The organism is Egicoccus sp. AB-alg6-2 (assembly GCF_041821025.1).
Classification (GTDB): domain Bacteria; phylum Actinomycetota; class Nitriliruptoria; order Nitriliruptorales; family Nitriliruptoraceae; genus Egicoccus.
In genome coordinates this window covers 344,537-397,488 of the sequence record NZ_JBGUAY010000006.1, presented here as the reverse complement: position 1 = coordinate 397,488, position 52,952 = coordinate 344,537, and the positions used below count along the sequence as shown (strand labels likewise).

The 52,952-nt window shown below is 70.1% G+C and carries 73 protein-coding genes and 1 tRNA gene (2 of these 74 running past the window's edge); 61 read left to right on the top strand and 13 right to left on the bottom strand.

Features of this window, described 5'->3' with window-relative positions:
- A protein-coding gene (locus ACERMF_RS13505; protein ID WP_373669623.1) for a glutaminase crosses the window boundary here: on the top strand, nt 1–271 show its 3' end. It extends 680 nt beyond the left edge of the window; 271 of the gene's 951 nt are visible here — the last part of the coding sequence; its start codon lies off the left edge, out of view; it ends in the stop codon at nt 269–271.
- A gap of 261 nt (nt 272–532) precedes the next feature.
- Here the strand turns inward: ACERMF_RS13505 and ACERMF_RS13500 are convergent, their stop codons facing one another.
- On the bottom strand, nt 533–730 hold the full coding sequence (locus ACERMF_RS13500; RefSeq protein WP_373669622.1) for a hypothetical protein: 198 nt from the start codon (nt 728–730) through the stop codon (nt 533–535).
- Between the two features lie 13 nt (nt 731–743).
- On the opposite strand from ACERMF_RS13500, the gene purL reads away from it, so the two are divergent.
- On the top strand, nt 744–3,113 hold the full coding sequence (gene purL / locus ACERMF_RS13495) for a phosphoribosylformylglycinamidine synthase subunit PurL (RefSeq protein ID WP_373669652.1): 2,370 nt from the start codon (nt 744–746) through the stop codon (nt 3,111–3,113).
- Between the two features lie 47 nt (nt 3,114–3,160).
- Here the strand turns inward: purL and ACERMF_RS13490 are convergent, their stop codons facing one another.
- On the bottom strand, nt 3,161–5,014 hold the full coding sequence (locus tag ACERMF_RS13490; protein ID WP_373669621.1) for an alpha/beta hydrolase family protein: 1,854 nt from the start codon (nt 5,012–5,014) through the stop codon (nt 3,161–3,163).
- A gap of 136 nt (nt 5,015–5,150) precedes the next feature.
- Here ACERMF_RS13490 and ACERMF_RS13485 point away from each other — a divergent pair, with 136 nt between their 5' ends.
- Nucleotides 5,151–6,302: an endonuclease/exonuclease/phosphatase family protein gene (locus tag ACERMF_RS13485; protein WP_373669620.1), complete on the top strand. Its 1,152-nt coding sequence runs from the start codon at nt 5,151–5,153 to the stop codon at nt 6,300–6,302.
- On the opposite strand, the gene ACERMF_RS13480 is transcribed toward ACERMF_RS13485, so the two are convergent.
- The gene (locus ACERMF_RS13480; RefSeq protein ID WP_373669619.1) at nt 6,289–7,314 is read right to left on the bottom strand and encodes an amidohydrolase family protein; all 1,026 of its coding nucleotides are present in this window, start codon (nt 7,312–7,314) and stop codon (nt 6,289–6,291) included. The genes ACERMF_RS13485 and ACERMF_RS13480 overlap by 14 nt on opposite strands.
- A 200-nt stretch (nt 7,315–7,514) precedes the next feature.
- Between ACERMF_RS13480 and purF the strand changes: the two genes are divergently transcribed.
- The 5 genes from purF to ACERMF_RS13455 all read left to right on the top strand — a co-directional run bounded on the left by purF (nt 7,515) and on the right by ACERMF_RS13455 (nt 11,388).
- Complete coding sequence (gene purF / locus ACERMF_RS13475) at nt 7,515–9,116, top strand: amidophosphoribosyltransferase (protein ID WP_373669651.1); 1,602 nt, start codon at nt 7,515–7,517, stop codon at nt 9,114–9,116.
- 20 nt (nt 9,117–9,136) lie between these two features.
- Complete coding sequence (locus ACERMF_RS13470; protein ID WP_373669618.1) at nt 9,137–9,556, top strand: YidH family protein; 420 nt, start codon at nt 9,137–9,139, stop codon at nt 9,554–9,556.
- Nucleotides 9,553–9,879 carry a DUF202 domain-containing protein gene (locus ACERMF_RS13465; protein ID WP_373669617.1) on the top strand — a complete coding sequence of 109 codons (327 nt, stop codon included), beginning with the start codon at nt 9,553–9,555 and terminating at the stop codon, nt 9,877–9,879. Before ACERMF_RS13470 ends, ACERMF_RS13465 begins: the two co-directional genes overlap by 4 nt.
- Before the next feature lie 82 nt (nt 9,880–9,961).
- Nucleotides 9,962–10,786, top strand: a complete 825-nt coding sequence (locus ACERMF_RS13460) for a LysM peptidoglycan-binding domain-containing protein (protein ID WP_373669616.1) — start codon at nt 9,962–9,964, stop codon at nt 10,784–10,786.
- A gap of 35 nt (nt 10,787–10,821) precedes the next feature.
- Nucleotides 10,822–11,388: a hypothetical protein gene (locus ACERMF_RS13455; protein WP_373669615.1), complete on the top strand. Its 567-nt coding sequence runs from the start codon at nt 10,822–10,824 to the stop codon at nt 11,386–11,388.
- Nucleotides 11,389–11,403: 15 nt separating this feature from the next.
- Here the strand turns inward: ACERMF_RS13455 and ACERMF_RS13450 are convergent, their stop codons facing one another.
- Nucleotides 11,404–11,640 carry a helix-turn-helix domain-containing protein gene (locus tag ACERMF_RS13450; protein WP_373669614.1) on the bottom strand — a complete coding sequence of 79 codons (237 nt, stop codon included), beginning with the start codon at nt 11,638–11,640 and terminating at the stop codon, nt 11,404–11,406.
- 173 nt (nt 11,641–11,813) lie between these two features.
- Here ACERMF_RS13450 and ACERMF_RS13445 point away from each other — a divergent pair, with 173 nt between their 5' ends.
- Genes ACERMF_RS13445 through ACERMF_RS13435 form a run of 3 tightly spaced genes read left to right on the top strand, consistent with a single transcriptional unit; the run spans nt 11,814 to nt 14,490 of the window.
- The gene (locus ACERMF_RS13445) at nt 11,814–12,623 is read left to right on the top strand and encodes an SAF domain-containing protein (protein WP_373669613.1); all 810 of its coding nucleotides are present in this window, start codon (nt 11,814–11,816) and stop codon (nt 12,621–12,623) included.
- A complete protein-coding gene (locus ACERMF_RS13440) occupies nt 12,620–13,930 on the top strand; it encodes a hypothetical protein (protein ID WP_373669612.1) in 1,311 nt (436 codons plus the stop codon). The genes ACERMF_RS13445 and ACERMF_RS13440 overlap by 4 nt, the downstream gene beginning before the upstream one ends.
- Nucleotides 13,927–14,490 (top strand): hypothetical protein, encoded by a 564-nt coding sequence (locus ACERMF_RS13435; protein ID WP_373669611.1) that lies wholly within the window; start codon nt 13,927–13,929, stop codon nt 14,488–14,490. Before ACERMF_RS13440 ends, ACERMF_RS13435 begins: the two co-directional genes overlap by 4 nt.
- 41 nt (nt 14,491–14,531) lie before the next feature.
- Here the strand turns inward: ACERMF_RS13435 and ACERMF_RS13430 are convergent, their stop codons facing one another.
- From ACERMF_RS13430 to ACERMF_RS13420, 3 genes are read right to left on the bottom strand one after another with little or no spacing between them, the layout of a single operon-like run.
- On the bottom strand, nt 14,532–15,428 hold the full coding sequence (locus ACERMF_RS13430; protein ID WP_373669610.1) for a hypothetical protein: 897 nt from the start codon (nt 15,426–15,428) through the stop codon (nt 14,532–14,534).
- Nucleotides 15,425–15,871 (bottom strand): hypothetical protein, encoded by a 447-nt coding sequence (locus ACERMF_RS13425; protein WP_373669609.1) that lies wholly within the window; start codon nt 15,869–15,871, stop codon nt 15,425–15,427. Before ACERMF_RS13425 ends, ACERMF_RS13430 begins: the two co-directional genes overlap by 4 nt.
- A gap of 49 nt (nt 15,872–15,920) precedes the next feature.
- Nucleotides 15,921–16,304 (bottom strand): multiprotein-bridging factor 1 family protein, encoded by a 384-nt coding sequence (locus ACERMF_RS13420; protein WP_373669608.1) that lies wholly within the window; start codon nt 16,302–16,304, stop codon nt 15,921–15,923.
- Between the two features lie 281 nt (nt 16,305–16,585).
- Here ACERMF_RS13420 and ACERMF_RS13415 point away from each other — a divergent pair, with 281 nt between their 5' ends.
- From ACERMF_RS13415 to ACERMF_RS13385, 7 genes are read left to right on the top strand one after another with little or no spacing between them, the layout of a single operon-like run.
- Nucleotides 16,586–16,810 carry a helix-turn-helix domain-containing protein gene (locus ACERMF_RS13415; RefSeq protein WP_373669607.1) on the top strand — a complete coding sequence of 75 codons (225 nt, stop codon included), beginning with the start codon at nt 16,586–16,588 and terminating at the stop codon, nt 16,808–16,810.
- Nucleotides 16,810–16,995, top strand: a complete 186-nt coding sequence (locus tag ACERMF_RS13410) for a hypothetical protein (RefSeq protein WP_373669606.1) — start codon at nt 16,810–16,812, stop codon at nt 16,993–16,995. The genes ACERMF_RS13415 and ACERMF_RS13410 overlap by 1 nt, the downstream gene beginning before the upstream one ends.
- Nucleotides 16,996–17,037: 42 nt before the next feature.
- Nucleotides 17,038–17,424, top strand: a complete 387-nt coding sequence (locus ACERMF_RS13405; RefSeq protein WP_373669605.1) for a hypothetical protein — start codon at nt 17,038–17,040, stop codon at nt 17,422–17,424.
- Nucleotides 17,421–17,645, top strand: a complete 225-nt coding sequence (locus ACERMF_RS13400; RefSeq protein ID WP_373669604.1) for a hypothetical protein — start codon at nt 17,421–17,423, stop codon at nt 17,643–17,645. Before ACERMF_RS13405 ends, ACERMF_RS13400 begins: the two co-directional genes overlap by 4 nt.
- The gene (locus ACERMF_RS13395; RefSeq protein WP_373669603.1) at nt 17,642–18,019 is read left to right on the top strand and encodes a hypothetical protein; all 378 of its coding nucleotides are present in this window, start codon (nt 17,642–17,644) and stop codon (nt 18,017–18,019) included. The genes ACERMF_RS13400 and ACERMF_RS13395 overlap by 4 nt, the downstream gene beginning before the upstream one ends.
- Nucleotides 18,012–18,722, top strand: coding sequence for a hypothetical protein (locus tag ACERMF_RS13390; protein ID WP_373669602.1), 711 nt, complete (start codon nt 18,012–18,014; stop codon nt 18,720–18,722). Before ACERMF_RS13395 ends, ACERMF_RS13390 begins: the two co-directional genes overlap by 8 nt.
- The gene (locus tag ACERMF_RS13385) at nt 18,719–20,062 is read left to right on the top strand and encodes an ATP-binding protein (protein ID WP_373669601.1); all 1,344 of its coding nucleotides are present in this window, start codon (nt 18,719–18,721) and stop codon (nt 20,060–20,062) included. Before ACERMF_RS13390 ends, ACERMF_RS13385 begins: the two co-directional genes overlap by 4 nt.
- Nucleotides 20,063–20,097: 35 nt before the next feature.
- Here the strand turns inward: ACERMF_RS13385 and ACERMF_RS13380 are convergent, their stop codons facing one another.
- Complete coding sequence (locus ACERMF_RS13380; RefSeq protein WP_373669600.1) at nt 20,098–20,235, bottom strand: hypothetical protein; 138 nt, start codon at nt 20,233–20,235, stop codon at nt 20,098–20,100.
- Nucleotides 20,236–20,316: 81 nt separating this feature from the next.
- Between ACERMF_RS13380 and ACERMF_RS13375 the strand changes: the two genes are divergently transcribed.
- The 11 genes from ACERMF_RS13375 to ACERMF_RS13325 all read left to right on the top strand — a co-directional run bounded on the left by ACERMF_RS13375 (nt 20,317) and on the right by ACERMF_RS13325 (nt 25,411).
- A complete protein-coding gene (locus ACERMF_RS13375) occupies nt 20,317–20,532 on the top strand; it encodes a hypothetical protein (RefSeq protein WP_373669599.1) in 216 nt (71 codons plus the stop codon).
- Nucleotides 20,529–20,942 carry a hypothetical protein gene (locus ACERMF_RS13370; RefSeq protein WP_373669598.1) on the top strand — a complete coding sequence of 138 codons (414 nt, stop codon included), beginning with the start codon at nt 20,529–20,531 and terminating at the stop codon, nt 20,940–20,942. The genes ACERMF_RS13375 and ACERMF_RS13370 overlap by 4 nt, the downstream gene beginning before the upstream one ends.
- Entirely contained in the window at nt 20,929–21,279 is a 351-nt protein-coding gene (locus ACERMF_RS13365; protein WP_373669597.1) for a WhiB family transcriptional regulator, read from the top strand. The genes ACERMF_RS13370 and ACERMF_RS13365 overlap by 14 nt, the downstream gene beginning before the upstream one ends.
- A gap of 171 nt (nt 21,280–21,450) precedes the next feature.
- Nucleotides 21,451–22,005, top strand: coding sequence for a hypothetical protein (locus tag ACERMF_RS13360; protein ID WP_373669596.1), 555 nt, complete (start codon nt 21,451–21,453; stop codon nt 22,003–22,005).
- Nucleotides 22,006–22,207: 202 nt separating this feature from the next.
- Nucleotides 22,208–22,336, top strand: coding sequence for a hypothetical protein (locus ACERMF_RS13355; RefSeq protein ID WP_373669595.1), 129 nt, complete (start codon nt 22,208–22,210; stop codon nt 22,334–22,336).
- Nucleotides 22,333–22,617 (top strand): hypothetical protein, encoded by a 285-nt coding sequence (locus ACERMF_RS13350; RefSeq protein WP_373669594.1) that lies wholly within the window; start codon nt 22,333–22,335, stop codon nt 22,615–22,617. Before ACERMF_RS13355 ends, ACERMF_RS13350 begins: the two co-directional genes overlap by 4 nt.
- Entirely contained in the window at nt 22,617–23,009 is a 393-nt protein-coding gene (locus ACERMF_RS13345; RefSeq protein WP_373669593.1) for a hypothetical protein, read from the top strand. The genes ACERMF_RS13350 and ACERMF_RS13345 overlap by 1 nt, the downstream gene beginning before the upstream one ends.
- Before the next feature lie 146 nt (nt 23,010–23,155).
- On the top strand, nt 23,156–23,932 hold the full coding sequence (locus ACERMF_RS13340; protein ID WP_373669592.1) for a hypothetical protein: 777 nt from the start codon (nt 23,156–23,158) through the stop codon (nt 23,930–23,932).
- On the top strand, nt 23,929–24,591 hold the full coding sequence (locus ACERMF_RS13335; protein WP_373669591.1) for an ATP-binding protein: 663 nt from the start codon (nt 23,929–23,931) through the stop codon (nt 24,589–24,591). Before ACERMF_RS13340 ends, ACERMF_RS13335 begins: the two co-directional genes overlap by 4 nt.
- Nucleotides 24,592–24,594: 3 nt before the next feature.
- Nucleotides 24,595–24,780, top strand: coding sequence for a hypothetical protein (locus tag ACERMF_RS13330; protein ID WP_373669590.1), 186 nt, complete (start codon nt 24,595–24,597; stop codon nt 24,778–24,780).
- 298 nt (nt 24,781–25,078) lie between these two features.
- Nucleotides 25,079–25,411, top strand: a complete 333-nt coding sequence (locus tag ACERMF_RS13325; RefSeq protein ID WP_373669589.1) for a hypothetical protein — start codon at nt 25,079–25,081, stop codon at nt 25,409–25,411.
- A 181-nt stretch (nt 25,412–25,592) separates the two neighbouring features.
- On the opposite strand, the gene ACERMF_RS13320 is transcribed toward ACERMF_RS13325, so the two are convergent.
- The gene (locus ACERMF_RS13320; protein WP_373669588.1) at nt 25,593–26,381 is read right to left on the bottom strand and encodes a DUF3800 domain-containing protein; all 789 of its coding nucleotides are present in this window, start codon (nt 26,379–26,381) and stop codon (nt 25,593–25,595) included.
- A gap of 603 nt (nt 26,382–26,984) precedes the next feature.
- On the bottom strand, nt 26,985–27,125 hold the full coding sequence (locus ACERMF_RS13315) for a hypothetical protein (protein WP_373669587.1): 141 nt from the start codon (nt 27,123–27,125) through the stop codon (nt 26,985–26,987).
- Nucleotides 27,126–27,179: 54 nt separating this feature from the next.
- Here ACERMF_RS13315 and ACERMF_RS13310 point away from each other — a divergent pair, with 54 nt between their 5' ends.
- On the top strand, nt 27,180–27,674 hold the full coding sequence (locus tag ACERMF_RS13310; RefSeq protein WP_373669586.1) for a helix-turn-helix domain-containing protein: 495 nt from the start codon (nt 27,180–27,182) through the stop codon (nt 27,672–27,674).
- Nucleotides 27,675–27,861: 187 nt separating this feature from the next.
- Nucleotides 27,862–29,142, top strand: coding sequence for a PBSX family phage terminase large subunit (locus tag ACERMF_RS13305; RefSeq protein ID WP_373669585.1), 1,281 nt, complete (start codon nt 27,862–27,864; stop codon nt 29,140–29,142).
- Between the two features lie 3 nt (nt 29,143–29,145).
- On the opposite strand, the gene ACERMF_RS13300 is transcribed toward ACERMF_RS13305, so the two are convergent.
- Nucleotides 29,146–29,901, bottom strand: coding sequence for a hypothetical protein (locus tag ACERMF_RS13300; protein WP_373669584.1), 756 nt, complete (start codon nt 29,899–29,901; stop codon nt 29,146–29,148).
- A 76-nt stretch (nt 29,902–29,977) separates the two neighbouring features.
- Between ACERMF_RS13300 and ACERMF_RS13295 the strand changes: the two genes are divergently transcribed.
- From ACERMF_RS13295 to ACERMF_RS13285, 3 genes are all read left to right on the top strand, one after another.
- A complete protein-coding gene (locus ACERMF_RS13295) occupies nt 29,978–30,163 on the top strand; it encodes a hypothetical protein (RefSeq protein ID WP_373669583.1) in 186 nt (61 codons plus the stop codon).
- The gene (locus ACERMF_RS13290; protein WP_373669582.1) at nt 30,163–31,725 is read left to right on the top strand and encodes a capsid protein; all 1,563 of its coding nucleotides are present in this window, start codon (nt 30,163–30,165) and stop codon (nt 31,723–31,725) included. Before ACERMF_RS13295 ends, ACERMF_RS13290 begins: the two co-directional genes overlap by 1 nt.
- A gap of 201 nt (nt 31,726–31,926) precedes the next feature.
- Entirely contained in the window at nt 31,927–33,039 is a 1,113-nt protein-coding gene (locus tag ACERMF_RS13285) for a phage minor capsid protein (RefSeq protein ID WP_373669581.1), read from the top strand.
- Here ACERMF_RS13285 and ACERMF_RS13280 read toward each other — a convergent pair whose 3' ends face one another.
- Nucleotides 33,040–33,438, bottom strand: a complete 399-nt coding sequence (locus ACERMF_RS13280) for a hypothetical protein (protein WP_373669580.1) — start codon at nt 33,436–33,438, stop codon at nt 33,040–33,042. It lies immediately after the preceding gene.
- Between the two features lie 119 nt (nt 33,439–33,557).
- Here ACERMF_RS13280 and ACERMF_RS13275 point away from each other — a divergent pair, with 119 nt between their 5' ends.
- The 24 genes from ACERMF_RS13275 to ACERMF_RS13160 all read left to right on the top strand — a co-directional run bounded on the left by ACERMF_RS13275 (nt 33,558) and on the right by ACERMF_RS13160 (nt 49,309).
- Nucleotides 33,558–34,283, top strand: coding sequence for a hypothetical protein (locus ACERMF_RS13275; protein WP_373669579.1), 726 nt, complete (start codon nt 33,558–33,560; stop codon nt 34,281–34,283).
- 30 nt (nt 34,284–34,313) lie between these two features.
- A tRNA-OTHER gene (locus tag ACERMF_RS13270) sits at nt 34,314–34,385 on the top strand.
- Nucleotides 34,386–34,490: 105 nt separating this feature from the next.
- Complete coding sequence (locus ACERMF_RS13265) at nt 34,491–35,534, top strand: P22 coat protein - protein 5 domain protein (protein WP_373669578.1); 1,044 nt, start codon at nt 34,491–34,493, stop codon at nt 35,532–35,534.
- Nucleotides 35,535–35,616: 82 nt separating this feature from the next.
- Nucleotides 35,617–35,889 (top strand): hypothetical protein, encoded by a 273-nt coding sequence (locus ACERMF_RS13260; RefSeq protein WP_373669577.1) that lies wholly within the window; start codon nt 35,617–35,619, stop codon nt 35,887–35,889.
- 54 nt (nt 35,890–35,943) lie between these two features.
- Entirely contained in the window at nt 35,944–36,117 is a 174-nt protein-coding gene (locus tag ACERMF_RS13255) for a hypothetical protein (RefSeq protein ID WP_373669576.1), read from the top strand.
- Nucleotides 36,118–36,120: 3 nt separating this feature from the next.
- Nucleotides 36,121–36,498: a hypothetical protein gene (locus ACERMF_RS13250; RefSeq protein WP_373669575.1), complete on the top strand. Its 378-nt coding sequence runs from the start codon at nt 36,121–36,123 to the stop codon at nt 36,496–36,498.
- Nucleotides 36,495–36,803 carry a hypothetical protein gene (locus ACERMF_RS13245; RefSeq protein ID WP_373669574.1) on the top strand — a complete coding sequence of 103 codons (309 nt, stop codon included), beginning with the start codon at nt 36,495–36,497 and terminating at the stop codon, nt 36,801–36,803. Before ACERMF_RS13250 ends, ACERMF_RS13245 begins: the two co-directional genes overlap by 4 nt.
- Complete coding sequence (locus tag ACERMF_RS13240) at nt 36,800–36,985, top strand: hypothetical protein (protein ID WP_373669573.1); 186 nt, start codon at nt 36,800–36,802, stop codon at nt 36,983–36,985. The genes ACERMF_RS13245 and ACERMF_RS13240 overlap by 4 nt, the downstream gene beginning before the upstream one ends.
- Complete coding sequence (locus ACERMF_RS13235) at nt 36,982–37,341, top strand: minor capsid protein (RefSeq protein ID WP_373669572.1); 360 nt, start codon at nt 36,982–36,984, stop codon at nt 37,339–37,341. The genes ACERMF_RS13240 and ACERMF_RS13235 overlap by 4 nt, the downstream gene beginning before the upstream one ends.
- The gene (locus tag ACERMF_RS13230) at nt 37,338–37,745 is read left to right on the top strand and encodes a minor capsid protein (protein ID WP_373669571.1); all 408 of its coding nucleotides are present in this window, start codon (nt 37,338–37,340) and stop codon (nt 37,743–37,745) included. Before ACERMF_RS13235 ends, ACERMF_RS13230 begins: the two co-directional genes overlap by 4 nt.
- A gap of 11 nt (nt 37,746–37,756) precedes the next feature.
- Nucleotides 37,757–38,194: a phage tail tube protein gene (locus ACERMF_RS13225; protein ID WP_373669570.1), complete on the top strand. Its 438-nt coding sequence runs from the start codon at nt 37,757–37,759 to the stop codon at nt 38,192–38,194.
- Nucleotides 38,194–38,613 (top strand): hypothetical protein, encoded by a 420-nt coding sequence (locus ACERMF_RS13220; RefSeq protein WP_373669569.1) that lies wholly within the window; start codon nt 38,194–38,196, stop codon nt 38,611–38,613. The genes ACERMF_RS13225 and ACERMF_RS13220 overlap by 1 nt, the downstream gene beginning before the upstream one ends.
- A 14-nt stretch (nt 38,614–38,627) precedes the next feature.
- Nucleotides 38,628–38,768 (top strand): hypothetical protein, encoded by a 141-nt coding sequence (locus ACERMF_RS13215; RefSeq protein ID WP_373669568.1) that lies wholly within the window; start codon nt 38,628–38,630, stop codon nt 38,766–38,768.
- Nucleotides 38,769–38,789: 21 nt separating this feature from the next.
- Entirely contained in the window at nt 38,790–41,024 is a 2,235-nt protein-coding gene (locus ACERMF_RS13210) for a phage tail tape measure protein (RefSeq protein WP_373669567.1), read from the top strand.
- Entirely contained in the window at nt 41,021–42,238 is a 1,218-nt protein-coding gene (locus tag ACERMF_RS13205; RefSeq protein ID WP_373669566.1) for a hypothetical protein, read from the top strand. Before ACERMF_RS13210 ends, ACERMF_RS13205 begins: the two co-directional genes overlap by 4 nt.
- Entirely contained in the window at nt 42,231–42,824 is a 594-nt protein-coding gene (locus ACERMF_RS13200) for a hypothetical protein (protein WP_373669565.1), read from the top strand. The genes ACERMF_RS13205 and ACERMF_RS13200 overlap by 8 nt, the downstream gene beginning before the upstream one ends.
- Nucleotides 42,825–42,827: 3 nt before the next feature.
- Nucleotides 42,828–43,229, top strand: a complete 402-nt coding sequence (locus ACERMF_RS13195) for a hypothetical protein (RefSeq protein ID WP_373669564.1) — start codon at nt 42,828–42,830, stop codon at nt 43,227–43,229.
- The gene (locus tag ACERMF_RS13190) at nt 43,229–44,050 is read left to right on the top strand and encodes an S-layer homology domain-containing protein (RefSeq protein WP_373669563.1); all 822 of its coding nucleotides are present in this window, start codon (nt 43,229–43,231) and stop codon (nt 44,048–44,050) included. The genes ACERMF_RS13195 and ACERMF_RS13190 overlap by 1 nt, the downstream gene beginning before the upstream one ends.
- 291 nt (nt 44,051–44,341) lie before the next feature.
- The gene (locus tag ACERMF_RS13185) at nt 44,342–44,791 is read left to right on the top strand and encodes a hypothetical protein (RefSeq protein ID WP_373669562.1); all 450 of its coding nucleotides are present in this window, start codon (nt 44,342–44,344) and stop codon (nt 44,789–44,791) included.
- Nucleotides 44,784–45,038, top strand: a complete 255-nt coding sequence (locus tag ACERMF_RS13180) for a hypothetical protein (RefSeq protein WP_373669561.1) — start codon at nt 44,784–44,786, stop codon at nt 45,036–45,038. The genes ACERMF_RS13185 and ACERMF_RS13180 overlap by 8 nt, the downstream gene beginning before the upstream one ends.
- Before the next feature lie 11 nt (nt 45,039–45,049).
- Nucleotides 45,050–45,235 carry a hypothetical protein gene (locus ACERMF_RS13175; protein ID WP_373669560.1) on the top strand — a complete coding sequence of 62 codons (186 nt, stop codon included), beginning with the start codon at nt 45,050–45,052 and terminating at the stop codon, nt 45,233–45,235.
- A gap of 112 nt (nt 45,236–45,347) precedes the next feature.
- Nucleotides 45,348–46,136: an N-acetylmuramoyl-L-alanine amidase gene (locus ACERMF_RS13170; RefSeq protein WP_373669559.1), complete on the top strand. Its 789-nt coding sequence runs from the start codon at nt 45,348–45,350 to the stop codon at nt 46,134–46,136.
- A gap of 170 nt (nt 46,137–46,306) precedes the next feature.
- Entirely contained in the window at nt 46,307–47,041 is a 735-nt protein-coding gene (locus ACERMF_RS13165; protein WP_373669558.1) for a hypothetical protein, read from the top strand.
- 498 nt (nt 47,042–47,539) lie between these two features.
- Nucleotides 47,540–49,309 carry an S-layer homology domain-containing protein gene (locus ACERMF_RS13160; RefSeq protein ID WP_373669557.1) on the top strand — a complete coding sequence of 590 codons (1,770 nt, stop codon included), beginning with the start codon at nt 47,540–47,542 and terminating at the stop codon, nt 49,307–49,309.
- Nucleotides 49,310–49,615: 306 nt separating this feature from the next.
- Here ACERMF_RS13160 and ACERMF_RS13155 read toward each other — a convergent pair whose 3' ends face one another.
- Complete coding sequence (locus ACERMF_RS13155; protein ID WP_373669556.1) at nt 49,616–50,995, bottom strand: recombinase family protein; 1,380 nt, start codon at nt 50,993–50,995, stop codon at nt 49,616–49,618.
- 60 nt (nt 50,996–51,055) lie between these two features.
- Between ACERMF_RS13155 and ACERMF_RS13150 the strand changes: the two genes are divergently transcribed.
- The 3 genes in view from ACERMF_RS13150 to ACERMF_RS13140 are tightly spaced (each overlapping or abutting the next) and all read left to right on the top strand, a layout consistent with a single transcriptional unit that may run on beyond the window.
- On the top strand, nt 51,056–51,883 hold the full coding sequence (locus ACERMF_RS13150) for an ATPase, T2SS/T4P/T4SS family (protein ID WP_373669555.1): 828 nt from the start codon (nt 51,056–51,058) through the stop codon (nt 51,881–51,883).
- Nucleotides 51,880–52,797, top strand: a complete 918-nt coding sequence (locus ACERMF_RS13145; protein WP_373669554.1) for a type II secretion system F family protein — start codon at nt 51,880–51,882, stop codon at nt 52,795–52,797. The genes ACERMF_RS13150 and ACERMF_RS13145 overlap by 4 nt, the downstream gene beginning before the upstream one ends.
- Nucleotides 52,794–52,952: the start of a type II secretion system F family protein gene (locus tag ACERMF_RS13140; RefSeq protein ID WP_373669553.1), read on the top strand. The gene runs 750 nt beyond the window's last position; 159 of the gene's 909 nt are visible here — the first part of the coding sequence; its start codon is at nt 52,794–52,796; the stop codon falls past the right edge of the window. Before ACERMF_RS13145 ends, ACERMF_RS13140 begins: the two co-directional genes overlap by 4 nt.

Sequence of the window (52,952 nt, the reverse complement as noted above, 5' to 3'; positions counted from 1 at the left end):
CGCCACCGGTAAGCAGATCCTGCGCCCGCCACTGGCGCGCCGCGTCGCCGCGATCATGCTCACCACCGGGACCTACGACGCGGCCGGGGAGTTCGCCTTCGACGTCGGCCTGCCGTGCAAGTCGGGGGTCGCCGGCGCGATCATGGCGCTCGCGCCGGACCGCTACGGCATCACGGTGTGGTCACCGCCGCTGGACTCCTCGGGCAACTCCCGCGCCGGCCACGTCGCCCTGCACGAACTCGCCGAGCGCCTCGAGCTCTCCATCTTCTGACAGCTCCGCCGGCGGTTCCTGGTACCCCTGGCCCGGTACCCGGCGCGGGCGCGTCCGAACCGTCACCGCCGGCAACCCCGCCCGTACCTCGCCGCCGGCGGTTCCTGGTACCCCTGGCCCGGTACCCGGCGCGGGCGCCTTGCGAACCGTCACCGCCGGCGCGCGGCGCGTCCGTTGGCATGTCGCGTGGGGGCGTCGTTGTCGCGGCAGTGCCGCACCGCTGCGGGCGAGCCGCGACACGGCGCGGCTGACGCGACATGGTCAGGTGGTGAGGTCGCGGATGCCCTGCTCGGTCTCGCGGCGCTTCTGCGCCCGCAGCCACGCCCACAGTCCGAAGTGTGCGGCGATGCCGGCGAACAGCACGGCCGCCGGGATCCACTGACCGCTGAAGGCGAGCAGCAGCGCGGCGACGAAGGCGCAGCCGACGAGGATGGCACGCAGCGTGTTGAGCGCGTCCATGTGTGCGATCTCGATGTCCGCAGGGGTGGTGGATCGAGGGTATCGGGACCACCGATTAGGCTCGGCGACGGCTTCACCTTCGTCGACAAGGCGCACCGTGCCCGAGCCAACGACGTTCCCCGCGGACGAGACGCTCACGCCCGAGCGCGCCCGCGAACTGGGCCACGAACTCGGTCTGCGCGGCGACGAGTACGACCGGATCGTGGAGACGCTCGGGCGCACGCCCACCGTGTCCGAGCTCGGCATGTATTCGGTGATGTGGTCGGAGCACTGCTCCTACAAGTCGTCGAAGATCCACCTGAAGCACCTGCCGACCGACGGGCCACAGGTCCTGGTCGGCCCGGGCGAGAACGCCGGTGTCGTCGACGTCGGCGACGGCCTCGCCGTCACCTTCAAGATCGAGTCGCACAACCATCCGAGCTACGTCGAGCCCTACCAGGGGGCCGCGACCGGCGTCGGCGGCATCCTGCGCGACATCTTCACCATGGGCGCCCGTCCGATCGCGGTGATGGACCCGCTGCGCTTCGGCGACCCCGGTGGCTGGACCGACGGAACCGGCCGCACCCGCCCGGTCGAGCTGTTCCAGCGCCACCTCGTCGACGGCGTCGTGCGGGGGGTCGGCGGCTACGGCAACTGCGTCGGCGTGCCCAACATCGGCGGTGAGACGGTGTTCGACGACACCTACGCCGGCAACCCGCTCGTGAACGTGCTCGCGATCGGGGTGCTGCACCGCGACCGGCTGCAGCTCGCACGGGCGGAACAGGCCGGCGACGTGGCCGTGCTCCTCGGGTCGGCGACCGGCCGCGACGGCATCGGCGGCGCTTCGGTGCTCGCCAGCCAGGAGTTCGACGACGCCCTCGACGACAAGCGCCCCAACGTGCAGGTCGGAGATCCGTTCGCCGAGAAGCTGCTGATCGAGTGCTGCCTCGACCTGTACGAGCGCGACCTCATCTCCGGCATCCAGGACATGGGCGCGGCCGGCATCGCGTGCTCGACCGCCGAACTGGCGTCCAAGGCGTCGATGGGCATGGACGTCGACCTCGACGCGGTCCACCTGCGCGAACCGTCCATGGCGTCGTGGGAGATCCTGTGCTCGGAGTCCCAGGAGCGGATGCTGGCCCTGGTGTCGCCGGATCGGGTCGACGAGGTACTGGCGTTGGCGGCCAAGTGGGGCGTCCCGGCGTCGGTCATCGGCGAGGTCGTCGAGGGTGACGCCCTCGTACTCCGGCGCGGTGGCGAGGTGGTCGCCGACCTCCCGGCCCGCTCGCTCGCCGACGAGGGTCCGACCTACGACCGCCCCCGCTCCCGCCCGGACTGGCTCGACGACTACGCCGCGATCGACGCCGAGCAGGTTCTGCTGCCCGACGACCTGTCCACGTTCGCCCTGCAGTTCCTGCGCTCGCCGAACGTCGCGTCGAAGCGGTGGCTGTACGAGCAGTACGACCAGCACGTGCTTGCGGGCACGGTCTTCGGTCCCGGCATGGCCGACGCCGGTGTCGTCCGGCTGCCCGACAGCCGCAAGGCCGTCGCCTGCGCCACCGACGGCAACGGACGCTGGTGCGAGCTCGACCCGCGCGAGGGCACGCGTCGCATCGTCGCCGAGGCGTTCCGCAACGTCGCGTGCACAGGGGCGCGACCGCTGGGGACCACCAACTGCCTCAACTTCGGCAACCCCGAGCGTCCCGAGATCATGTGGCAACTCGCCGAGTCGATCGCCGGGATGGGTGAGGCGTGCGAGGCGCTCGACATCCCGGTCACCGGCGGCAACGTGTCGCTGTACAACGAGACCCGTGGCCGTGCCATCCACCCCACGCCGGTGGTCGGGGTGCTCGGCGTGCTCGAGGACGCCGAGGACGCCGTCGGGCTCGCGTTCGAGGACGAGGGCGACATCGTGTTCCTGCTCGGCGGCCCGACCGTGCCCGGGCTGGCCGGGAGCGAACTGCAACGGTTCCTGGACCTCCCGCTGGGCGGTCGTCTCGCACCGGTCGACCTCGACCTCGAGGGCGCCATGGGCGAGGTGCTCGCCCTCGCAGCCCGGCAGGGGCTGCTGCAGACCGCCCACGACGTGTCGGCCGGTGGGCTGCTCGTCACGCTGGCGGAGTCCTGCGTCGCCGGGGCGATCGGCGTCGACGTCGCGATCGAGGGGACCGGCCTCGACCCGGCGCAGGTGCTGTTCAGCGAGTCACCGGGCCGGGTCGTGGTCACCGTCGCCAGCACCAACGTCCGTGCCTTCGCGCAGCTGTGCGGCGATGCCGAGGTGCCGCTGACCGACATCGGCACCGTGGGCGGCGAGCGCCTGGGCGTACGGGGGCTGGTCGACCTCGCCCTCGACGACCTCGAGGACGCCTTCCTCGACGGTCTCGGCCGGACCCTGGACGCCTGAGCCAGGACGCGGTCGCGTCACCCGACGCCGCCCCGTCGTCCGGTGCTTCAGCGTCGGATCGGCGGACGTGGCAGGGCGGGGCGTCCCGGTCGACGGTCGTCCGCGGCCTCGTCCACGGCGGGTGGCGTCGTCGGGACGACGCCCGTGAGCCGCACGTCGATCAACGCCGGCGTGCGGCCGGTGGTGTGCAGAAGGCTGGCCGTGGACACCTCGACGTCGAGGTGGTCGCCCGCGGGGATGGTGTAGGCCATGCCCGGCATCGGGACGTCCACGGTGACGCCGGTAGCCGACAGGGGAACCCGGACCGCCCCCTCCTGCAGGTTGACGACCTCGCCGCGTTCCCGGTGGATCAGCTTCACGAAGACGTGGACCGCGCCGTCGACGCCACCGAGCGCCCCGTCGTCGCCGCCGGCGCCGCCGACGAGTCCCCCGGTCGCCGAGCCGAGGGGTCCGGCGGTGCCGACCAGCAGGTCGCCGGTCCTACGCACCGGGAGCTCGCGGGCGAGATCGCCCAACGGGGCCAGCGCCGTCTCGAGCGGCACGTGCGTTCCCGACACCTCGAGCCGGACCCGGGGAATCCCGACCAGTTCGAAGTCGCCGGCCCGTGCCACCTCGAACCTGGCGGCGCGGGGGTCGCCGTCGCTGGCCGGCCTGGCCGCGGTGAACGGCAGCGCTGGGATGCCGCCGGGCGGGAGGTCCGCCACCAGCCCCACCACGTCGTCGACCTCTGGGACGTCGACGACCGGGACGACCGGCAGCTGCGCCGCCTCGCCGTCCAGCGGCAGCGCCGCGGTGCCGGCGAAGTCGGCGACGTCGCGCCAGACGCCCTCGTTGGTGCGATAGCTGACCGGCGCGCCGGTGTCGACGTGCTGGCCGCGCAGGTGCCTGGCGAACCACGCGACCAGGGCGTCGTCGAGGTAGGCGCGGTCGTCGGCGTCGACGTAGGACGACGGGCACGCGACGTGGCCGCCGCAGAACGCGACGAAACGCGCGTCGACGCCGCGGTCGGCGACGTGGCGGAAGATGCGGTAGCCGTCCGTGAGGTCGAACAGCGTGTCGACCGAGCCCTGCACGACCAGGGTCGGAACGGTGACCGGGTGCCGCTCGCCGAAGCTCCCGAGGCTGGACTTGGCGAAGAAGTCCAGCGTCTCGGCCGAGACCCCGCCGGTCGTCGTGAACTCGGACACGCCGCGGTGGATCGCCGGATCCATGGCGGCCGCCGTCTGCGCGCGGCAGTTCGGGTCGAGGCCCAGCGCGGTCCCGGTCGCCGTGCCGGCGCCGTACAGCAACGCCACCCAGCCCTGGTTGACGACCTCGCCCGAGTACAGCGAGTAGCGAAGGTCGTGCCAGGCGATCTCCGGGGCGAGCGCGTCGATGCGGTCGTCGACCGACGCGGCCGACAGCTGGATGCCGCCGGCGTAGGAGCCGCCGGTCATCCCGACGACCGGGTCGCCGGTGCGGTCGGTGGCGATCGGCGCGTTGGCCAGCGCCCAGTCGATGAGCCGCGAGACGTCACGACCCTCCACCTCGGGGTCGTCGATGCGTGTCTCGCCGCCGGAGCAGCCGAATCCGCGGCTGTCCCAGGTCAGCACGGCGTAGCCCTCGTCGACCAGGCGGCCGAGCGTCCCGTCCGGCTGTGTCTCGCGGCTGCCCGCCCAGCCGTGGGTGCGCAGGACCAGCGGGACCGGCGCGGCGGGCGAAGCGGTCGCGGGCAGGAAGAGGGTGGCCTCGATCGGCGTGCCGTCGAAGGAGGCGATGACGTGGTGGGTGACCTGGGGGACGGCCGCGGTCACGCCACGAGCGGTCGCGTCACTCGCGGCGACGGCGCCCGCCGGTAGCGCGATCGCGGCGAGCGTCACCGCGGCGGTCGTGGCGGACAGGACGCGGCGGACGAAACGCACGGGTCACCTCGGCGTCGGCGGGTCGAGCACTCCAACGACCGTTCGACCGGCCGGTGACGTGGGCCCGACCGCACGGTTTGAATCGTCGCTACCCGGCGGCATCTCGACCGGCCGGGCGGGATCGGAGGGGATCGACATGGGAGTTCCGACGTTGGTGGAGCGGGCGCAGCCTCTGCGCCTGCTGCGGGCCGCGGCCGTGACCCTGGTGGCGCTGCTGCTGTTGGCGACCGGTGGGGTGGCCGAGGCCGCCGGGGGTGGCAAGGGGCAGGCGCGTGCCGACGCTGCGGCGGCCGCTCGCGGCGGTCCACCGGTGACGGTGATGACACGCAACCTCTACCTCGGCTCGGAGCTCGGACCGATCTTCGCCGCGGCCGACCAGCAGCAACTGATCGGCGCCGCCAGCCAGGTGTGGGCCAACGTCCTGGCGTCGGACTTCCCCGCACGTGCGCGGGTCCTGGCCGAGGAGGTCGCCCGGGAGCGGCCGCTGCTGATCGGCCTGCAGGAGGTCAGCCGGTTCACCGCACAGGGCGCCGGGGGTTCGATCACCGTCGACTTCCTCGACATCCTCCTCGACGCGCTGGCGGCCCGTGGGCTGTCCTACGCGCCCGTGTCGGTCGCGCCGGCCTTCGAGGGCACGCTGCCCGCGATGGATCCGACGCTCGGCTTCGTCAACGCCACCCTGCTCGACCGCGACGTGATCCTGGCGCGCACCGACGTGCCGCCTGCGCAGCTCCGGATCCTCGACGAGGCGAGCGGGGTGTTCGACGCCGCGCTGACCCTGCCGCTGCCCGGCGCCGGCCCGGATGCCGCGCTGCGCATCGACCGCGGCTGGCAGTACGTGGACGTGGGCGTGCGCAACCGGGAGTTCCGGTTCGTCAACAGCCACTTCGAGGCCTTCGACCCCGGCGAGGTCGTCCGTGTCGCGCAGGCGCGGGAGTTGCTCGCCGGGGCGCTCGACACCGACCTGCCCGTGATCCTCGTCGGCGACTTCAACTCCGACGCCAACGCGGGCGGACGCGCCTACGGGGTGTTGACCGGGGTCGGCGGGTTCGTCGACGTGTGGAGCGCGCTGCGCCCGGGTGAGCCCGGTCTCACCTGCTGCCACCCCGCCGACCTCCGGGGCGAGGAGCCGTTGCGGAGCCGGATCGACCTGATCCTCGTCCGCGACGGGATCCGGCCGCGGAACGTCGAGGTGATCGGGGTCGACCCGGCGCTGCGGACCCCCTCCGGGCTGTGGCCCTCCGACCACGCCGGCGTCGTCGCGACCGTGATGATCACGGCGCGCTGAGGGGCGGCTCGTGTCCGGCGTCCCCACGGGAGGCGCCGGACACGGGCACCCCGGCGACCGGGTCGCCGATGCGGTCCGCCGCCGTGGGGAGCCCGAGCAGGCGGGCGGCGTTGTCGTGCAACAGCCCCCGCAGCCCCTGCACGGTCAACTCGAGCGCGGCCAGCCCACGTACCTGCGCGGCATAGGGATGCGGGATCGTGGGGAAGTCCGAGCCGAACAGCAGCCGCTCACCGAGGGCCGCATAGCGCGGCAACAGGTCGCGGGGGGCGGCGGCGAGGTAGGGAGGGTCGGTCAACATCATCGCGGTGTCGAGGTGGATCTGAGGCGCCTCCTCGGCCAGCGCCAGGAACGCGCGCAGGTCGGGTGCGCCGAGGTGGGCGACGACCAGCCGGAGCCCCGGGAACCGTCGCAGCAGGCGGCGGATGCCGTCCGGTCCACAGACCTCGTGGCCGCCCTCGACGCCGTACCCGGCGCCGGCGTGGACGAGCGCCGGCACGTCCGCCTCGACGAGTTGCGCCCAGGCGGGGTCGAGCCGCGGGTCGTCGGGGTGGAACCGGCCCACCTGCAGGTGCACCTTGGCGATGCGTCCGCCCCGCTGCAGTGCCTGCCCGACGTCGTCGCCGACGCCGTCCTCGGGGAAGAAGGTGAAGGTCGGGATCACCTGGGCGTGGGCGTCGGCCGCGGCGAGCGTGTGCTGGTTGCACCACGCCGCCACACCGGGCCGGTGCCCGTAGGCGAGCGCGGTGTGCGCGACGACGCCGAGCTCGCGGAGGGTGGCGAGGCGGCGGGCCTCGTCGTCGCGGTAGGTGACCGGCCACGGCGGGTCCTCGAGCCGGTCGAAGAAGTCCCAGACCGCCCGCTGCAGGGCGTGCGGCAGCAGGTGCACGTGGATGTCGAGGTAGCCCGGCAATCCGAGGGAGCGCGCGAAGCCGGCCACCGCCCCGTCGGTGGACGGGAACGCTTCGCGCGGCACCACCGTGTCCGCGTCCGCCGCAGGCCAGGAGTTCCCCACGCCCCGCGTCCGGTCCGCTGCCCCTGCCTCGTCCGCCCCCGCCACGCCCCGTCTCCGTCCCGTCGCCAACGGATCGACGCCACACGCTACTGCGGCGGCCCCGGTCGGTACGCTCCCGACCTGCCGTACGCGTGGAGTCCCGGCCCGTGTCCTTCGATGAGCGACCGTCTGCCGCCCCGCGCCCGCAGGCTCCCGAGCCGCTGCCGGCCCACGTCGACCTGAGTGCCTACGGCGAGGGCCCGCGCGAGGAGTGCGGGGTCTTCGGCATCTACGCGCCGGGCGAGGACGTCGCCACCCTGACCTACTTCGGGCTCTATGCGCTGCAGCACCGTGGCCAGGAGTCGGCCGGCATCGCCGTGTCCGACGGCCGCCGCATCGTGGTCCACAAGGACATGGGGCTGGTGAACCAGGTCTTCAACGAGACCTCGCTGGCGGCACTGCAGGGCCACCTCGCCATCGGGCACTGCCGGTACTCGACGACCGGGGCGTCGTCGTGGGTCAACGCCCAGCCCCAGTACCAGGAGACGGTCCGCCGCGGCGGCCTGGCGCTCGGACACAACGGCAACCTGGTCAACACGGCCGAACTGGCGCGCGAACTCGACATCCCGCCCACCAACGACTCCGAGGTGATGGCCGGACTGCTGGCGGCGGGCGTGGTGGCGGCCGCCGCCAGCCGCGGCGACGGCCAGACCCCCGGACTCGAGGAGGCGATCGCCGACCTCGCTCCCCGGTTGCGCGGCGCCTACTCGGTCGTCGTGATGGACCAACAGCGGCTGCACGCCTTCCGCGATCCGCACGGTGTCCGGCCGCTGCAGATCGGCCGGTTGCAGAACGGTGGTTGGGTCGTCGCGTCGGAGACGGCCGGCCTGGACATCGTCGGTGCGGTCTACGTCCGCGACGTCGCGCCCGGCGAGATCGTCACCATCGACGCCGACGGCCTGCGCAGCCGTCGCTTCGCCGCCCCGCAGTCCAACTACTGCCTGTTCGAGTGGGTCTACCTCGCGCGTCCGGACCACCGCCAGGACGGCGGCAGCGTGCTGTTCGCGCGCCGCAGCATGGGGCGCCAGCTCGCCCGCGAGGCCCCGGTCGAGGCCGACATCGTCATCCCCGTCCCCGAGGCCGGTCGCGACGCTGCCGCCGGCTATGCCACCGAGGCCGGGCTCCCGTTCGCCGACGGGCTGGTGAAGAACCGCTACGTCGGGCGGACCTTCATCCAGCCGACCCAGACCCTGCGTCAGCTCGGCATCCGGCTCAAGCTCTCACCGGTCCGCGAGGTGGTCGAGGGACGTCGCCTGGTCGTGGTGGACGACTCGATCGTGCGGGGCAACACCTCGCGACAGCTGGTGGCGATGCTGCGGGCCGCGGGCGCCCGCGAGGTCCACCTGCGCATCACCTCCCCGCCGATCGCGCACCCCTGTTACTACGGCATCGACATGGCCACGCGCGCCGAGCTGATCGGCGCCGACCTCGACGTCGACGCCATCCGCGACTTCGTGGGCGCCGACTCGCTGCACTACATCAGCCTCGAGGGGCTGATCGGTGCCACGCCGAACCAGCGCGAGCGGTTGTGCACGGCCTGCTTCACCGGCGAGTACCCGATCCCGGTCCCCGGCGAGCACGAGCAGCTGGCACAGATCAAGTTCGACTTCGACGCCTCCGCCACGTCCGTGCCCGACGACGCGGCCAGTCTCACGGGCGACCACGGGGTGGGCGTCGTCTCGCCGGCGGCGTCCGGCGGGCCGGCCGACGCGGTCGAGCGGCAGCGGCTGGCCGACGCACGCGAGGGCCGCAGCGTCGAATAGCCGGCGGCGGGGGGCCGCCGGTGGACGCGGGTAGCGTGGCGGGCGGCGACGAACACGACGAGGTGGGCGTGGAGGACCGGCGGTGGCCGCGGCGGGTGTACGGGGCCGGGAGCGAACCGGACCCGAGGTTCAGTCTCGCCAACGAGCGCACGCTGCTGGCGTGGCTGCGTACCTCGCTCGGCCTGGTCGTCGCGGGCATCGCGGTCATCGCACTCGCCGAACTCGTCGAGCCGCTGTGGCTGGTCGACCTGGTCGCCGCCGTGGCGTTCGGGGCGGGTGCCGCGACGGCGCTCACCGGCTGGCGGCAGTGGGCCCGGGCCGAGCAGGCGATGCGCCGGGGTGAACCGCTGCCGTCGGCGATCGGTGCGGTGGTGGTCCTCGCCGGGGTGCTGCTGTTGGCGCTGCTCGGGGTCCTGGGACTGCTGATCGCGGGTCGATGAGCGACGACTTCGACCGGCCAGGGCTGCAGGCCGAGCGCACCGCGCTGGCCTGGTCCCGCACCGGCCTGTCCGCGTGCGTCGCCGCGCTGGCGATGGCGAGACTGGCCACGGTGCGTGGGGCCGCGGTGATCGCCGTTGCCGGCGTCGTCGCCGGTGGGATGGCGCTTGCCGCCTTCGTCGAGGGATCGCTGCGGGGGGCTCGTCGTCGGGCATGGCTGGACGCGCCGAGCCCTGCGCGCGGGTTGCCGCGGACGGCCGCCTCCCTCATCGCCGTCGTGGTCGGACTGGCCGTGGCCGGGTTGGCGCTGCTCGCCGCGTTCTGACGGTCCACAGCCCGGACGGGACGCGCGGGGAGTCGGTGGCTGGGCGCGCCTACCGTTTCGGGCGGTCGGCCTGGAGGAAACGATGCAGCGAGCACGTGTGGCGTCGGGCGCGTCGGGCGCGTCGGGTGCGTCGGGTGCGTCGGCCTGGAGCGCCTGGGTCGCGGTCCTGGCCGGTGTCGTGTTCGGCTTCCACCACCTGCCCGGTGCCGTGCTCGCCGCCCCGCCGTGGCGCGCGGATGCGTTCGTCGCCTGGTTGGCGGCGACCGATCCGACGGTCGCGACGATGTCGCTCCTGCGGCTGCTCGTGCTCGCACTCGGCTGGTACCTGCTGGCCGTGACGCTCGTCGGCGGGCTGGCCCGGCTGTCGGGTGCCGTACGCCTCGTCCGGGTCGTGGACGTCCTGACGGTGCCGGTCCTGCGAAAGGCCCTGCAGTCGGCCGTCGGGCTCTCGCTCGCCACCGCGATGGTCGGAGCAGCGGCCCCGGCACCCGCCCGTGCCGAGCCCGTGCCGCTGCAATTGCTGCAGCGAACCGAGGTCGACGAGTCCGTCCCGTTGACCCTGCCGCCTGAGCACGAGCTGACGACCGATGCAGTCGTGCCGACCGATGCCGTGGCGACCGATGCAGTCGTGCCGACCGATGCCGTGGCGACCGATCCAGGCGTGCCGACCGGGCCGGTCGTGGTGGCCGACTCCGAACACCGGGTCGTCGCGGGCGAGTCGTTCTGGAGCATCGCCACGGACCGCCTTCGCGCCGTGACGGGTGGGGCGCCCTCGGATGCCGACGTCGTGGTGTACTGGCACCGGCTGATCGCCGACAACCGTGATCGACTCGTCGACCCGGACAACCCCGACCTGATCTTTCCGGGCCAACGGCTCGCGCTGCCAACCGTGGCGACGGACCGATGAGCTGCCGCCCGGGACGGGCGCCCGAAAGGACCCACGTGGCCGAGCCGGTCGAGCACGACGGCACCAGCGGTGACCCCTACGTGGGGCTCGTCGACGACGCGGCCCACGCCGCCGCGGTGCGGGCCCGAGCCGAGCGCCGCGAGCGACACGACCGCGCCGTGGAGCTCGCGACCTGGCTCGGCACCCTACGTGATCTCGCCGAGCGTGCGGAACCCGTCGCACTCGCCATCCGAGGTGGCCGCTCGCTGCGTGGCCGGCTCGTCGGACTCGGCGGTGACCATGTGGCGCTCGCACTGGCGGGCGGGGGGCGCGTGCTCGTGCGCCTCGGAGCCGTGCGCGCGGCGCGGGTCGAACCGGGCCGACACACGCCGACCGCCGCCGGCGATCGTCCCGCCCCCGGGACGTCCACCGTCGACGACGCCATCGACGAACTGGCGGCGTCCGGGGGAACCGTCGTGCTGTACGTCCGTGACCTCGTCGATCCGCTGAGGGGCGAGGTGCAGGGGATCGGCGAGGACGTGGTGACCGTCCGGCTCGACGGACCCGAACGCCTGGTCGCCTATCTCCCGGCCGCTTCCATCGACGCCGTGCAGATCAGCTGACGACCGGTGCGGGCGTCACAGTTCCTCGTCGTCGGGCGCGCCGTCGGCATACAGGTGCTCGAGCGCCCCGGGCTGGATACGCGCCTGGTCGACGAAGGCGTCGACCTCGGACTCCTTGAGTCGGATCACGCGCCCGAACTTGTAGGCCGGGACCTGGCCGCTGTCGATGAGGCGGTACAGGGTCCGGGTGGTGATCCCGAGCTGACGCGCGGCCTCGCGCGTGCTCAACCAGTTGACCTCGTCACGCGCCACCTCGTACCCCTTCGCCGTTTCCCGAGAGTAGAGCCACCGGGGCCGCTCCGCCTGCCCCGTGGCGCGGCCCTGTGGACGGGCTCCAGGCCCGTCAGAGCACGAACCGGGCGGGCTGCGCAACCTCTTGTGCGCACAGACGCAGGATCCCGTCGGGGGTATCGAGAGTGCATAGCGTGCATCTGCAGAACACGGGGGGCGCGATGGCCGACACGCTCGAGGCGGAACACCCGTCGACCACGTCCGGGAACCGGGTCCGCCGGCGCGTTCGTCGCCAGCGCGGACTGCCCGGTGGGCGTGCCGTCGTCGGCGCCCTGCTGGTGGCCGCCGCCGCGGTCGGGGTGTTCGCGGCGCACCTGCACGCCACGGCCGGCCCCGACACGCGCTATCTCGTCGCCGGCCGCGACCTCGATGCGGGCACCCGGATCGACGCGGACAACCTCGACGTCTTGTTCGGCCACCTCCCGCTGGAGCTCGCGCCCGCGGTCGCCGAGCGCAGCGTGACGCTCGATCAACGTGAACAGCTCGTCGGCCGTGTCCTGACCGCGCCGCTCACCCGTGGCGACCTCCTCACGCGCACGGTGATCGCCGACGACGGCGGGGTCGCCGACGGTTACGCGATGTCGTTCCCGATCGCGGCCGCGGACGCCGTGGCAGGACAACTTCGCCGCGGCGAACCGGTCGACGTGGTGGCGACCTACGGCAGTGGGACCGCCGCCTACACGGCCTTCGTGGTGGTCGGGGTGCCGCTCGTCGCCATCGACGCCGGCGACGGCAGCGGGTTCGGCGGCAGCGACCGACGGGTTCTGACGGTGGCGCTGCGAGATCAGCAGCAGGTGCAGGCTCTCGCACACGCGGTCGCCGTGGCGGACGTGGTCGTGACGCGAGCACCGCAGCGGCCAGCCGGGGACGTGCCCACGCCCTACCGCCCCGGCGCCGAGGGCGTGGACCCCGACCGCGCCGATGCCGACGGACGGCAGCCGTGATGCGCGAGCGCTACGTCCTGTTGGGCCTGGCCCGCGCGCGAGCCGACTGGTTCCGCACGGTGGGGCAGTGGGCCACCTCGGCCGCCCTGCCGGCCGAGTTCGTGCGATGCGTGTCGGCCGACGAGGTCCGGGCGCGCCTGGCCACCGGCCGCACGTTCTCGGCGTTGCTCGTCGACGCGGCCGTGCCCGGCCTCGACCGCGACCTCGTGGCCACGGCGGCGGCCTCCGGCTGCGCGGTGCTCGTCGTCGACACCGTCGAGGCGCACCGCGACTGGCGCGGTCTGGGCGCCGACGCCGTGCTCGCCCCGATGTTCTCCCGCGACGAGTTGCTCGAGGTGCTCGCGGCGACGTCCCGTCCCGTCAGCGCCGCGGGGACGCAGGTCCGTGCCGCCACGCCGGTGCTCCCGGCCCACCCGACGGGTTGCCTGGTGGCCGTGACCGGGACCGGCGGCACGGGCGCATCGACCGTCGCGATCGCCCTCGCGCAGGGGCTGGCAGCCGAGGCCTCGCCCGGTCGCCGCCGCGACGTGTTGCTCGCCGACCTCTGTCGCGCCGCGGATCTGGCCATGCTCCACGACGCGCGGGCACTGGTCCCCGGGATCCAGGAGGTCGTCGAGGCCCACCGGACCGGCGTCCCCGAACCCGCGGACGTGCGGGCGCAGACGTTCGAGGTGCCCGTCCGTGGCTACCGGTTGTTGCTGGGACTGCGGCGGGCCCGGCACTGGGTGACGTTGCGCCCGCGCGCGCTCGAGGCCGCGCTCGACAGCCTCACCCGGCTCGCCGACGTCGTGGTGGCCGACATCGAACCCGACGTCGAGGGCGAGGCCGAGACCGGATCCGTCGACGTCGAGGACCGCCACGCCATGTCCCGTGCCGCCCTCGAGCGCGCGGGCGTCGTCGTCGTGGTGGGGGAAGGGTCGATGAAGGGCTGCTTCGCGCTGGTACGCGTGCTCGCCGACCTGCTCGACCACGGCGTCGCCGCCGACCGGCTCCTGCCGGTGCTCAACCGGGCGCCTCGGAACCCGCGGCAACGCGCCGAAGCGACCACCGCGGTCGCGACGCTGCTCGAAGCGGCCGCCGGCGAGGCGGCTACCACCCTGGCGCCGCCGCTCCACCTGCCGGTCCGACGCGTGGACCAGGCCCTTCGCGACGGCGTTCCGCTGCCTCAGCCGCTGCCCGGGACGCTGGCGCGCGCGGTCGACGCCATGCTCGACCGGGCCGCGCCCTCCACCCCGACGTCCGCACGCGAACCCGAGCCGGTGGTGCCGGGCCGGCTGGGACTCTTCCCCGACGAGTCGCGCCCATGACCGGCCACCTCGTCGCCTCACCCCTGGTCGAGATCGAACAGCGCGTGCTGCGTCGCGCCAAGGACGAGACCATCGACCTCGGGGCCACCGACGCCACCAGGCGGGTGCGCGACCTCGTGGCCGACGAGGTGGAGCGCTGGCGACTGGACTACAAGCACGGTCTGCGCGACTTCGACCTGCCGGATCCCGACCTCGTCGTCGAGCGGGCCGAACGGAACCTGCTCGGCTACGGGCCGCTCGAACCGCTCCTCGACGACGACGACGTCTGGGAGATCATGATCAACGCGCCGGACGCGATCTTCGTCAAGCGGCACCGGGGCGTGTCGGGCTACCACGACGATGCCTTCCATGACGACGACCACGTCATGCGCACCCTCACCAAGCTGCTCGACGACGCCTCGCAGTCGCATCGCAAGCTCGACGCGGCTGAAGGCCTGCAGGACGCGCAGCTCGACTCGGGCGCCCGCCTCCACATCGTCCATCGTGACGTCGGCAACGGCGGCCACCTGCTGGTCAACATCCGCAAGTTCACCGGCGTGAAGTTGACGCTTGCACACTAGGTCGGGATGGCGGCCATGCGAGGCCGCCATCCCGAGCGGCATCAGCCGGCTTCTGCAGTCCAGTTGCCGTCAGCCACGATCTCGAGTGCCAACGAGTCGGGAAGACGCACGGTCCCTTCGTAGCTTCCGATCTCGTTCACAAGCAGCTCCCGGCGTGAGCCGTAGGCCATCACGGCGAAGTTCGACGATCCGGAGTGCGTCAGCGCGAGCCGGCCGGACCCGGTGTCGACGAGCAGTACCTCGTCTCCGCTCCCCGAACTGGTCTCGCTGAGCGTTGGCTGTTCGAACAGCGTGGTGACGGTGATCGTCCATGGGCCGCTTGCGGTGATTTCGAGTTCGGTGGGATCGCCGGTGAAGTTGAGCGGCCGGACTCCCTGGTAGTTGCCGATCTCGTTGACGAGCAGGTCCCGCCCGCCCGTGTCGTCGTGGGCGACGATCGCGAAGTTCGACGAGCCTTGGTGTTCGATCGTTGCGACCAGTGGCCAGTCTGAGACCTCGAGGTCGACGATGTCGTCGCCTGAGCCTTCGTAGACGGTCGGTTCGATCTCGGGCTCGGGCTCGGGTTCGGGCTCCGGCTCTGGCTCTGGCTCGGGTTCCGGTTCGGGCTCCGGCTCGGCTTGGTCGAGTTCGGTCGGTTCCCCGTCGTCCTCCGCGATCTCCTCCTGGACCTCCTCGGGATCCTCGGGGTCGGGCGCTTCCTCGGGCAGATCGTTATCGGTTTCCTCAGGGGCACTCGCTGTGCCGTCGGCTAGCTCTTCGGGGTCGCCGGCGAGAGCTCCGATCACGATGAGCACCACGAAGATGATCAGTGCGATGCCCCACCACCGTTTCCACCACGGCTTCTTACCGGATGGCGGCGGCGCGCTGGGCTGGGCTGACTCCGTTGCTTGCCCACCGCCGGCCGGCGGCGGGGGAGGGTTGGATGGTTGGTCGCTCACTGGTTGCCCCTTTCGAATCGGGTGAGGTTGTCGAGCGCGTCACAAGCGACCGGCCAGGTCACTTCGAACTCGCGCGCGACGTCGTCCGGGCACACCCCGTGCCCGAGATCTGCATGCAGGTCGCAGTACCGCTGAAGGTCGAGCGTGGGGACGAGCCGTTCAGCGGTGATTCGTGCGACGCGTTGTTCTTCGCGGATCCGGTCTGGCCGGAACCGTGGGTGCTCGCCGCCGGCTGCTCCGCCGTCGCGCTGGTGATGTACGAGTTCGTGCGCGAGGGCGTCACGGCGTGCTGGACCGGTCAGGCGACGGTCGATGAGTACAACCGTGCCGTGGCGGTCCCGGTATCGCACAGCGCCCCCCGTGGCGACCGGCAGCCCGTCGACGTACTCGACGAGCACATCAGGATGTTGCTGTTCGAACTCGCGGGCAGGGTCCCACGCCATGCGTCCCCTTCGTGCGGCTGGGGCGGGACCGTGCCAGACGGGTGTGACGCTATCTGTTGCGCAGCCGTCGGACCAGGTTGCGGACTGCTTCGCGGTCCTCCTCATCGAGTTCGGCGATGTCGCCGGCGAGCTGGTCGATCTCGTTGCTGGTGAAGTCGGTACGCGGCTTGGGTTGGGGCGGATGGATGAGGGCGGCAGGGTCGTGCTTGCCGCGTGCGTGCTGGTAGGCGATATCTGCCGGCCAGTCGAGCGCCTGGGCGATGGCGGGCATGGCTCGGGAGCTGGCGGGGTCGGTTTCGCCTCGTTCGAGGGCTCCGAGGGTGGTGGGGGAGACGCCGGCTTCGGCGGCCAGGCGTCGCTGGCTCCATTTGCGGGCGTTGCGGGCGAGGGTGATGGCACGTCCGAAGTCCTGCCACCTTGAGGTGTCGGTCATTGGCATGCCTGCACTCTGGTGCGCCGCAACGCACGAATTCACTGCGTCATATTGCGTCAGGGTATGCGGGTGGGCGACTGACAGCGATGTCTTTCCGCTGCTAGCGCCCCGTTTCGGCCTCTTTGGACGCCTGTCGCGCGACACCGCTGTTATTCGTTTTACCGCACAGCGATGTGCATCAGGCGCTCCTGTCGCGTTCTGATGCATGACGCCGGTTGACGCCGGTCCAAAGTGATGCAACGCTCCGATGCAACAAACCGGAGCGACAGAACGGACCACCGGTGCGCATCAACCGACACGCCCTACGCGAGATCCGCGAACGGTCCGGCCTCTCCGTGCCGGCCCTCGCCAAGGAAGCGGGCTGCCGTCACGGGACGCTCTACGACATCGAGAACGGCAACAAGGGCGCCTCTCCGGAGATGGCTCTGAAGCTGGCTCGGGCGTTGAAGTGCCCGCTCGTCGCGCTGCTCGCGGACCCGGACGAGCACGTAGGGGAGGCGGCCTGATGAGCGCCGCCGAGATCGCTGCCCGCGTCGCGTCCTCGCGCGCTGAGGCCGGCCTGCCCCGTCACGTCCAGGACCCCGTCGTCCTCGCCGACATCGCAGCCCTGCTGCGTCCACGCCTCGGCCTGTCGCGGCCGGCCGCCGCCTCGAAGCCGGCCGGCCGCGACGCCACCGACCAAGCCGCCTGAACCGGGCGGCCGAGCCCGCCACGGCGGGAAGGAGCACCACCAATGGAGAACCAGGCCATCTACCACGCTGCCCGACCGCGGGCAGACATGATCGTCGAGGCTGCCGAGCTGATCGCATCCGGGGTCGCGTCCAAGTTCTGGCTGTCGTCCAGCCAGTTGGACGAGACCGGCACGAAGCTGACGACGATCGCTTTCACGGCGAAGGCGTTCCACGAGTCCGCCGTCGTGTTCGAAGCCGTCGGTGTCGAACCGGACGTCACCTTCGACGACGCCGGTAAGCCCACCGCGACGGCGACTCTGCCTTCGGGGCTGCGTGTCGAGGTTCAGGGCTACTTCGAGTGCGAGCGGATTCACGTCGGTGACGAGACCCGGCCGGTCTACGAGTACCGGCTGCCCGAGCAGCAGACCGCAGACATGGCAGCCGCGTGAGCCCGCTCGCGAGCTGGGCGGTCATGGCCGCGATCGGCGCCGGGGCGTGGCTGTTGTGGCTGCTGCTCCGCCGCCTCGAAGCCCGACACGTGCCGTTCTGCGTCTGCTCCGCCTGCATGGCCGGATCGGTGACGTGGAACCCCACCAACGCGAACGACCGGGCTCAGGTTGGCGCCCGCCCGGTCGTCGCCAGCCGCCCTGATGAAAGGTTCCGACTGTGACCGGCATCGTAACCGGACGCCGTACGACGTCCACGACCGTTTCCCCCAACCATGGTGACCGGCTCGTTGCTGTCGACACCCGCCACGGTCGGTTCTCGGTCCGCTGGCGGGCCGGCTCCACGATCGGCACCGCCGTGGTGACCGTCGAGCAGGACGCCTCCTACTACACCCACGGTGTCCCGACCGCCCGCATGCACGTGGGCCGGCTCGCGGTCTACGCACTCGACGGCGTGTGGCCGCCCTCCCATCTGGTCGCGCTCGCGGCCGCGGTGGACCACTGGGTCTACGTCGAGGAGCAGCTGCAGGCCGAGGCGGACTACGCGGCCGAGCAGGAGCAGGCCCGGGACGAGGATCGGGAGGCCGCCGATGTCTGACCAGACGATCGAGGTGGTCGGTCTCGACATCATCGCGCGGCCGGGTGAGGCGCTGGACGAGAAGGTCCGGCGGGCAGGCCAGGCCAAGGCGCTGACGACGTTCGCGAAGGAGATCGAGGACGCCGCCCGCGAGGATCTGCAGGCCGAGGTGGAGCAGGTCGCGGCGCTGACCGGCACGGGTTTCTCGGCGAAGGTGGATGGGATCCGGGCGACGTTGACGGACCCGCAGCCACGCCCGCGCATCGCCGACCAAGACGCGTTCGACGCGTGGTGGGCGGCGCAGGGCCTCGAGCATGAGGTCCGCGAGACGCTGGACATCGACAATCACGCCTTCCGGTGGATCATGGCGATGCGTGAGCAGTTCGCCGCTGACGCGCCGGAGTCGGGCGCCGACTACGCCATCCCGGCCGACGAGTTCCACAACCTCATCTTCGGTGCCATCACCCCATCGCTGGAACGCGTGCTGCCAGCCAAGCCGCTCGACCACCTGATCGAGTCGGGTCGTGCCGTGATCCGTGGCAACCGTGACGACGGCTACGTCCTGCTCGACCCGTCGACCGGCGAGGCCATCCCGGGTGTGGATGTGGACCCGCCGTCGAAGCCGGTGCTGCAGGTCGTGCCGGACAAGCAGGCGAAGGCCCGCGACGCCGCCATCGTCCGCAGCTTCTTCGGCCTGTCGGTCGAGATCGGGGGTGGCCTATGAGCTTCCAACTGCGCCCCGCCTCCAAGGTCCAGCTCAAGGCCCGCGTGGCACTCGTCGGCCCGTCTGGTGCCGGCAAGACCTACTCCGCCCTCGAAGCCGCCCTCGCACTCTGCGGCGATATCAGCAAGGTCGCGGTCATCGACACCGAACGCGGCTCCGCTGCGCTGTACGCCGACGAGTTCGGCGAGTTCCTTCACGGCGTCATCGACCCGCCGTTCGCGCCGGCCCGCTACCTCGAAGCTCTCGAAGCGTGCACCGCCGCGGGTGCCGAGGTCGTCATCATCGACTCGCTGTCGCACGCCTGGTCCGGCCAAGGCGGCGTGCTCGAGATCGTGGACGACGCTGCCGCCCGCTCTCGCGGGAACAGCTTCGCGGCCTGGCGTGAGGGGACGCCGGAGCAGAACCGGCTCGTCGACACCGTCATGCGCTGGCCCGGCCACGTCATCGTGACCATGCGCGCCAAGACCGAATACGTCGTCGAGGAAGGCGACAACGGCCGCACGCAGGTCCGCAAGCTCGGGCTCGCCCCGGAGCAGCGCAAGGGCATGGAGTACGAGTTCGACCTGGTGGCCGATGTCGACCACGAACACCGGCTCATGGTGTCCAAGTCGCGGTGTGCGCCGCTGCAGGACGCGGTTGAGCGCAAGCCGGACCGGGCGTGGTGGCAGCCGTTCGCGGAGTGGCTGAACCGTGGGGACACGGTGCAGCAGCAGGTAACCAGCCGGCTCGACGAGATCGGGTTCACGTCCGGCCAGCAGGCGTTCATCGTCGGCCGCTACCAGGATGGTGCAGCGGCGCCGGGCGACCTGACCGGCGCGAACGCCGGCAAGCTGCTGGTGCACCTCGGTGACGAGGGGGCGCTGAAGCGGATCCGGGCGGCGCTGCTGTCCGACGACAACCACCAGGCCGTCGAGCCTGACGACTCCCCGGCGGATGGTGAGGGGGACGGGGAAGTCTCCGATCCGTCCGCCGGGGCAACCGACTCCGACGTTCCCCCAACGTCGGACCATGTCGACGATCCCCCGTCGTCGACACTCACCGTGGAGGACACCGCAGCCGCGGCCTCTCCCACCGTTGCAGCGGATGCCCCATCCGCCGGCGCGGTGTCCTCCACGGGCTTCGACTGGCAGCAGCACGCCCGCGACCGTGGCGTCACCAAGCTCGACGTGATGAACGCATTACGGGCGAACTGGGAACGGATGCGGCCCGGGTTCGCATCGGAGGACGCGAAGAAGCTGCCACCCAACAAGTCGACCGAGATCGACGCATGGGCGGCCGGATATCCCGAGATCGTGCGTGCCGTGATCGATGACGTCGCCGACCCGAAGGCGGTGGCGTGATGGGCGATCGCACCCCGCTGACATCGCCGCAGTCGTCACACGATGCGGCCGACCAGCTCGACCGCCTCGCCGTGAAGCTCGAGCAGGCCCGCGAGGTAGCCGAGACCCACGCGACGTTGCGTGACCGGTTCGAGCAGCTGTACCGGCAGGCGTCCGCCCGCGCGCTGATGCATGACGAGGTCCTGACGTTGAGGTCGGAGGACCGTCGGAAGGCTGCGGTCCAGGACTTTTCGTTGCCGCCTGAGGTGCGGGAGATGGGCGCGAAGCTGGCGACGTCGATGGGTCTGGACGGGACGGTCCCGTTGACCGTCGGTGATTTGCGCTGGCTTCGTGACCGAGCTGCTTCGTTGGCCGATTCGCATTCGGCGAAGGCGTACGACGCCCGTGCCCTGGTGGGCGCGTGGACTGTGGTCGCGTCGATGGCGAAGCACGAGATCGAGCTGGGACGTATCGATCGGAGGGCCGCATGAGCGCCCCCAAGATCCGTCTCGCCCCACTCCGTACGGCGGCGTGGACGCGTGCCGGCGACCGCTGTGAGGCGGTGTTCGAGCACGGCAACCGCTGCCGCAACCTGGCCGACGAACTGCACCATCGGATCAAGCGGGCTGCGGGCGGGAACACCCTCGACCGGCTCGCGGTCGACGCGATCGGCGACGGCACGTTCGAGCCGGCCCGGCACCTTGCCCACCTGGTCGCGCTGTGCGCCGTGTGTCATCACGAGGTCGCGCACGGCCAGCCGGCACGTGCCCGACGTCTCGGGCTGGCCGTGTCCGGGAACGTGATCTTCGAGCGTTGGTCGGGCCGCACCTACTACGTGGGGCCGTCGGACGAGTTCCGGGCCCTGTGGCCGGCAGGGGGTGGCGCGCATGACGTGGCGTGAGCGTGCCCTGTGCCAGGCGGTGCCGGAGATGCCGTGGGAGAACGACGGCAAGCCGACGGTGGAGCAGCTGCGTGTCTGTCTCGCCTGTCCGGTGCTGCGCGACTGTGCCGGGTTCGCGGAGTCGGCTGCCTGCAAGGTCGGGGACGACGCGGGCGTGTTGGCCGCGTCGAATCCGACCGACCGGCAGGCGATCCGAGAGGGCCGGCGTTCGTGGGAGGACGTGTGGGCGCGTGCCCGCCGTCGGGTCGAGGTTCATGACGAGCTGGTTGGCCGTCGGGTGGTCCGGTGGATGTTGGTCGAGGCGGGCCGGATGGCGGATCGGGTGGTGTCGGCGTGAGGTTGGTTCCTGGGCAGACGATCGTCACGCCGGCTGGTGCTGTGTCGGTGGCGGGGTGTGATCGGTGGCCGGCGTCTGAGGTGGGCGGCGGGGCGGTGGTGTCGACGATCGACGACGTCGGGGTGACGCGGTTCTTCCGGCGTCGTGCCGGCGAGTGGGTGGAGGTCTGGCATGGCTGATCTGGTGCTGCCGAAGTCCGGCGACCGCGTCCTGTCCCTATGGCAGCCGTGGGCATCGCTCATCGCCCTACGCGTGAAGCGGATTGAGACCCGTGGCTGGTCGACCAGCTACCGAGGGCCGCTCTGGATCCACGCCGCCAAGCGGTACCCGACCCTGGATGACATGCTCGTCGTCGCAGCCAACGAGACGGCATGGAACGCGTGGCATGCGTCGGGGCTGGTCGCCGATGACGGCGAGATCGACCCCGGTCCTCTCGGCGCGATCGTCGCCCGCGTAGACCTGGTCGACGTCCTGCCGATGGTGGACGTCGTCGGCGCCGAGCACCAGACAGGTGCCTACGTCGAGGTGGCCGCGCCGTACCTCGGACTGTGGCGGCCGGGAGCGCCGGTCCTCGCCCGCATCGATGACGAGCGGGCATACGGCATCTACGAGCCAGGTCGGTTCGCGTGGCTCATGGAGGACGTGCAGGCGCTCGACGAGCCAATCCCGATGCGTGGCCGTCAGCAGATCTGGCGGATCCCCGAGGGGGTGGCCGCCAATGGCTGACCGTCTCGGACCCCGCTCCTGCGCCGTCTGCGGGCCGCAGCTCGACGGCTGCTGGCGCTGTGGCGGAAAGTTCGGCCATGTCCACGTCGTCGTCGTGTCCCGCGCTGGGAAGACGCTCGGTCGTGTGGCCGCCTGTGGCGCTCACGCACCCAAGTCGGGGGAGATGCTGCCCGGCGGGGTCGAAGTCGCCTCACGCGCCGCCTTGAGTGATGCCAGCGCCAGCGCGAAGCGCCGTCGTGATCGTGAGCGACGGAAGGCGCAGCGGATGGTGCTGGATCGGCATGCCGACGAGGTGGCGGCGGTGCTCGTCGAGATCCGAGGTGATGCATGACCGCCCGGACGAAGAAGCGGCGTCCCTACCGGGTTGAGCTCATCGGCAAGGGGACGCTCCGACGGCATTCCTACGCAACGTTGCGTGCCGCGGTGAAGGCGGCCCTGGCGGACGCGCAGCACGACACGGACCTGTACCTGACCCAGCACCGTCAGTACGTCGTCGAGCACCACACGTTCGAGGGGCCGTGGCTCCCGATCGAGATCGTCGTCGTTGACGGTGCAGGCAACGAGATCGAGCGGCGCCACTGGCGGCACGAGACCGCGGCGGTGACGTCTTGATGCGGTCCTACACGCTCGAGATCCCGGACATGCCGGTCTGGAACGCCAACTCCCGCGGCCACCACCACGAACGCGCCCGCAAAGTCCGCTCCTGGCGTGACGCCGTCGCATGGATCGCCGCCGCCGACGGCATCCCCGCGCTCGACCTGGTCGAGATCGAGCTGGTCATGATCCCGGCCGACCGCCGCCGCCGCGACGTGGACAACATCGCCGGCGTGTTGAAGCCGTGCATCGACGGGCTGCGCGACGCGGGTGTACTCATCGAGGACGACGCACGGCACGTCCGCGCGGTGACGTGCCGGATCGCACAGCCGCAGCCGGCTCTCACGCGTCACCGGTGGCTGCTGACGGTTCGGCAACTGACGGCCGCCGACGAGGGTGAGGCCGCGTGATCTCGTCCACGTACCTGTTGCCGCCTGCGGGCGGCTCTCTTTGCAGCCGATCCGGAATCACATCGCTGGCATTCCGCAACTGCCGCGTAGCCGATCGACACCGACGGCCGACCGTGCCGGCCGACACCTACTCGACGAGGGAACAGATGGCCTGGGTCAAGCTTGACGACGCGATGCCGCATCACCCGAAGGTGATGGCCGCCGGTGCGGAGGCGTTCGCGCTGGACGTGGCGGGGATCGCGTACTCGAACCGGTTTGGCACGGACGGGTTCATCTCGGACGACATGCTTCCGGCCGCGCTGCCGTGCCTGAAGCAGCCGAAGAAGCATGCGGCCCGCCTGGTGGCGGTGGGGCGTTGGGTCCGCGACGACGGCCGTGGCGGCTGGACGATCCACGACGTGCACGACTACCAGCCGACGGCTGCGGACCAGGAGAAGGAGCGGGCGGAGGCGCGCGAACGAATGCGTGAGCTGCGGGCGAACCGCAAGGGAACCAAGACCAACCGTTCGAAAGATGTTCGCCCGAACACTTCGCGAACAGGTGCTGAACGTTCGCCCGATGTTCGTAACCCCGTACCCGTACCCCCTGTTCCTTCGGAACAGGAACCCCCCTCGCCTTCGGCTCGGTCCCCCCGCGGCACTCGATTGCCTGACGACTGGCGCCCGGCCGACGAACCGGACCTGATCGCTGCGGTCGGCGGCATCGAGGCCGCACGCGGCGAGTACCGCAAGTTCCGCGACTACTGGCAGGCCAAGCCGGGCAAGGACGGCCGCAAGGTCGACTGGCAGGCCACCTGGCGCAACTGGCTCCGCCGCGCCACCGAAGACCGGCCCGGCAGCGGACGGCCGAAGGGTCCGCCCCGCCCGCCCGACGGCGACGTCGACTACCGCGCCGGCTGGCACGGCAGAGAGGCAACATCGTGAGCGAACCGACCCCGATCGGCGCCGAACTCGGCGACCCGCAGCAGCTCGTCGCCCGGCTCCGCCAGGCCGCGGCACGGGCTCCACGCCGGCCCGCACCGCCACCGCCGACGGAAGCCGTCCCAACGCTCGGCGCTCCGCCGCGGGTGCCGCCCCGCTACCACGCCCGCCTCGACGACCTCGAGCAGACCGGCGCGGTCAAGACCGCCCGCGTGTGGCTCGACCGGGTCCGCGAGCAGCCGGACCATGATTCCGGGTTGCTGATCCTCGGTCTACCCGGACGCGGGAAGTCGCTGATCGCTGGGGCGTTGGCGGTCGAGATGGGTGCCCCGCAGTTCGCCCAGTTCTGGCCGACCCCGGATCTGATTCGGGCGATGCAGGGCGACATCGGCCAGCGTGACCGGATCCCGGTCGGTGAGCGGATCCTGCGTCGCCGGCTGTTGGTGCTCGACGACATCGGGGCGGAGCAGGCGACCGACTGGCGTGTCGGGGAGCTGAACGGCCTGCTCGAGGCGGTGTATTCGCGCCGGATGCTGCTGGTCGCGACGTCGAACCTGACCCTCGACCAGTTCGGTGAGCATCTGGGGGAGCGGGCGGTGTCTCGGCTGCACGAGATGACGGACCTGGTCGTCGTCGACGGCCCTGACCGGCGGAAGGCGTGACCGATGTCGTGCTCGAAGATCGGCTACGCGACCAAGCACGAAGCCAAGGCCGCGAAGCGGTCCTGCCAGACCGCTGCAGAAGACGGTTACGGGTGGCGTCAGGAGGGCCGGATCTACCGGTGCGGGTGCGGGTCGTGGCACCTGACGTCGATGCCGCACGCCCGGTTCGACCGTCTGGACGTGCCGTGAGCGCCGCGGTGCAGCTCGAGCTCGATGTGCCGGACGACCCGGTAGGCCGGATGGTCGCGGTGCTGGTGCAGTCGGAGGCGTGGGACCGGCCGTCGGCAGAGGCGTTCGCCCACCGTGTCGTCCCGAAACTCCGCACGCCGTGCGGCTGTGGTGGCCGGGGCGACCGTGCGTGTCGGCTGTCGGCGGGGGACGTCCGGCACGGAACCAGGAACGGCTACAAGCATCAGGGCTGCGCCTGCGCCCGGTGCACGAGGGCGAATGCCCGCTACATCGCTGATCTGCGTGCGAGGAGGCCCGCATGAACCCGAACGACATCCCGACTGATCTGCCGCCCCATCCGGAGGAGGCGAAGCTGCGCCGCCGCGAGAAGGAGCTGGCAGTGACGGTCCGGCGGCTGTCGAAGCAGACACAGCGGGCGTTGGAGGACGGGTCACCGCGGTCGCGTGTGGATGCGGCGGTGTTGCTGGCGCAGTTGGCGAATGTGGCGGCGACGGCGCAGAAGGGGATGGTGCGGGCGATTCAGGATCAGATGGACGCGCAGGCTGGGAAGCCCTACGTGCCGTTCGGGGAGCGGGAGCAGTCGGACCCGGGGTCGCTCGACGAGTGGCTCGACAGGCCACGCAGCGAGTAGTGACGGTTATCGGCCGGGACGGTGTACATGCCGGCATCGCATCGTTGACATTCCCAGCCCGGTCGCTAGCCTCGTTAGCAGACCGGAAGCCGGTAGGGAAGGGCGGGGGTCCGCACGCTCGGGCAACTGAGCCGGCCGCCCCGCAGGTGGCTTGATTGTGACCCGCCTTTCCCTGCCGGCTTCAACCCTTCCACCAGTCGGCGGTCCACCAAGGCATGGCCTGCAAGTAGTCCTCGCCTCCGAGCGACTTGATGCCGTAGCCGAGGATTCGCCCATCGCCGCTGCAATCGATGAGGCGTCCCAGGCGCATCAAGTAGGCCGGCTCATGGTTGCCGTACCTGTCCAGTTTGACGGCGGCGTCGAATGCACCAGCCGCGATGTCGGCCCACTGGAGTAGCGGGGATTCCGCCTGCCCCGCCACGGCGACCTTGGTAGTCAGCCCGTTGCTCCACGCCTCGTTGCCCTGCCTGGTTCGGAGCAGGCCGACATAGTCCTGCAGCAATCGGGGCCGGAATCCCTTGACGCGGGCGAACGTCACCTTGGTCCGGCAGATTGCTGCCGGGTCCGTCTTCTGTTCAATGCGCTGCCGGGAAGCGGTGAAGTAGCCCACGCGTTCGAGCACCAGGCGGGCGGCGAAGTTGTAATAGCCCACGGTTGAGCGGGCGAGATGGGTGTTGGGTTGGATCGCTCGCTTCGGCACAACCACGAAGAGCAAACGGATCGGCAGGCCGGACAGAATCTGCGCAGCGTAGGTGCGTAAGGCGTGGTCCTTCATATTCTTCGACCAATGGAGGACGCTACCGGGTGGCTTGCCCGCTTCGCGGACGAGATCCGCCAGGGCTTCGCCGAGAACCGTCGTGTTCGCATCCCGGCACAGGACCGCAGCGAAGGCGAAGTACTCCGACGAAGAGGGTTTCATCCCCCGGTCGCCGGTTTCGTCCACGTAGGCGCGCAACAGATGCGTCGACATCGCCTTCCCCTTTCCCCGCCACCAGCCTAGGCGCGATAATGCCCGTTCCCGGCTACCTCTCACGGCCGAGTTCGGCCTGCAAGTCTTTCAGGATTCGAGCCAATCCTCCTACAGCGACCGTTTGGTCTTCCTGTGCGCGGCGTAGCTGCCGCAACTCCGCCAGCACCAGCCTGATCAACTCTTCTGCCTGCATTGTCCAGTCCTTCGATTACGTGCCGCCCCATAGGCAGCACAAGCCCTGTCGCCCCTCGAGGTGGGGGCGCTGCGCGTGAGCGCGAGGTGGCTCCTACGGACGTGGTCCGCGTGCGCGCACGCTTATGACCACCGATGGGAGCTGGGGTGCTGCCTGGCAACGTCGTTCCGCCGATGCACGCACGAAGCGAACGCCGGACGCAGGCGCGGCCAGTGTCGCATCCTGACGCCGACAACGCGAGCACCCACGCACCAGCTCCTCGCGCAGCGGCGTGAGCGGTTGTCCGGCGTGAACACCAGGCACGGTCAGTCAGGCGGACGGCCTGGTCCACCGCGAAGGCATGGCACCGGCCTGTCTCGAAACCAAGAGCAGTCCGGGTCACGTGCGGCACGACACTCGCCGGCATGATCTCACGTGCGTTGCAGCGTGCCCTTGACGGCGCGACCTTCACCCTCGACCTGTTGGCGTGGTGTGCCGGTGTCCTCCTGGTCCTCGCCCTCGTAACCGCGGCCGTCCTCACGGTCTGGGGGGCGACTCAGGCGGTCCGCCACCGCGTCCACGTCGCTCTCACCGCTCGGCGTCTACGCCGACAAGCAGGCTGACGTGTGGGCAAGCGCGGAGTCCCACTGACCGACAACGAACGTCAACGCATCCTCGAGCTCGTCCAGCAAGGCAAGAGCTACGGCCAGGTCGCCCGCGAAACCGGCCGCTCCCAACAAACCGTCGGACGCATCGCCCGAGCCGCCGGGGTGGCCGTGGATCAGTCCAACCTTGCGCGCGTGGTGAGGGCGCAGGAGACGCGGCGTGCGTATGGGGCGGAGGCGCGGGCGGAGCGTCTGGCGAAGTTGCATGGCCGGATCGACAGGATCATTGATCGGATGGGGGAGCCGCACACGGCGTTCAGCTTCGGGGGGAAGGACAACGATTACAACGAGCGGCGGTTCGATGAGCCGACGAGTGATGCGTTGCGGCAGTACGCGGCTGCGGTGGCGCAGCTGGTGCGGGCTGAGGTTGACATCTTGAAGTATGACGAGCGTGGGGATGACGACTCGGCGGATGTTGATCGCTGGCTCGACCACGTCACGGGGGCTTCACCGTGACTCGTCGCCTACACCCGGTCCGCCGCCGTCCGCGGCCCTTCGAGGTCATCACACCGGCACACCAGAGTGACGGCAGTCTCCTCGAAGCCGCTATCAAGCGACGAGCCCAAACTCACGATTCGCGACCGCACCACTGTGTCGCACTTCACACACGTCTCGCCGACCTCTGGCATGGCAGGCTCCTCCCGTGAGCGTCGCCCCCCTTGTTGGGAAGCAACTCGCGTCCGTCCAGCATGCCACGGCACGCCTCAACATCTGGGAAGGCTCCGTCCGCTCCGGCAAAACCATCGGATCCATCCTCGCCTGGCTCCGCTTCATCCGCACCGCACCGCCCGGCAACCTCCTGATGGCCGGCCGCACCGAACGCACCCTCGAACGCAACGTCGTCCACCCGATGCAAGACATGCTCGGCCGCAAACGTGTCCGGTTCGTCCGCGGCGCCGGTGAACTCTGGGTCTGCGGCCGACGGATCTACATCGCCGGAGCCAACGACGAACGGGCCCAGGAGAAGATCCGCGGCCTCACCCTCGTCGGCGCCTACGTCGACGAGGTGTCCACGGTCCCTGAGTCGTTCTGGTCGATGCTGCTCACCCGCCTATCGATCGACGGGGCACGGCTGTTCGGGACCACCAACCCGGACAACCCGCGGCACTGGCTGCTGAAGGACTACCTCAACCGTGCGACGGTGACGATCGACCGTGACGGCCAGATCCTCGGTGGTGACGGCGCCGAGCTGCTCGACCTCGCCCGCTTCCGGTTCACCCTCCACGACAACCCCCACCTCCCTGCCGCGTACATCGCCAGCCTCGAGCGCGAGTTCGTCGGGCTGTGGTACCGGCGGTTCATCTTGGGCGAATGGGTTGCCGCCGAGGGCGCGATCTACGACATGCTCGACCTCGACGGCGACAGCTCCCACGTCGTCGACCAGCTGCCCGACGTTCACGACTGGTGGCTGACCGTCGACTACGGCACCACCAACCCGTTCGTCGCCCTCCTGATCGGCGAACACACGGACGGCCTGGTGGTCGCGCGGGAGTGGCGGTGGGATTCGAGGGCGCAGCGCCGTCAGCTCACCGACGGGGAGTACGCGACGAAGCTGCAGTCGTGGGTCGACGGCGGCGCCGACGGCCTGGCCATGCCGCCCGACGTCAGCAAGGTGTTCGTTGACCCGTCCGCAGCCAGCTTCATCCGGCAGCTGTACCGCGACGGCTGGTCAGGCGTCACCCCCGCCGACAACACCGTCGAGGACGGCATCCGCGAAACCTCATCGCTGCTCGCGGCGAGGCGGCTGACGATCCACCGGTCCTGCTCGGGACTGCTCGACGAGATGGCCGGCTACAGCTGGGACCCCAAGGCACAAGACCGCGGCGAAGACGCGCCGCTGAAGCAGGACGACCACGGCCCCGACGCCCTGCGTTACGGGGTGCGGATGCTGCGGCGGGTCTGGCGCCGCTGGCTCGATAGCTGATCGCTATAGCCTCGGCATGAGGTGTTGGATCGCCTTCTCCGTGGCGTCGAGGAGGCGCTCGAGCAGGGGGCCGACGGGCGCGGCAGGAGCCGGCGTGTCGAGTCCAAATACGATGTCGAATCGCACATCGTGGTCTGTCCTGAAGTGAGAGTCGGCAGGCTGTTTGCGCGCTTCGGCTAGCACGCGAAAAACCACTGCTTCGTCAAGCACCGGAACCTCGATGTTCTTGGGCTGCAGGACGATCGGATCCATCGTGATGGGGCTGTCACCCTCCTCGAACCCTCTGAAGGTCATCCGAAGGCCGATGCCTGTACTGGCTGACCCAACCACAAGCAGCAGCCGGTGCTTGTCCACGATGTTGAGCCGGTGGAGCAGCCAAAGGTCCTCGTTGCCGTCCCGCCAGGGACTAAGGCCACGAACCATCTGTCTGGCCTCCGGGGCGCCCCTCAGAGCTTTGCGTGCGCGGTCGCCGAAGCTTCGCTCTTTATCGGTGATGGGGAAGCAAGTCCACTCGTCGGGCTGACCTTCTTCGGCGACGAGTGCCCAGGCGACATGGTCCAAGGCGCTGCGAAGGTTGTGCACGATGTCACCCGCGAGGGCGCTCCACTCCAAGGGTGGTTCGGCCGACACTCGGACGCGTGTCACAAGATCCCCGTTGGGTGCCTCCGCGGCTTCAAGGGTGTACGGCCTCTCACGGAAGAAGCCGTTCATGGCCTCGCGAAGCTCTGAAAGCAGGAAATGGGCCCTCTGCAGCTTCACCGTGAAGCCCGGTTGGGGCGTAGAGCCGTCCATCCTCGGACGATAGTCGGGTCACAGGCGGGTCGAGACTCGTCCCATGACCACCACCCGCGCGCTCCGCCGCCTCGCCATTGAAGCGCTGGCCGGCAAGACCCTCGTCCAGGCCGGCCTCGCCGCGCCACCGCCACGGTTCCGCCCCGTCGCCGATCCGGTCGTGGAGCTGACCGCCGACGGGTGGCTGGCGTCCGGGCGTGACGCCGAAGACGACGGGCTGGTTCGCTGATGCCGCTTCCCGAAGACCCCAAGGCCCCGTGGCCCCCCAAGGCAATGAAGCCCATCCTGCGTGACATGCAGGAAGCCGACGCCTGGTTCTCAGGTGACGTTGATCGGCTCCGCAACTTCTACGGCACCACCGGGACCGGCACGTCCTCCCACCTCCCCGGCTTCGCCGGAGGTGCACCCGGCAAGGTCCGGTTCTGGCCACGCCGTGCTGCCGACCGGGCCCCCAACCGCACCCAAATCCATGTCCCCATTGCCGCAGACATCGCGTCCACCTCCGCTGATCTGCTGTTCTCCGAGCAGCTCCGGTTTCCGATCCCTGGCGCTGCGGACGGCGGCAACCGTGCCGCGTCCGTGACGCAGGACCGCCTCGACGTCCTCGTCGACGAAGGCGGGATCCTCACCTCACTGATCGAAGCTGCCGAGGTCTGCTCGGCCCTCGGCGGCGTCTACATCCGGGCCGTGTGGGACGACCGCGACCGGCTCCCGATGCCCACGTTGACCGTCGTCCATGCCGATGCTGCGTTCCCTGAGTGGCGGTGGGGCCGCCTCTCCACCGTGACGTTCTGGACCGTCCTCCTCGACGAAAACGGCAAGGTATGGCGGCACCTCGAACGTCACGAACCTGGTGTCATCCTCCACGGCCTCTACGTCGGCGAACGTGACACCCTCGGCAAGCGCGAGGCCATGTCCGCGCATCCGCACACCGAGGCGCTCCTGGACGGCGACGACCGCACCTACGACGAGTCGACGAAGATCCTCACCGTCGAGCTGCCCGACTCGCTCCGCAACGAGCTGACCGTCCGTTACGTCCCCAACGTCCGCCCGAACCGCCGTCACCGGCACACGCTGCACGGCCGGTCCGACTACGACGGCACCTACAGCCTGATGGACGCCCTCGACGAGACGTGGTCGTCGTGGATGCGTGACCTCCGGCTCGGTCAGGCCCGTGTGGTCGTGTCCCAGGACGCGCTGACCCCGAAGGGCCGCGGCAAAGGGGCCACGCTCGACATCGACCAAGAGGTCTTCACCGGCCTCGACATGGAACCCACCGTCGACGGCAAGCCGATGATCGAGCAGATCCAGTTCGCCATCCGCACCAAAGACCACGCCGACACCGCGTTCGCGCTCGTCGAACGGATCGTCTCGACCGCCGGCTACTCGCCCCAGTCCTTCGGGCTACACATCGAAGGCAGAGCCGAGTCCGGGTCGGCCCTACGCATCCGTGAGGGAAAGACGCTCAGGACCGGCGGCCGCAAGCAACGCTACTGGACCCCCGAGACCGTGGACCTGCTCGAGGTGCTCCTGGTGCTGGACCGTGACGTGTACGGCTCGCCGGTAGAGCCGGACCGTCCCGCGATCCGGTGGGGCGACTCGCTGGTCGATGATCCGCAGGAGCAGGCGACCACGGTCGAGATGCTGCGCCGCGCTCAGGCAGCGTCGATCCGGACGCGGGTGCAGATGGTGCAGCCGGAGCTCGAGGGGCAGGCGCTCGAGGACGAGGTGGCCCGCATCCAGGCGGAAGAGGGCGTGACAGTGACGGACCCGACCGGGTTTGGTGACTGACGTGGATGCCGAGAGCCACCGTCGCCGGTACGTCACCAACATGGGCCAGATGTTCGCCGGCGTCCACCGGTGCGCCCGGCCCGGCGCGCCGGTCTGCCAAGCGTGTTGGGCGCGTGCTGGGATGACGTACGACCAGCTCCGTGCACGGGCACCTGTGGGTGCCGCCTGATGTGCCCGTCGCGGCGGGCGTAGGGTCTCAGCATGCCGATCTCGCCGCACATGGCCGAAGACCTCGCCAAGGGCGTCGCCGACATCATGGTCCGCGCCGAGGTCACGATGCTCGAGCAGGTCGCCCGCCGGGTCGAGCGTGGTATCGATCAGCCGGGATGGGCGGAGTCGAAGCTGACCGAGATCCAGCAGCTACGCGCCGAGGTGGAGGCCGAGGTGGCCCGCGCCCTCGGTGAAGCTCGAGAGGCGACCGAGGAGGCGGTCCGACACGCCTACAACCGTGGTGTCGCGACCGCTGGGTCTGATCTCGAAGCGATCGGCGTGTCCCGCGAACTGGCGTACGGCCGGGTCGACATGGCCAAGGTCCGCGCCCTTGTGGCCGAGACGGTCGGCCTGGTCGAGCAGACCCGTACACGCATCCTCCGTGCGGTCCCTGACGTCTACCGGGACGTGATCGCCAACGCCTCCGGTGACGTGCTGGCCGGCACGGTGACCCGCCGGCAGGCCGCGCAACGGACGTTGTCGGACTTCGCCCGCCGTGGCGTCACCGGATTCCAGGACCGCGCTGGCCGATCGTGGGATCTCCCGTCCTACACGGAGATGGCCGTGCGCACCGGCACCGGTAGGGCGGTGGTCCAGGGGCACGTCGACCGGCTGGTCGAGCTCGGCCAGGACCTGGTGATCGTCTCGGACGCTCCGCAGGAATGCGTCTTGTGCCGGCCGTGGGAAGGCCGGGTGCTGAGCTTGACCGGGCAGACACGCGGGGCGGTGCGGGCGGAGAACCTGCGTGGTGACGGGACCGTGTCGGTGACCGTGAACGGGACGTTGGACGAGGCCCGCGGCGAGGGGCTGCAGCATCCGAACTGCCGGCACACGATCGCGCTGTATCAGCCGGGCGTTACCCGGCCTATGAGCCAGCGCGACACGGCGGATCCGCAGGGCGACCAGGACAGGCAGGAGCTACGGCGTCTGGAGCGTGGGGTGCGGGAGTGGCGACGTCGTGAGGCCGTCGCGATCACCGATGATGAGCGCAGGCTGGCGCGGGACAAGGTGGGCGAGTGGGAGGCACGCCGGAAGGCGCAGGTCGCCAGGGTGCCAGCGTCTCTGTCGTACTCGGGAGGGCGGGCAAGGCTCGGAGCCCGTTAGCTACTTGGCGTCCTTCAGAGCCAGCGCGTCGCGGATGAGTGGACCGATGTTCACGCGAAGCTTCTGCGGCTCGTAGTCATCGTCCGGTGACAACTTCCGATGCGCCTCTTCGATCTCGCGGTTGAGTTGATCGTTGAACCGCCAGATCGGTTCGATCTCGGCATAGCCCGCGGTCGACGCCATGCCGTTCAGCGCGTACTCGTCGCCATCGGGCGTTCGGAAGATCGCTCGACCGGCCGGCTCGTACCGCAGCCAGCCCCCCTCGATGGTGAGCGGCCAGCTGTCGCCGTAGTCGTCTCGGGACACGGCCCGCATCCTCGGCGACACGATCTCCTGGAACTTCCCCTTCAGGGTGGACGCCTCCCGCATCTCGCGGAGGGCGTCGTCTGTGGCGCCCATGTGGCGCTCCTTTCGCACGTGCATCGACGGTAGCGACCGGTTGTGACATCGAGCCGTAGCCGGGTCACAGTGGGGCGCAGGCTGGGCGCACCGTCTACGTGCGAACCAGGAGCTGCACCGTGCGACACCTCACCTCTGGCCGTCCTGGCCACCGCCAGCCCATCACCATCACCGACCCCGACACCGGCCGCAGCTACTTCGTCCCCCAGGGCGGCGACGAGGACGACGGCGACGAAGATGGTGACGACGAAGGCGACGGCTCCGAGGAAGGCGACGGTGAGGAGTCCGAGGAGGAGGGCTCCGGCGAGGGTGAGGGCGAGAAGACGTTCACTCAGGCCGACCTCGACAAGGCCATCGACGCCCGCATCGCCCGCGAACGCAAGCGCCACGAACGCGAACTTCGGCAGGCCAAGCGCCAGGCCGGCAAGCAGACCGACAACGACGGCAGCGACGACGCCGACAAGAAGGTCACGGCCGCCACTGCTCGCGCGGTGAAGGCCGAAGCTCGCGCCGCCGCGATCGCCGCCGGAGTCTCCAAGGACCGCGCCGCCCGGTTCGTCGGGCTCGCCGACCTCGATGACATCGACAGCCTGCTCACCGATGACGGCGACGTCGACACGGACGCGATCGAGGCCCTGGTCGACGACACCCTCGAGGAGTGGCCCGAGTTCAAGCCCGCGGAGGGCAAGGGCAAGACGGGTGCGTCCGGATCGGACGGCCACCGTGGTGAGGACAAGCAGACCAAGGTCTGGACCCGGGCGGAGATCGCCGAGCTGGACGACGTCGAGTACGAGAAGAACCGTGAGGAGATTCAGCGGCAGATCCGCAAGGGCCTCGTGAAGTAGCCGGGTCACAGCCCGGCCGACACTGGCCACAGCAGGGAGGCGCGGAGCCAACCGGGGCTCATAACCCCGGCCCTGCGGGTTCAACTCCCGCCCCTGCAACCACGCTGACACCGAGCGCATCGGTGGGCGCCGACGGGCGAAAACCGGGGTCCACGCCAGGACGGGAAACACGGCGACCGACACCCGAACCGTCCAGGAGAGCCCACCGTGCTCGCACTTCTCGCGCTCATCCTCGGGGCCATCACCGCACTGCTCGGTGGGTTCCCGACCATCGCCGCCGCACTCGCCTTCGCCGCGGTCGCACTCATGCCCGCCCCCATCAAGGGCGTCCGCTCCCGCTTCGACCTCGCCGCCCAGACCGGCGACATCTCGAGCTTCGTGCCCGAGTTCTGGATCCGGGAGCTGCTCCGCAAGCTCCGGCACGCCCACATCTTCGGGCAGCCCAACGTCGCCAACCGCAACTACCAGGGCACCATCTCGCAGGCCGGCGACACCGTGACCATCAACCAGGTCGGCGAGGTCACGATCAAGGACTACGAGCGGGACGACATCGACCCGCCCGAGGAACTGTCCACCGAAGCCCGCCAGCTCCTCATCGACCAGGAGAAGTACTTCAACTTCATGGTCGACGACGTCGACGCGGCCCAGGCTGCCGGGTCGGTGATGGACGGCGGTATGGAGTCCGCCGCGTTCCAGCTCCGTGACGTGGCCGACCGCCACCTCGCGAGCTTCCACGCCGACGCTGCCGCCGCCAACCGGATCGGCACCGACGTCGACCCGGTGTCGATCTCCGACCCTGCTCACGCCTACTTCTACCTCAACCGGCTTGCCCTCAAGCTCGACAACGCGGGCGTGCCGTCCGAGGGCCGCTACGCGGTCCTGCCGACCTGGTTCGCGTCGCTCCTGTCCCTGGACAAGCGGTTCACCTCCGCCGGCGACTACGGCGGCGGCAACAGCCCGCTGCTCAACGGCGAGGTCGGGCGTGCGGCCGGGTTCAACCTGCTGACGTCCCGCAACGCCCCGTCTGGCACCGACGGCGTGGACACCGACAACGACAAGGTGATCGCTGGCCACCCGATGGCGCTGTCGTTTGCCGAGCAGATCAACAAGGTCGAGGCGTACCGGCCCGAACGCCGCTTCGGCGACGCGGTCAAGGGCCTCCATGTGTACGGCGCCAAGCTCGTCTACCCGGAGGCGTGGGCCGTCGGCTCGTTCGTCGACGGCGTGGGCGACAGCCCGCCGGCGGCCTGACGTCTGCCCGTCGCGCCGGTGATCGCACGCACCGGCGCGACGGGCCACCTCACCCATCCCACGACAGGGAAGGAGGCCCACCGTGGCCACCAAGAAGCAGCTCGAAGACGCAGCGAAGGAAGCCGGCCTGGACGTGCCGGCCGGCGCGAACAAGGCCGACCTCGAGGCGCTGTTGGCGAACAACAACGTCACCGTCGAGGACGACGTCGAGGTCGAGGTCGAGTGGTTCAAGGCGACCGACACCGGCGTGGTGTTCGCCGCGAAGAAGGGGACCGCGCTGCATCAGCGTGTCACCTCGAAGCGGAACGCCGCCAGCTACGAGAAGACCTCGAAGCCGGCCAAGAGCCGCAAGTAGGGCTCCGAGTCGTACCGCCTGAGAACCGGTCCGCACCCACGTCAGGAGGACCACGTGCCGCTCTACAAGGACAAGAAGACCGGCCGCCGCCACCGCACCGTCGACGGCTCCCGTCAGGACGCCCGTCTCGCCGCGGCGGACGGCTACGAGCTCGTCGAGGACGCCGACGAGCAGCGCGCCGCAGGCAAGACGAGCGGCCGCAAGGGCAGCAAGACCGAAGGCGAGTAGTCGATGGCACACGCGACGGTCGCCCAGCTCACCGCATGGCTCGCACACTCCGCCATCGCCGCCCCCGCCGACAACGAGGCGGGACGGCTGCTCGAGCGTGCCAGCGTGACGGTGGACCGGGCGACCGTCGCCGCCATCTACGCCGTCAACGACCAGAACGACCCGACCGACGACAAGGTCAGGCAGGCGTTCGTCGACGCGACCTGTGCGCAGGTCGAGTGGTGGCTGGTCACCGGCGACGAGTACGGCCAGACCGCCGGGCTACATCACGTTACCCAAGGGTCCGCGAACATCTCTGGCCGGTTCCCGCGGCTCGCCCCACGCGCCCGCGACATCCTCGTCACCGCCGGGCTCGGTGCTGCTGTGGCGGTGGGGCCGTGAAGCTCGGAACGTGGGCTTACCCGTCGACCGCCTCGGTCGAACCTCCCGCCGGTTCGGGGCCCTATGGCGACGCCTACGGCGACCCGTACGAGATCCGGTGTGCCGTCGATGAGACGGTCCGGCTGGTCCGGGACCCGGCCGGGTCGGAAGTGACATCGAGCACGACGCTGCTGTGCCCGCCTGATGTTGAAGTCCCGTCGGGTGCGCGGGTCACTGTCCGCGGCAGGGTCGCGACCGTGATCGCTTCCAGGTTGCCGGACGCGCCGTTGGGTGGCGTGCGGCAGCGGATCGTGAGCTTGACATGAAGCTCGCCCAGATCACGTTCGAGCTGAAGCGGATCCGCGTCGTCGAAACCGGCGTGTGGTGCGACGGCTGCGCGCTGCCCTCCGCGGTCCGCGTCGAAGCGCTTCTCATCGGCCCGCTGATGTCCGCCTACGTCACCCGCGTGCTCTGCACCGAGTGCGGCGAGTCGAAGGCGGACCGATGACACGGATGAGCCTCAACTGGCGAGGCGCCGCCATCAAGGCAGCCGGAGAGCGCGGCGCCGAACGTGGCCTCGCCCTCGCCGCCGAACACCTCCTCGAAGAAGCCAACCGACACGTCCCCATCGAGGAAGGGACGCTGATGCGGTCCGGGACCACCCAGGTCGACGGGCTGGAAGCCGCCGTGTCGTACGACACCCCCTACGCGATCGTCCAGCACGAGAGGCTCGACTACACCCACGCATCCGGCCGCACCGCGAAGTACCTCGAACGGCCCGCGATGTCCGAGCGCGACGTCATCGCGAAGCTGATCCAACGAGAGATCGCAGCGGCCCTCTCCCGCGGCGGGGGACTGCTGTGAACGTCCCCACCGCGATCGCCCGCCTGCTCGACACGCTCGGCCTCGTCACCTACGACGGGCCCGGCAACGACGTGTTCATCGATGCGATGCCGACCACTCCCGATGTCGCCGTCGTCATCACCGGTTACGGCGGCCCGGAAGCCGACGTCGCAGGCGGCTGGGACCACCCCCGCATCCAGATCCGGGTCCGAGGGACCGCTGACCCGCGCATCTCCCGCAGCCGACTGCAGGCCATCTACGACGCCCTGCACGGCCTGTCCGGCATCACCCTGCCGGACGGGACCTGGCTGGCCGACTGCCACGGCCTGCAGTCCTCCCCCCAAAGCCTCGGCCGCGACTCCAACGGCCGGCACGAGCACGCCATCAATTTCGAGCTCGATGTCCGCAACCCCGCACGTGCCTGAAAGGAACGACCGTGCTCAGTGTCATCCCCGCCCGCGAATGGACCTTCGAGATCTCCGACGGCGCCGCCGAACCAACCTTCATCGAGATCGGTGGCCTCGACAACTTCGGATGGGACCGTCAGACCGCCTCCGAAGAGACCGACGACTTCTCCTCGCAGGGGCAGGGCGCGTCCCTGCCGATGCGACGGGCCAGCACCATCGCCCTGTCCGGCCACCGGCTCGAGGACCCCGACACCGGTGACCGCGACCCCGGCCAGGAAGAGATCGAGACGTCCGCTGAACTGATCGGCGCCGCCGCGGTCCGCGACTTCCAGGTCACCACCCCGGGCGGGAAGGTCGGCACGTTCGTCGGCTGGGCCGAGATGGGCTCGACCGGCGGCGGGAAGAACAACAAGACCGGCTGGGCAGCCACCCTGCACATCAACGGTCGCATCGTCTGGGACGCCTGATGGGCGAGTTCGTCGACTTCGACCAGGCGTGGGCCGAGCAGGCCGCCAACGCCCCGACGTTCAAGGCGTTCGGGCGGACGTTCACCCTGCCGATCTCGCCGCCGCTCAAGCTCACGCTGCTGGCCATGCGGGCAGCCCAGCGGGCCGACGCCGAAGCCGAGGTGGACGAGACGACGGTGCTGGACTCCGCCGCCGCGCTGGTCGGCCGCGACACCGTCAAGGAGCTGCTCGACGCGGGCATCTCCATGGACCAGCTCGGGGACGTCGTCCGGTTCGCCATGGAGTCCTACTCGAAGCGGTCCGCGGGCAGGGCCGACACGGGCCCTCCGACGGCGGGGACGGAGCAGCCCGAGCCGTCCTCGCCCACTGGCGATACCTCGAATCCGACTTCCAGCGGGAGTACCGACTGGATCTCGTGAAGGAGATGGACGTCATGTCGACCCGCCGGTTCTCGGTCCTGCTCACCGGACTGTCGACCGGCGCGACGTGGCGTCAGGCGGCCCGTGACGACCTGAGGGCCCTACAAAACCCGGCAGAAGCGGAAGCGGCGTTCCTCGCCGCATTCGGAGGCTGAGACGATGAGAGGAGGCATGTCGTGGCGCTGACCGTTGGCGAGCTGACGGCCTTCCTCACCCTCGACGACTCCGACTTCGACCGCGGGGTCGACAAAGCCGACTCGAAGTTCGGGAGCTTCGCCGCCGGCCTCGGCAAGGCCGCGCTGGCCGGCGTCGCCGTGGCCGGAGCTGCAGTCGCCGGATTCGCCGCCGTCGGGGTGAAGGAGTTCGCCTCGTTCGAGCGCGGCATGAACGAGGTCTTCACCCTCCTCCCCGGCGCGTCGGCCGACGCCATGGGGAAGATGGAGAAGGACGTCCGCAAGTTCGCGGTCGAGATGGGCGTCACCACCGACAAGGTCGTCCCTGCGCTCTACCAGTCGCTCTCTGCCGGTGTGCCGCCCGACAACGTGTTCGCGTTCCTCGAGGTGGCCCAGAAGGCCGCTGTCGGTGGCGTCACCCAACTCGAAACAGCGGTAGACGGGATCACGTCGGTCGTAAACGCCTACGGCGCCGAGGTCATGGACGCCGGCCGGGCCTCGGACCTGATGTTCACCGCCGTGAGGCTGGGCAAGACGAACTTCGAGGAGCTGTCCGGGTCGCTCTACAACGTCCTGCCCACCGCGAGCGCGCTCGGGGTGGGGTTCGAGGACATCACCGCCGCAATGGCGCAGATGACCGCGCAGGGTGTGCCGACCTCGGTGGCAACCACGCAGATGCGGCAGCTGCTGGTTGAGCTGTCGAAGGAGGGCGGCAAGGCGTCCGACTCGTTCAAGGAGATCGCCGGGGTCGGGTTCGCCGAGTTCATCGCCCAGGGCGGCAACGTCGCTGACGCGCTCGACATCATGCAGCAGGCGGCCGATAACAACGGCGTCGCGTTGCAAGACATGTTCGGATCCGTGGAGGCCGGTAACGCCGCGCTCGCGCTCGCGTCCGACGGCACCGACGACTACCGGGCCGCCCTGGCCGAGATGGCCGAGTCTGCTGGCGCGACCGAGCAGGCGTACGACCAGATGAACCAGGGCCTGGAACGCGCCCGGGAACGCATCGGTGCGCTCTGGGGCGAGCTCAAGCTGCAGGTCGGCGAGCTCCTCGCCCCGTACATCCAGGCGGCGGCGGAGTCCATGATCGAGTCGATCATGTCGTTCGTGACCGGCTGGCAGCAGGGCGCGACCGAGGTCGGCCGCAACGTCAACGAGATCATCGGTGGCGCCCAGGCGATGGGATCTCAGGCTCGTGAGGCGTTCGACACGGTCAAGACCTGGTGGGACGAGAACGGGCCCGTCATCCGTGAGCGGTTCCAGCAGGTGATGGACAAGTCCGTCGAGATGGGCCAGGCGCTCAAGGTGTGGTGGACCGAAACGGCCAAGCCTGCGGTCGACGAGTTCTTGGCCGTCATCAGCGAGCATTGGCCACGGATCGAGGGCATCTGGAACAACCTGGCCACGGTGGTCACCGCTGCGGGGGACGTCATCAGCAATGTGCTCGAGCTGATGCGCCGCGAGCACGACGTCACGGCGGACACCGCAGACGCGGCCGCCGGCAGGACTGTCACGTCGTTCGAACGGCTGGTCGGTGCGGGCGAGTGGGCTTCGTCGAACCTGTCGACGTCGATGGAGGTCCTGGCCGGCGCTATTGATCGCGACTCGGACCGGGTGATTCGGGCGCTGCACAATGCCACGGACGGTGGGTTCACCCGGTTCACCACCGAGTCGGCACGGCAGATGGTGCTGTTCAAGCGGGACATCGAGGAGCGGGTCGGCGAGGTCGTCGGGTTCTTCCGTGCCCTGCCCGGCCGGATCGTGGCGGCGTTCGGCAATGCCGGCGATCTCCTGCGCGGGATCGGCCGACAGATCATCGACGGTCTCACCGCCGGGATGCGTGATGCCTGGAGCAACGCGCGGGACTGGTTGTCCGGACTTGGCGGCCAGATCCGCAATCTGAAGGGCCCGATCGAGAAGGACCGGGTCCTGCTGACCGACATCGGGCGCGAGATCATCGGCGGTCTCGGCCGCGGTATGGAAGACGAGTGGCGGCAGGTTGAGCGGCTGCTGGGGACGATGACGGCGGAGATCCCGCTGACTGTGGACGCCGGCGCGGTCGCTGCGGCGGCAGGTGGACGGGTGCCAGGCGCGGTTCTCGGCGGCGAGCGGGTCATCGAGGTGCACCACCACCAGCCCATCCATGTGACCGGCACCATGATGGACCCGGAGGGTGTGGTGCGGGCGCTGGAGACGGCGACTCGCCGATCCCGCCGCGAGTTCGGGCCGGTGGTATGAACTGGCAGCCGTCCTACGCCATCACCATCGATGGGGTGGATGAGACCACGTTCACGCTCGCTCGGGCGCAGATCGCTACCGGTCGTGGCGGCGTCGATGAGCAGGCGAAGGCCGGCTACCTCAAGCTGACAGTGCACGACGAGTCCGGCACCCGCCCTCGGCCGCGACTCAGGAGCCCGATCACTGTCGACATCGACGCGGGCGACGGGCCGGTTCGGCTGTTCACGGGCACCATCGTCAACTGCCGCACGGCAATGTGGCAGGACGGCGCCCCGGTCAGGTACCACCTCACCGCAGCCGGGCCGCTCGCCCGCCTCCATCGAGGACGCGTCCCGGACGGCGGGTACCCGCAGCAGCGGGATGGGGACAGGGTCGCGGCCGTGCTCGACACGCTCGCCATCGATTGGACCCAGGCCGGGCCGTATAGCTGGGCGTCGTTTCCTGACCGGAGTTGGATCGACGCGGACCCAGTCGGGGTGGAGGTCGACACGCCGGGGCAGTATCTCCTCGCAGGCGACCCGGAGCCGCGCGATGCGGCGTCGGTGGTGTTGCAGGCAGCCCAGGACGGGCTCGGGCAGCTCGAAGAAACGCGGCGCGGCGCCATCCGCTACACCGATGCGGTCGGGCGCCTGACCCGTGCCACCGCGGGCTACGTCGACCTGCCGACTCCGGCTCCCGGCCTGGAAGCGGTCCAGTCCATCGGCGACGTCGTCAACTCCGTCGCTGTCGAGTACATCGACGGGGATCAGGTGGGTGTCGTGTCGGCGCGGGACGAGCAGGCCATCGCCGATCTCGGGGGCGAGGTGCTGCACGAGACGGTGCAGACCCGGCTCGTTAATGCGGGCGACGCGCAAGGTCGTGCCGACCGGTACGTCGGCCTTCGGTCCCGCCCTGCCGTTCGGGTCGAAGACCTGACCGTGCACGTCACCGGCGATCTGGACGTCGGCATGCGGCGGGCCATGTTCGAGCTCGAACCCGGCGCGCCGGTTCGTCTGCGGCGCCTGCCACGGGCTTTGGGCCGGTCGCTGGTCGGGTTCGTGGAGCGTCTCTCGTGGACGTTGACGGGCGGTGCGGCCACGGTCGTGTTGCTGGTGTCGGACTGGCGGCTGTCGGAGCAGGCGCTGACTTGGGGCGGGGTGGAAGACACCGTGGGCTGGGTCACCGTTGACGGGACCATTAGCTGGACAAGGGCGCAGGAGTTGACGAGTGGCTGAGACACCTACCTATGGCTGGCCGACACCGGATGACACGGATCTGGTGCGTGAGGGTGCTGCGGCGATCCGAGACCTGGCCGACGCCATTGACGTCACCCTTGACGGCGAGGCCGATGCCCGTGCCGCCGCGGTTGCCGCGCTCGACAAGCTCACCACCAAGGGCGACCTGCTGGTCCACACTGGTGGCGGGTATGTCCGGCTGCCGGCCGGCGTCGATGAGCAGGCGCTGGTCGTCGATAGTGCGGCCGAGGTCGGGGTGCGCTGGGCTGCCCCGGCCGGCGGCGGGGACGTTGCGGTGGGCACCTACGTCGGCGACGGCACCAACGGCCGGCTGATCGTGCTGCCGTTCGATCCGGTCCAGGTCACGGTCATGGGGGTCTCGTCACGTCGTTGGGCGCAAGCGGTCGTCGGTGCGGGCGGCACGTCGGTGATCGGGCAGAGCACCAGCCACGGCGCGCAGACAGCGGCCGGCGTTCTCGACTGTGCCGCCAACGGTTTCGAGGTGCACAACTTCACCAGCAACAACGGCGTCTACAACGCCAACCAGAGTGGCGAAACCTACTCCTACGTCGCGATTGGAGCCTGACCCATGCTGATCGTCTACCGCATCGACACGGGCGAGATCGTCGACAACACCGGCACGAACAGCCGCTGGCCCGAGGGGCCGCCGGACGACCTCGCGTTCGTCAATACCGACGCGGCCGGCATCGACCGCGACGGACTGGCGCTGCTTCGATTGCACGACCGCGACGACGCCGAGTTGGTGCAGCAGGCGTTGACACACCAGATCATCGTGCAGGATGGCCAGTTGGTCATCGGTTATCCGCACCCCGAACCGGACCCGGTCGAGCCCGAACCGGACCCGGTGATGGAACGGCTTGAAGCGTTGGAGGTCGAAGTGCGTGGCATACGTGAACGTGCCGCCGCCGCCAACGTCGCGAACGCCGACGCGAAGGCTGTGCGTGACGCGGTCGCCGGCCCACGCGGCTGATGGACTCCATGTTCGACGTCGTTGATGCTCCCTCCGGCAGGTCCGACATCTTCGCTGCCGTGGTGGACGGTTCGTCCTACCCGTGGGAACGGCTGGCCCTGTGGCTCGAGCGGACCGCCGGCGGCCGTCTCAGCGTGTTGTGGCGGCCGATGTCGATGCAGTTCACCGGCCAGTGGTGGGCCGCCGGTTCCGCCGCCGACGGCTACCCGCGCGCGTCGCTGGTGCTCAACACAGACATGCGGCCGTCGGCGCTGCCGTTCACCATCGCGCACGAGCTTGGCCATGCCGTCGACTCGGCCACGCTCGGCAACATTGACCGGGCCCGGTTGTCCGAGCTGATGCACCGCCGTCCGCTGCCGCAGCTCGGCCACTTCGATCACGACCACCGCGACGCCGGCCACGCCAACGAGGACTGGTCGTCGCACGCCAACCACTACCCGTCCCGGCTCAACGAGGCGTTCGCTGACCTGTTCGTCGCCGCCTTCTGCCCCGAGCAATGGGAAAGGCGCTGGCCGAGGTTCGTGCACTGGACCGACGACCTCGACGCCTTCCGACGCCTGGTCCTCACCCGCGACATCCCCACCGCCACCGTCACGCCGGACGTCGTGGCGGCCAGCCAGGAGGACGACCCGATGGGACGCTTCGTCGACGTGCCAGACACCGCCACCCACGCCCGCGACATCGAAGACCTGGCGGCCGCCGGGATCATCGCGGGCAACACGGACGGGACGTTCAAGCCCGGCGCGCCAGTCCGGCGGGACCAGATGGCGGCCATGCTCGCCCGCGCGCTCGACAAGGTCGCACCGGGTTGGCGCGGCTGACCGACTCACATATGTCGAGTGGTGGCCTCGACGCTGCTGGGCTGAACGTCGAGACCAGCGCCAACCCGCTGGCGGCGCGCCCGCCGCCTGCAGCGCGGCGAACCCGCCTGCGATCGTGGACGAGCGCGGCGGCCAGGCGTTGTCGCACTGTGCCCAGCCGGCCGTTGACCGTGCGGTCAGGCCCCGCGCGACTTGCCCGGGGCCGAGCGACTCGACCTCACGTCAAGTGGGGGGCGGCGGACCGGGTCACTTCTCCTTCGAAACTGGTGCACGACCAGGAGCCGCCCCCCCGTGTCCCGCTACGACCTGCGATTCGCCGCCCGCCACCCCCTGCGCTGGGTGCGGCACTGGTGGCTCCACCTCGTCGTCGCCCTCACCCTTGTCGTCCTCGCCGCCGCCTGGGACGCCCCCGTCTTCGAGGCCGCATTCGCACCCAACCTCTGGCCGCTCGGCGCCATGTTCGTCGCCGGACTCGTCCTCGCCTCATCGATCGCACCGTTCGAACCGAAGATGCAGGCCACCGCCGGCGCCGCCCTGATCACCCTCGGACTCTTGCGGCTCGGCGCAATGATCGAAGCCCTCTGGGTCGACAAGGCCGACAGCGCACTCCTCATCTCGCTCGCCTGCCACGCCATCGTGATCGCCGCACTCGGTGTGATCTGGCCCTCGTGGACCGCAGCCTGCGGCGCCGCTGCCACCGTCGAAGCCGGCGAGGACGATCGGGGAGTGAGGGGTGCATGAGCTATTCACCCTCGAGGGGCTGGCCACCGTCGGACGCCTGGCAGGCGGGGGCGGCCTGTTCGTGTGGACGCTGCTGTGGCTGCTGCGCCGTGGTGACGCGCTGCAGCGCGAGAACATCGACGAGCTGCGCCGGCAGCGTGACCACTACCGCAAGCGGGCGGAGGCGGCCGAGGCGGAGCTGCGTGGCCGGCTCGATACCGGCGAGATCTTGATCACCAAGCCCCCCGATTCGGGGGGCTCGTCGTGAAGGAGCACCACGTGAACGAATCGACCCGCGCATGGATCTACCGGATCGCAACCGCGACCATCGCCCTCCTGGTCGTGTACGGCATCCTCGACGGTGAGCAGGCCGCCGGCTGGACCCTGTGGGCCGCCGCCGTGATGGCCGTCCCCGTCGGCGCGCTCGCGGCCGCACACACCTCCACCAAGAACGACCAGCCGTGACGTCCTCCCTCGAACCGGGCGACGCCTACGACGACGTCCCCGTCGACGACACGGCCGAACCCGCGGACGCCAACTCCGACCACGACGGCCCCGGCGCCGCCGAGGTCGACCGATGACCACCGCGACCCACGCAGGGTTCCTTTCTCGCGCCACCCTCGGGATGCGGCCACCGAAGTCGATTTCGCGCAACATCGACGCCGCCCGCGGCGGCTGCGCCCTGCACTACGGCGGCGACAACGTCCCGATCGCCAGCCACGCCCAGTGCATTGCGACCTGGCTGTCCTGGCAGCGGTTCCACATGGACTCGCGAGGGTGGGCGGACCTCGCCTACACGCTCGGTGTGTGCCAGCACGGCTACGTGTTCGCCGGACGCGGCGCCGGCCTCCGCACCGCGGCGAACGGCAGCAACGACGGCAACCTGCGCTTCTACGCCATCGTATGGATCGGCGGTGCACGCCAGACCCCCACGGCCCTCGCGCTGGCCGCCATCGACTGGGCGATCGCCGAGCTACGTCGGCTGGGTGCCGGTGATCGTGTCGTGCGCCATGCCGATCTGAACTCCACCGGCTGCCCAGGCGACCCGCTCGGCCGTCACGCGCGCCTGCGGGACCGGCAACCGATCCGCCAACAGTCGCAGGACGCAGTCCCACCGGCGACACCCATCGAGCAGGAGTACGAGATGAAGCGTGGTGACCGCGGCGGCGACGTTCGCAAGATGCAGGAACGGCTCATCCAGCTAGGCCACTACACGGGTCAGCTCGACGGCGACTTCGGGCCGCAGACCGAGGCCGCGGTGCTCGCCTACCAGCAGGAACGACGCCTCGAGGTGACCGGCCGCGTGTCGCTCTGGACCGCCGTGGACCTACAGGCTCGTGCTCACGCGCTGGGTAGCCACCGGTAGTACTTCCCGAGCTGTGAATGAGTCGATCCGCGCCGCACTGCTGGCCGCCGCCGCGTTCTTCGGCTTCAGGCCGACGCCAACAGGTTCGCCCGCGCCGTCGGCTGCAGAGGATCCCGCGGTCACGGCGGATAGGATTGCACTCCGCGCCTTGCAGGGCGCATGTGGGTGGGGTGAAGTTGCTGGTAGTGGCGAAATTCCTACTGCTCGCAATCGCTGTTGTCGCCGGAGCAGTGGTTGGTCTCTCCGAGATTCCGTGGCCGGATGAATACTGGGAAGTTCGCCAAGGCTGGGTAACGGCAGCTCGGATCACGTTGGTCCTCGTCACGGCACTCGAGGCCATCCGAACCGCCGCTGCTGTCTCGCTCCGCCACCATCGGGAGAAGCGGGCGGGTCTTGTTGAGGGTGTTCTGTACTACACCCTTGTTCGCCTGGATGAGGCCACTGCAGATGCGTTGCGTTGGCACGACATCGGGATCCACGTCTGGGAGCTTCCTCGCGTTCCTCGCTGGCCTCGCCAACTGAAGAAGGTGGCACGCGTTCGCATCGAGAACGATGGCCGCGGAGGCACCAACATCAGGTGGACCAGGGGCACCGGTGCCATCGGCATCTGCTGGGAAACCGGCGAAGGGCGCGTCTTCAACGCGTCGGCGCTGATGGCGGTCTCGCGAGACGAGTGGGAAAGCCGCACCGATGAGGAACGGATGGGCCTCGATTGGCGACAGGCGCAGATGACCAAGAACTACGGCGGCATCGTCGTCATGCCGATGCGTAGCAAGAAGGGAAGGTTCCGAGGGTGCGTAAGCGTTGATGGTCCTGAGGGATCTTTCCAGACCTTGAGAAATAAGAAAGTGCTTGAAGTGGTACAGAATTGCGCGTCAACTTGCGCGAGCACCCTGTACCCCTGACTTCAGAAAGCTCAAACATCCCGTCAGATGACGTACCAGAGGACTAGCATCGTGCTGTCGTCTCAGGTGCACTGCACGTGAGGCGACCGAGGAGGCAAGAGTGAGCAACCCAGCACGCAGAAGGCGGAAGAAGTCCGACACGATCATCACGATCCGCACGGTTGACCAGAAGATCTCCCCGGGATTCATCGACGGCATGCGCCGGTTTGGTGTGGACTCCCAGGTTGTAGAGGCAGCCGAGAAGCGCAACCGCGAACTCGCCCAACCGTCCCCGCGACGGTAACCCGCATCAAGGGGGCCCCGGTTTCGGCCGGGGCCTCTCCCTTGTTCGTCGGGTGGCCGGACTTTTGGTTGAAGTGATGCCTTTTTCCATCGCGGGGCGGGCAGTAGCCGGACGTTCGGCGTCAACCTGGCCGAACGTCTAGGGTGTCTGGCGCCGCGGGGGCCGCGGCGCCAACAGGGGAACAGGGGGATCTTGTGCCACGACGTCTTGCCCTCATGCTTGCAATCGCCATGGTGGCCATGCTGCTGCCAGCCAACATGGCTGCCGCCGGCCCGGCCATCGTGGTCGGTGATCTCGAGGTCGTCTACCTCAATCACGGCAACGGCGACACGGCCGTCTACCGCGGCGCGTGCGGAGACGTGGGCATCGTCGACGTGAACGTCGGTGCAGATGGCGCGGTGCTAGACCTGCTTGACCGGTGGGGCGCCCGCGACAAGGTCCGCTGGATCGCCGCATCGCACATGCATGCCGACCACATTGGCGGCATCCGCGCCGTCGCTGAAGCGACCGGCGCCACGATCGTCCACCGCGGCGCACCGGCGTACAACTCGCAGACCTACCGTGACCTGATGGCCTCCGCCGCCGGCCGCGAACACATCGTGGCCAGCGGCGACAGTTTCGACCTCTGCGACGGCACCTTCTTCGAAGTGCTGTGGTCCGGTTCGTCCAACGACACCGCCTCGTTCCCGACCTCGGATGAGAACGCCCGCTCGATGTGTCTCAAGGTCGAACACTTCGAGTTCACCAAGGGCACCTGCGGCGACCTGCTGTCCGCCGGCGAAACGGCGCTCGCATCCACGCTTGGCCGCCTCGACGTCTGGAAGGTGTCCCACCACGGCTCCTCCACCTCCTCGCCCGCCAGCCTGATCGACACCATCCGTCCCGAAGCGGCGGTGCTCACCGTCGGCCGCAACAGCTACGGCCACCCGTCGTCGACCGTGGTCTCGCGCTACACCACCGCCGGCACCACGCTGTTCCAGACCGCCGACGCCACCGGCGCAGCGGTCGATGGCGACATCACCATCACCGCCGGCTTCGACGGCGACTTCTTCATCACGAGCTCGCAGGGCCGCACCTACACCTCCAGCGGCGTGCAGCCGCCCCAGCCGGTACCGGTGGGACCCGCGTGCGAAGGAACTCCCCGCAACCGTTTCCCTGACGTCACCTCGGGCAGCCACGCGTTCGCGATCGACTGCATCGGCTGGTGGGGCGTCACCCAAGGCAACCGCGACGGCACCTACAACCCGACCGGCACCGTCACTCGCGACCAGATGGCGTCGTTCGTGGCCCGCACCATCGAGCTTTCCGGCGGCACGTTGCCGAACTCACCGGCCAACCACTTCACCGACGACAACGGCAACGCCCACGAGCTGCGGATCAACCAGCTTGCCGAACTCGGTGTCGTCGGCGGAGTAGGTGGAGGCCGCTACGCGCCGGCACGCAACGTCACCCGCGCCCAGATGGCGACCTTCCTCGCCAACGCCTGGGAAGCCCGCACCGGCAGCCCGCTACCGGCCGGCCGCGACTTCTTCACCGACGTCGACGGCGACACCCATCAGGCCCGCATCAACGCCGTCGCCCAAGCCGGATTGACCGGCGGAGCCGCGCCCGGAATCTACAACCCCGGTGGAGACGTGACCCGCGCACAAATGGGCACCTTCCTCGCGCGGTTCATGGCCAAGCTCGTCGCCGACGGGCACACCACACATCCGCCGGCGAACCCAGTTCCGATGCCGCCACCGCCGGCACCAGCGCCGCCGCCTCCGGCACCCGAACCGCCGGCCGACCCGGCACCGGGCTGCGTCAACATCAACACGGCGTCGACCGACGACCTGCAACGGATCATCCACATCGGACCTGACCGTGCCGCCGAGATCGTCAGGCTGCGGCCGTTCTCCCGTGTCGAGGACCTCGAGCGTGTCTCGGGCATCGGGCCCGCCCGCATCCGCGACATCATCAACCAAGGGGTGGCCTGCGTCAGCTGACTTGAGCGGCGTCACCGCCCCCGTTGTCGACGTTCGGGTCGGCGGCGGGGGCTTTCCGCTGTCGTCCCCACCAGCGTGTGTAATGCCGCAGGCACCAGCCTCGCGCGTAGTGGACCTCACCACACTCGGCGACGTCGCAAGTACGGCCCGACCGGAACTCCATCACGGGCACTCCGGCCTGCACGTCGCCGTGTGTACGCCAGCGGGCGTAGTGAGCCGAACACCAGCCGCGGGCTTCATGCTCACGATCGCAACCGTCGACGCTGCATGTCCGTGACCCAGCAGGCATCCGCACCTCCGGCAGCGTCAGGCTCGCCACTCTACGACGATCCGGTCCGCGTCGAACCGATTGCGCCCCTTCACGGCAGCTCGGATCACGGCCCGGTCGATGACGGCTCCAACGGCGGCACGCTGAAACTCCAAGTCCAGCCCGTCGTCCCACCGAGCTCGTAGCTGCATGCCGCGGCCGACCCACGGGGCGGCCTGCCGGTTGCGGGTTGTCGCGGCGGCCGCGGCGCGCGCTTGCTCGAGCTGCTGGTCGATGGATGTACGGGCGGTCATCCACTCGCGACGGGAGATGCCGCCGTTCGCCCACATGCCGGCCAGGTCGTCGAGTCTGCCGATCAGCACCCGGATCCGGGCGGCGTGGTCGTCACCATCGTCGTCGGGTCGGCCGAGGGCTGAAGCGAGGTCGGGGGAGTCGAGCGCATCGCAAACCATGTCGGCGAGCAGCTGGTCGGTCGGGTCGGCCAAGATCACGGTGCCGTTGCACCCTTCCGGCTTGGGCGGGCAGGCGTAGCGGCGCCGGCCGTTGGTGGCGATCGATCCGCGCATCCGGCTGTCACAGTTGTGGCAGCGGAGGATGCCTGAGAGCAGGAAGGTCCGGCCGGCGTGGGGGACGGTTCGGGCAGGGTCGGTGAGGACGGTACGGAGCCGGTCGCAGGTGTCGACGTCGAGGATGGCCGGCCACACGCCATCAGCGACGATCTCGCCGCGATGTTCACGTTGGCCGCAGAGCCGCCGTTGCAGCAGCAGGTTCCGTAGCGTCTGCGCGGACCAGGGCCTGCCGGTGCTAGTGGTGAGGGACTGACGGTTCCAGTCGAGCACGATCGACCGGATCGACTCGCCGGCCAGCACACGCGCGGCGGCGTCGACGATCATGTCGGCCTCGTGAGGGACGATGTCGGTCCACCCGTCGGTGAGCCCGAACGCCCGAGGTCCGCCGTGCTTGGGCCGTCCGGCCTTGGCGGACGCTGCCTTGACCGAGCGCAGCCGGAGGCTCATGGTGGCGGACTCGAGGCGGGCGAACGCGACGAGGATGCGGACGATCACGAGGCCGAGCTCGTTGGAGGTGTCGACGGGTTCGTTGACTGAGGCGAGGGTCGCGTCGTGGGTCTCGCAGATGGCCCAGAAGCGTTCGAACTCGGCGGGTGACCGTACGAGCCGGTCGAGCTTCCAGACGAGCACACCGTCGACCTGGCGGGATGCCAGAGCGGTCAGCATCGACTCGTAGCCGGGGCGGGTGACCTTCCGGTACGCGGAGAGGTCGACGTCCTTGAAGACTTCGGCGACCGTCCAGCCCTTGGCGGCTGCGAACGCGCGGGCGTCAGCTTCCTGCCGTGCGGTGGCGGTTTCGGTGCCGTCGGCGTCCTTGGACAGGCGGGTGTAGATCGCGCAGCGTTTCATCGGGTAGATCCTACGGATCGGCTGGGACACGCCACGTGTGTTCTCCACAAGTTCACCGGTGTGGCGATCCGCTCGCTCGACGAGCTCGTCGACCGGGGTGCGCTGTCGCAGCCGGTCGCGACGTTCCTGCGGGCGGCCGCGCGGGCGACCCTGTCGATGGTGTTCGCCGGTCCGCCCGGGTCGGGGAAGACGACCCTGCTGTCGTGCTGCACCGCCGAACTCGACCCGAGCCTGCGCGTCGTGACCGCGGAGGAGGTCTTCGAGGTCGACGTCCCGCTGCCCAACGTCGCCTCGATGCAGACGCGCGCCGCCCGACCGGACCGGCCGGGCGTCGATCTGCGGCGGCTGGTCGCGGGCTTCCTGCGCATGGCGCCCGACGTCGCCATCGTCGGCGAGGTCCGCGACCACGAGGCACTGCCGCTGCTGCTCACCCTGTCCTCGGGCGTGAAGGGCTACACGACCATCCATGCCGGCTCGGCGCGCCAGGCCCTGTCCCGGTTGCGGTTCATCAGCCAGCTCGCCGACACGCGGTCGGAGCTGCCGATGCTGGCACTCACCTCGCTGGTGACCGAGGCGGTCGACGTCGTGGTCCAGTGCCGTCGGGTCGACGGCAAGCCGCGCGTCGAGGAGATCGTCGCCGTCGAGGACCTGCAGTCGGGAGAGGGCGGGTCGAGGTTCACCGTGACCGAGCTGTTCCGCCGGACCGGACCCGACGATGCGCTCACCTGGTCGGGCAACGTGCCGGTGCGGTGCGCCCGCCCGTTGGCGACCGCCGGCTTCGACGTCCGTGCGCTGCTCGAGGCCGCCGGTCCGGGAGCCGCCGGATCGACCTCGGGCGGAACGGGTTTCGGATCGGGGGACGGACCGGGGTCGGGGGGTGGCCGGTGAGCGCAGGGCTGCAGGGCCTGGTGCTGGCCCTCACCGCCGGGTACGGGGTCTACCTCGTCTACACCGCCCTGGTGCTGCGCTGGCGGGGGGTCGGGGTGGGGCCGTCACCGGCGGCACGACGTCCCCGACGGCTGCGCGCCCAGGAGTTCCTGGTGCAGGCCGGCCTGCAGCGGGTGCGCCCCGTCGAGCTGGCGGCCGTGATGGCCGTGCTGTTCGCGGTGGCCGCGGCGCTGGGCTGGGCGATGTACGACGGCGTCGTCGTGCCGGTGGCGATCGGGATGGTCGCGGCCGGGACGCCGCTGTGGTCGGCACGGGCCAGACGGCACCGTCGGCGCGAGCTCGCGCGCGAGGCGTGGCCACGTTTGATCGAGGAGATCCGGCTCAACGCCGTGACGCTCGGTCGCTCGATCCCGCAGGCCCTGCTCACGGTCGGGATGCGCGGACCCGAGGAGATGCGTCCCGCCTTCGCTGCCGCGCACCGCGAGTGGCTGATCTCCACCGACTTCGAACGCACGCTCGACGTCCTGCGCGACCGTCTCGCCGATCCGACGGCCGACGCCGTCTGCGAGACCCTGCTGATCGCCCACGACGTGGGTGGCACCGAGGTCGACGCCCGCCTCAAGGCGCTTGCCGCCGACCGGATGCAGGACCTGCAGGGTCGCAAGGATGCCCGGGCGAAGCAGGCCGCGGTCCGCTTCGCCCGGTTGTTCGTGTTGCTTGTGCCGATCGGTATGGCGTTCGTCGGCCTGTCCATCGGCGAGGGGCGCGCCGCCTATGCCAGCGACGCCGGCCAGGTGTTCGTGCTCGTGGCGCTGGCCCTGATCGCGGGCTGCTGGGCGTGGGCAGGCCAACTGCTGCGGCTGCCCGAGGAGCAGCGGGTCTTCCTCGGCTCGGGGACCGGGGAGCGAGCGTGACCGCGCTGCTGGTGGGGACGGGGCTGTCGTTGTGGACCGGGCTGACGTTGCTCCTGGCCGAGTTGCGGTGGTTCTCGCGGCCGAGCCTCGTCGCACGTCTGGGTCCCTACGTTCCCGGCGGGATGGGCGTGGCGGGCTCGGCCGGACTGTTCTCG

Bases quoted from the DNA above. Each gene is read 5' to 3' on its own strand.
- ACERMF_RS13500 (WP_373669622.1), bottom strand. From the start codon at position 730: ATGGACGCGCTCAACACGCTGCGTGCCATCCTCGTCGGCTGCGCCTTC.
- purL (WP_373669652.1), top strand. From the start codon at position 744: ATGTCCGCAGGGGTGGTGGATCGAGGGTATCGGGACCACCGATTAGGC.
- ACERMF_RS13485 (WP_373669620.1), top strand. From the start codon at position 5,151: ATGGGAGTTCCGACGTTGGTGGAGCGGGCGCAGCCTCTGCGCCTGCTG.
- ACERMF_RS13465 (WP_373669617.1), top strand. From the start codon at position 9,553: ATGAGCGACGACTTCGACCGGCCAGGGCTGCAGGCCGAGCGCACCGCG.
- ACERMF_RS13460 (WP_373669616.1), top strand. From the start codon at position 9,962: ATGCAGCGAGCACGTGTGGCGTCGGGCGCGTCGGGCGCGTCGGGTGCG.
- ACERMF_RS13435 (WP_373669611.1), top strand. From the start codon at position 13,927: ATGACCGGCCACCTCGTCGCCTCACCCCTGGTCGAGATCGAACAGCGC.
- ACERMF_RS13425 (WP_373669609.1), bottom strand. From the start codon at position 15,871: ATGGCGTGGGACCCTGCCCGCGAGTTCGAACAGCAACATCCTGATGTG.
- ACERMF_RS13420 (WP_373669608.1), bottom strand. From the start codon at position 16,304: ATGACCGACACCTCAAGGTGGCAGGACTTCGGACGTGCCATCACCCTC.
- ACERMF_RS13410 (WP_373669606.1), top strand. From the start codon at position 16,810: ATGAGCGCCGCCGAGATCGCTGCCCGCGTCGCGTCCTCGCGCGCTGAG.
- ACERMF_RS13405 (WP_373669605.1), top strand. From the start codon at position 17,038: ATGGAGAACCAGGCCATCTACCACGCTGCCCGACCGCGGGCAGACATG.
- ACERMF_RS13390 (WP_373669602.1), top strand. From the start codon at position 18,012: ATGTCTGACCAGACGATCGAGGTGGTCGGTCTCGACATCATCGCGCGG.
- ACERMF_RS13385 (WP_373669601.1), top strand. From the start codon at position 18,719: ATGAGCTTCCAACTGCGCCCCGCCTCCAAGGTCCAGCTCAAGGCCCGC.
- ACERMF_RS13380 (WP_373669600.1), bottom strand. From the start codon at position 20,235: ATGCATCAGCGCGCGGGCGGACGCCTGCCGGTACAGCTGCTCGAACCG.
- ACERMF_RS13375 (WP_373669599.1), top strand. From the start codon at position 20,317: ATGGGCGCGAAGCTGGCGACGTCGATGGGTCTGGACGGGACGGTCCCG.
- ACERMF_RS13370 (WP_373669598.1), top strand. From the start codon at position 20,529: ATGAGCGCCCCCAAGATCCGTCTCGCCCCACTCCGTACGGCGGCGTGG.
- ACERMF_RS13365 (WP_373669597.1), top strand. From the start codon at position 20,929: ATGACGTGGCGTGAGCGTGCCCTGTGCCAGGCGGTGCCGGAGATGCCG.
- ACERMF_RS13360 (WP_373669596.1), top strand. From the start codon at position 21,451: ATGGCTGATCTGGTGCTGCCGAAGTCCGGCGACCGCGTCCTGTCCCTA.
- ACERMF_RS13350 (WP_373669594.1), top strand. From the start codon at position 22,333: ATGACCGCCCGGACGAAGAAGCGGCGTCCCTACCGGGTTGAGCTCATC.
- ACERMF_RS13345 (WP_373669593.1), top strand. From the start codon at position 22,617: ATGCGGTCCTACACGCTCGAGATCCCGGACATGCCGGTCTGGAACGCC.
- ACERMF_RS13340 (WP_373669592.1), top strand. From the start codon at position 23,156: ATGGCCTGGGTCAAGCTTGACGACGCGATGCCGCATCACCCGAAGGTG.
- ACERMF_RS13330 (WP_373669590.1), top strand. From the start codon at position 24,595: ATGTCGTGCTCGAAGATCGGCTACGCGACCAAGCACGAAGCCAAGGCC.
- ACERMF_RS13325 (WP_373669589.1), top strand. From the start codon at position 25,079: ATGAACCCGAACGACATCCCGACTGATCTGCCGCCCCATCCGGAGGAG.
- ACERMF_RS13320 (WP_373669588.1), bottom strand. From the start codon at position 26,381: ATGTCGACGCATCTGTTGCGCGCCTACGTGGACGAAACCGGCGACCGG.
- ACERMF_RS13295 (WP_373669583.1), top strand. From the start codon at position 29,978: ATGACCACCACCCGCGCGCTCCGCCGCCTCGCCATTGAAGCGCTGGCC.
- ACERMF_RS13290 (WP_373669582.1), top strand. From the start codon at position 30,163: ATGCCGCTTCCCGAAGACCCCAAGGCCCCGTGGCCCCCCAAGGCAATG.
- ACERMF_RS13285 (WP_373669581.1), top strand. From the start codon at position 31,927: ATGCCGATCTCGCCGCACATGGCCGAAGACCTCGCCAAGGGCGTCGCC.
- ACERMF_RS13280 (WP_373669580.1), bottom strand. From the start codon at position 33,438: ATGGGCGCCACAGACGACGCCCTCCGCGAGATGCGGGAGGCGTCCACC.
- ACERMF_RS13250 (WP_373669575.1), top strand. From the start codon at position 36,121: ATGGCACACGCGACGGTCGCCCAGCTCACCGCATGGCTCGCACACTCC.
- ACERMF_RS13240 (WP_373669573.1), top strand. From the start codon at position 36,800: ATGAAGCTCGCCCAGATCACGTTCGAGCTGAAGCGGATCCGCGTCGTC.
- ACERMF_RS13235 (WP_373669572.1), top strand. From the start codon at position 36,982: ATGACACGGATGAGCCTCAACTGGCGAGGCGCCGCCATCAAGGCAGCC.
- ACERMF_RS13220 (WP_373669569.1), top strand. From the start codon at position 38,194: ATGGGCGAGTTCGTCGACTTCGACCAGGCGTGGGCCGAGCAGGCCGCC.
- ACERMF_RS13215 (WP_373669568.1), top strand. From the start codon at position 38,628: ATGTCGACCCGCCGGTTCTCGGTCCTGCTCACCGGACTGTCGACCGGC.
- ACERMF_RS13205 (WP_373669566.1), top strand. From the start codon at position 41,021: ATGAACTGGCAGCCGTCCTACGCCATCACCATCGATGGGGTGGATGAG.
- ACERMF_RS13195 (WP_373669564.1), top strand. From the start codon at position 42,828: ATGCTGATCGTCTACCGCATCGACACGGGCGAGATCGTCGACAACACC.
- ACERMF_RS13190 (WP_373669563.1), top strand. From the start codon at position 43,229: ATGGACTCCATGTTCGACGTCGTTGATGCTCCCTCCGGCAGGTCCGAC.
- ACERMF_RS13170 (WP_373669559.1), top strand. From the start codon at position 45,348: ATGACCACCGCGACCCACGCAGGGTTCCTTTCTCGCGCCACCCTCGGG.
- ACERMF_RS13160 (WP_373669557.1), top strand. From the start codon at position 47,540: ATGCTTGCAATCGCCATGGTGGCCATGCTGCTGCCAGCCAACATGGCT.
- ACERMF_RS13155 (WP_373669556.1), bottom strand. From the start codon at position 50,995: ATGAAACGCTGCGCGATCTACACCCGCCTGTCCAAGGACGCCGACGGC.